The sequence below is a fragment of the Cytobacillus sp. QJM3NY_8 genome, from assembly GCF_056173585.1.
On record NZ_CM149681.1, the window covers coordinates 4,183,832 to 4,241,502 of the forward strand.

Sequence of the window (57,671 nt, forward strand, 5' to 3'; positions counted from 1 at the left end):
CAGATTTAGAATTATGACAAGAGGTTTTCATAGTTTAAGAGGAACTTCTTGCTTTTCGAAGGCTTTATTTAAAGAGAGAGAGCAGGTGAGAACATGAAATATTTCGATTATGCAGCATCTTGTCCGCTTGATCCGGAAGCGGCAGATGCCTATATTAAAGCCTCAACTGAATACTTTGGCAACTCCCTCAGCCTTCATGATACCGGGAGCGCAGCAGAAGGGCTTCTTGAAAACTGCCGGAGAGAATTAGCCATCCTTTTGGGAGTTGAGAGTGAAGGAATCTACTTTACCAGTGGAGGTACAGAAAGCAATTTACTCGCTATATTAGCCTTGCTGTCTGCCTCTGAAAAATCAGGAAAACATATTATAGCGGGAATGGCTGAACATTCCTCTATTCATAGTGTCCTAGAGAAATTAAGCCTTGATAATGGCTATGAAATTACAGAAATCCCTTTTGGGGCGGATGGCCGTATTGACCTAAAAAAATTAAGTTCGGCCATCAGGGATGATACCGTCTTAATTACCATACAGCATGGCAATCCTGAAATTGGCACATTGCAGCCTGTCCCTGAGATCAGCCAGCTTTGCAGGCAAAGGAAGATATTGCTGCATAGTGATTGTGTCCATACTTTTGGAAAATCAGATTTACAAGAAGTCGCCAGCTTTGTTGATAGCCTGTCCTTTTCTGCCCATAAATTTTACGGGCCAAAAGGGGTGGGTGGGGTTTACCTCAAACCTGGCAGGCGGTGGAGCTCCTTCTTACCAGGCGTATCACATGAAAAAGGTTTCAGGCCAGGCACTGTGAACCTTCCGGGAATTGCCGGAATGACAGTAGCTGCACAGAAAGCTTATGTAAATTTAAACAGACATAACAGCCATTTCCAAACACTGCGTGAAGCACTGCTGAAGGAGCTTGAGTCTTCACAGGAGAAATTTGTGTTATACGATTTTGCAGGCTCTTACCAGCTTCCTTCTACATTGGGACTTCGGTTAAAAGGGGTCGAAGGGCAATATATCATGCTTGAATGCAACAGACATGGATATGCCATATCTACAGGAAGCGCATGCAGCACAGGCATGAAAACTGTTTCTAAAACGATGAAGGCCCTAGGGGTTACAGAAAAAAAAGGAAAGGAATTTTTCCGGATTTCTTTCGGGTGGAATACTGCTGTTGAGGAGGCAAAGTCACTGGGGGAAAAGCTGGCAGAAATGGCCCGGGAACTCGGACCGCTCTAATCTTTTATATTCTGCCGGTTCTTATGTTAGAATGAGACATTATCGGATTATAAGGGTGAGGAAAAATGAAGGAACAAAAAAAGGTGCTCGGAGAGGAGCGAAGGACCTTTCTGCTTCAGCTTCTTAAAGAAAGCGGACAGCCCATTACAGGAGGCGACCTTGCAGCAAAAACAAATGTAAGCAGACAGGTAATTGTTGGGGATATCACCCTTCTAAAGGCAAGAAAAGAGCCAATCATTGCTACGAGCCAAGGTTATATGTATCTTCATCAGGCTTCTCCTGCATCTTCAGCTGAGCGGGTCATTGCCTGCCATCATGACCCCGCGAGGACTGAAGAAGAATTGAATCTGCTTGTCGATCATGGGGTTACAGTAAAAGATGTAAGGATTGAACATCCTGTTTATGGTGACTTAACTGCCTCGGTTATGGTTTCAACCCGTCAGGAAGTCAAGCAATTCATGGATAAAATTAAAGCCACAAAAGCTTCCTTCTTATCAGAACTGACAGATGGCATTCATCTTCATACTCTTTCTGCAGCCTCAGAACGGAAACTCGATGAAGCTGAGAAATTATTAAAGGAAGCAGGATTTCTTATTGACCAGGAATAGCGTTAATCCTTATTATTTTTAAATAAGAAAGGATCCGGATATGTATACCGGATCCTTTTCTTTAGCTTTAATCCTGAAGAACTTTTGTATTTTTATTGCGAAGCTGAAAATATGGATAGCTACCCAAAATCTTAACGCTGCAGCCCAGTGCCTCCAATTCGGCAACTGCTCCGGGGATAAGGACATCGTCCTGCTTCATATCCACGTCAATGATAAAGAAATAATTTCCCAATCCTGTTTTCATCGGCCTTGATTCAATCTTAGTCAAATTGAGCTTCCTCCAGGCAAATGCCGAAAGCACTTGATGAAGTGCCCCTGACCTATCAGCCGGCAGCGTCACCATAACAGTCGTCTTGTGCCCGGCAAACTCTTTGCGGTCTTCATTGATTGACAGTTCTTTACTGGATAATACTATGAACTTTGTATGGTTAAAATCAAAATCATGGATATCCTCTTTAACGATCGCCAGTCCATATACTTCTGCCGCTAATTCATTAGCGATGGCGCCGGCCCGCAAATCTGGATTTTCTTTTACATATTGAGCTGCTGCTGCAGTTGAAGTAGTGCTTTCGCAAGGGATGCCTTTCAGCTCTTTATGCAGAAATTTATGGCATTGTGCAATAGCATGGGAATGGCTATAGACTGCATCAGTTTTATCCCATTCGTTCACATGATCAGGATGGACCATAAAATGCTGGCGAATCGGGGCTGTCAGTTCGCCGATAATTGGAAAATCCACTTCATGGATTAAATAATCCAATGTAATATTCACTGAGCCTTCCAATGCGTTTTCAAGAGGAACTACCGCCAGTTCTATTTCATTCTCATTTAATGCATCAAAACAGGCAGGTATCGTTGGGTAGGCAACGGCTGTCTCATTCGGAAATAAACTCCTTGCAGCAATATCTGTAAAGGTGGCTTTTGGGCCCAAAAATCCTATCTTCACGGTAATTACCTCCTTTTCGTCAGACTTATCATAAATCACTGAAAATTTTCTTTTTACTTTACTACTTTAACATATGTATGTAATTTGCAAAATAAAAAACTAAAAAAGGGCAGGGTACAGAGCGCATTTTCTTACGCACCCGTCCCCAGCACCTCTACTTTTTCTACAAACTCCAATTTTCGAAGCCTACCCAAGAGCTCCTCAATCTCGATGCCCATTTCAGTTACATTCAGGGAAAGCGTGACATTTGCCCTTCCCTGGAGCGGAATGGTCTGGTGTATGGTTAGGACATTGCACCCCGAAGAAGCCACAACGCCCAATAAATGTGATAAAGTCCCCGATCTGTCTTCCAAATGAAAGAATAAAGTGATCAGCCGTTCTTTGACAACAGTATGGAAAGGAAACACAGTGTCTCTATATTTATAAAAAGCACTTCTGCTCAAATCAACTTTTTGGACAGCATCCCAAACCGATTCGGCTTTTCCCCTTTCGATCATTTCCTTCGCATCCAAAGTTTTCTTCATTGCTTCAGGCAAAACATCTTCGCGAACCAAATAAAATTTCTTATCGAATCTATCTTTTCTCATTTCTCCACCCCGTCAATCGTGAAGGTTAGTCAATAAACTCGAATTCATAATCAAGCAGCTTAACTGTATCACCGTCTTTTGCTCCTTTTTCACGAAGAGCATCATCCACACCCATTCCGCGCAGCTGTCTTGCAAACCTGCGGACAGATTCATCTCTTGAGAAATCAGTCATCTTAAAGAGCTTCTCAATAGCATCGCCAGATACGACGAACACTCCTGCAGGGTCTCTCGTAATGACAAACTCCGTCTGGTCAGCTTCATGCTTATAAAGAACGCGGTGCACACCTGTGTCTTCTTCTTCTTCATGTGACAGCGGGAATTCAGGCGTTTCTTCAAGCTTATCCGCAACGGCAAATAATAAATCCCTTAACCCTTGTCTTGTTAAAGCGGAGATCGGAAAAATCGGATACTCTTCTTCAAGCTGTTCTTTGAATTTCTTAAGATTTTCCTCTGCATCAGGCATGTCCATTTTATTAGCCACAATGACTTGAGGCCTTTCAGTGAGACGAAGGTTATACTCTTTTAATTCTTTATTGATGGTTAGATAGTCTTCAAATGGATCCCTGCCCTCAACAGCAGCCATATCGATAACATGGACAATAACTCTGGTTCTCTCAATATGCCGTAAAAATTGATGACCAAGGCCTATTCCCGAATGGGCGCCTTCAATTAATCCAGGCAAGTCTGCCATGACAAAGCTGCGGCCGTCTTCAGTCTCAACCATTCCCAGATTGGGAACAATCGTCGTAAAGTGGTATTCCGCAATCTTCGGCCTTGCCGATGATACAACCGATAGCAGCGTGGATTTTCCGACGCTCGGAAAACCGACTAAACCAACATCAGCTAAAAGCTTGAGCTCCAGCACAACATCTCTTTCCTGGCCCGGTTCGCCATGTTCGGACAATTCTGGAGCAGGATTAGCCGGTGTGGCAAAACGGGTATTCCCTCTGCCTCCGCGGCCCCCGCGGGCTATGACAGCTTTTTGCCCGTGCTCAGTCAAATCTGCGATTACTTCCCCTGACTCGGCATCAGTTACGACTGTTCCCGGCGGGACTTTAACAATCATGTCTTTTGCATTTCTTCCATGCTGATTTTTAGACATGCCATGCTCACCGCGGGGAGCTTTAAAATGGCGCTGATAACGGAAATCCATTAACGTGCGTAATCCCTCATTCACTTCAAAAACAACATTGGCACCCTTACCGCCATCTCCGCCGGCTGGGCCTCCGTTCGGCACATATTTTTCACGGCGGAAAGCAACCATTCCGTTGCCCCCGTCTCCGCCTTTAACATAAACTTTGACTTGATCGACAAACATATATTATTCCTCCCGTCTGCAGTATGTCCCAATTGTCTGGCATTCAGCCAAATTACAGGCACTGACTGGATCCACTCTTACACTTAAGAAATGCTCCAGCCTGCAGAGTTTCACACTTAGTATTGCTTTTTGCGGCGGAAATCACTCTCTGCCATTCGCAATGAATGGCACAAATAACTCCAGTGCAAGCTCCTCTTCAGCTAATACCTGAACAGCAGCCGTTATGTCATCGTTCTTCTTTTTGAAGAACTGATCCAATTTATCGATATCTGTTAGTATTCCGCTAAAATCAAAAAAGAAACGAGCCCCTTCTTTTTCATGCCTGATGGATACAGATAAATGATTATCATGGTAAGGCTTTACTGATGAGTCCAAAATGGCAAAAAAAGAGCCTGTCCACTCAGAAAGGATAATGTCATCCAATCGGCCGGAAATGGTATCATCAAGCACCTCATATTCAAGCTGAAAGTAGTGGTTTTCCCAATTATAAGTCAATAAAAGCGAAGCAAACTCAGGAAGGTTTAAGTTCGAAAGTCTTGCTTCCTGCTGTGCTTCCACCACGATTTCATCTATGATTTCCTTAGCTCTGTCTACCTTGTTAAGGGAAAGGTTGCCTTTAATTAATTGTATTTTATTCAGCCAGTCATGCCGGGCATGACGCAGCACTTCAATCATATTCCAGTCTTTTTCCATATATGCACTCCTGTATGGTTATTAGGCTGACAGAAGACTGTGCTTGCTGTAAGTATATCAAAAAACATAAGTACAGTAAGCAAATTTATGTTAAATAAGAAAATATTGCTTATGCGAAGAAGAGCTGCTGTCTTCTGGAGCTATAAATTCATCAGATAAAATGTGAAGTGCACTGGCGGATTTTTTTGCCAAAAAAAGAAAACCCTAACCTTGTGGGCTAGGGTTTTCTCGAAAAGGCTTACGCCTCTTGAGCTGCAGGATATACGCTCACTTGCTTGCGGTCACGTCCAAGACGTTCGAACTTAACAACACCGTCAACTTTCGCGAATAGTGTGTCATCGCCGCCTTTACCCACGTTTACACCTGGGTAGATCTTAGTACCGCGCTGACGGTACAGGATTGAGCCGCCAGTTACGAATTGTCCGTCCGCACGCTTAGCGCCAAGACGCTTAGAGATTGAGTCACGGCCGTTCTTTGTAGAACCTACTCCCTTTTTAGAAGCGAACAACTGAAGATCTAATTTTAATAGCATTTATTCCACCTCCTGCTTTTTGAAGGTAATCTTTATATACGTTCCGTAGTCTTCTTCAATCGTCTGCAATGAAACAACCATGCCTTCAAGAAGAAGCTGCACTTTCTCATTCATGTCATCCTGAAGATCAGGAAGAACACAGCGGAGAAAGCCATCTCCATTGCTGATTTCTGGTGTCACGCCGGTTAGGGCATGGACAGCATTAATGGCACCGATGGAAACGGCAGATACGCCTGCACAGACGATATCCTTGCCTCTGTTTGCGAAGAATGCATGACCGCTTATTTCAAACGAATGAATATTTCCGGAATCTTTACGAATAATCGTTACTTCAATCATCTGAATCGCCTGATTAAGCGTTGATTTTTTCAATCACAACTTTAGTGTAAGGCTGACGATGACCTTGCTTCTTACGATAGTTTTTCTTTGCTTTGTACTTGAATACAGTGATTTTCTTTTGACGGCCTTGTTTTTCAACTTTAGCTGTAACAGTAGCACCTTCAACTACAGGGCTTCCTACTTTTACGCTGTCTCCGCCAACGAAAAGAACCTTTTCAAATGTAACTGTTTCGCCTGCTTCAGCGCTAAGCTTTTCGATGTAGATAGCTTGACCTTCTTCTACACGTAATTGCTTACCGCCAGTTTCGATAATCGCGTACATGAACTGCACCTCCTCTTAGACTAAGACTCGCCATCCCAGGCGCCGACACGAAAGCGGGCTTATGTACCTGTTCTGTGCGGTTGTAGCACGGGTGCGCTACAAACATAACATAAAAATCCTATCATATAATGATTAATCATGTCAATAAGAATTATATGATTCTCTTTGTTTGCACCTAAAAGTGACTTTTTTGCGTGCCTATACAATTATAATGCTAATGGGGTTATTAGGGAAGTGGGAAATACTGCACTAAAAAAGCAGGCGGGGTGGTTAAATCCGCCTGCTTTGAACTAACCTAGCTCATTGGCACTGCCAAACTTTCTGATTTCATAAAATGGCTTGCACTTTTCCTTATAGGAAAACATGATTTTTAGTCCAATGCTGTCTTCGATTCTCTTTTTATGGGCATCATTTTCCCCTGAGAATACCGCTGCTGTGTCTGGGGTGGTTTCGATTAAGACAGCTTCATGGTCATTGCCTCGATGTTCCCACAGTTCTCTTTCCAGCCTGAAGGCAATGGTTTCAGCACTCAGCACTCTTCCGGTGCCTTCACATACTTGACACCTTTCGGTAAGTGATTCTGAAATGGCCGGTTTCGTTTTTTTTCGGGTCATCTGGAGGATTCCAAGCGGGGTGAATCCAACAAGTTTAGTGCGTCTTTCATCCTTTTTCAGCGCATTTTCCATGGTGGAGAGGATATGGTTGCGGTCAGATGCTTCTTTCATGTCGATAAAATCGATTAGGATCATGCCGCCTATATCGCGGAGCCGGATCTGTCTTGCAGCTTCTTCGGCCGCCTGCTGGTTCGTTTTTAACACAGTTTCCCTGCGGTCCTGCTTACCGGCGAACTTTCCGGTATTTACATCGATGACTGTTAAAGCTTCGGTTTCATCAAAAATAAGATATGCGCCAGTTTCAAGCCATACAATCCGTTTCAGCGCTTTATCAATTTCAGATTCAACATTAAAAGCGGAGAAGATATTTTCCTTGCCAGAATGCAGCCGAATTGGCAGGCAGGTGTGTTTCTGGAGCACACTCTTCAGTGTTAAGTCGTCCACTGCGATTTCTCCATCGGCCAGTTTCTTTGCTTCTTCTTTAATTTTCTCAATAAAAGAATCCGCTTCGTAAACTTTTCCCGGTTTTTTCTTTCCTTCTGCTGCCCTTAAAAGGTCCCTGTACTCCAGTCTTAGCCTTTCAAGTTCATCTATGAGTTCAATTTCTTTCTTGTTATCACAGGATGTTCTGAAAATCAGCCCTTCATTCTCTTTCTTAGCACGATAGCCAAATTGGCGCCAGTTTTCTCTTGCTTCACTATCCTCAATTTTCTTGGATACAGCAACATAACGGCCATTTGGCATATATATCAGCGAATCTCCTGAAAACTCAAGCACCCCTGACAATCTCGGTCCTTTAGTTCCGGCAGCGTCCTTTTCAACTTGAACAAGTATTCTTTCTCCCTGATGGACAAAAGAAGAGATGCTCCGTTTTTCCTTTACTTGAGATTCTTCGGCAGAACAAACATAGGCTGCCAGTTTGTCCCGGTGTATAAATCCGCTTTGATCTTCCCCAATCTCTACAAAAGCTGCATTCAATCCAGGCATTACTTTTGCAACGGTGCCCAAGTAAATATCCCCTACTGATGAACGCTGCTTCGGCTGATCGATAAATAGCTTCTCGACCCTCTTATCTTTTAAATGTGCAAACCGGCGCTCTCTTGATGCATAATTTACAACTAACATGTCCAAAACTATTTCCTCACTTTAAACCATTATTTATTCATTTCAATAAAAACTCGCTCTTCAGTAAACATAAAGCAAATCTCCAATTTTAGCAGTCAGCACTTTTTCTGCAAAGCACGCATGCAGCAATTCATTTTCATCTAAAGCACCCTTCTCTTTCCCGTCCTTTTCAACTATGATTGGGTGTTTGCATCCTCGCTGAAATCTTTCCAGAACGTCAATAACCAATTCTTCCTCTCTTACAACGATAGGTTTTAATGTCCGGAAGTCGCTGTGCTTCCCATAGTATCTTTCGAGGAGAAAACGGATAAATATGAATCGGCTCTGCTTCCATTCATGATATAGCGAAAACACCAAAAAAGCGAGGACTACCCATATATTCAGGTTTACAGGAGAGGTCAGCAAAGTTAATATTATGAAACTGAATAGACCCGCAGCCGAAATGAAAAGTGTTTTTCTGTGCGCTTCCGGAAATGCCTTATTAAGAGAAAGCCATAAAAAAACAAGCTTTCCTCCATCTAATGGCCATACAGGTAGCAGATTAAAAATCAGGATCATTAAATTGAACTGAATAAACAGGTGAAAAATATCAGCAGATACAAAAGAGAGCTCATAAAATAACAGCGCCGCCCCCATCATCCAAATATGCTGAAGCGGCCCTGCTATAATGACTACGATTTCCTCTTTCAGCGGCCGGTTTCCGTGTTCATCCATTTCCGCTACACCGCCAAATGGCAAAAGGGCGATCTTTTTTATTCTCCAGGAATAAAGGGATGCTGCAGCTGCATGGCCCATTTCATGAACGAAGATAATCAGGAGCAGCATGCATAATTCCATAAAATGAGCAGTTGCGACAGATAGTCCGATAATGGCCCATAACAAAGGATGTATATGAATATATTTAATTAATCCTGTTATTTTATTCAAATGGGATCACCTGGATCGGATCTATAAAATCATCATCTTTTTTAATCGCGAAATAGAAAGACCCTTTTTCTCCATCACCGGTGTCACCTGCAGTGCCAATACCGGTTCCTTTTTCAACATATTGATATAAATTCACATTAATTTCAGCCAAATTGCCATACCAGGACTCACTTTTATCACCATGCTGAATAATAACCGTATTTCCGAAACCATCTTTCTTTCCAGCAAACCGCACAAGCCCTTCACTCATTGCTTCGATGGATGCTTCTTTACCTGTTTCGATTGTTATTCTCTGTCCATTATCATTAAAGTCTTCCAGGATTTTTGCAGAAGCAGGCAATGCATACTCACTGTTTTCTTCAACGTTCTTCTCATCTTTTTTGCCATCTGAAAATGGCAGCAGTGCCAGTGGTTTTCCGAATTGTTCTTCATACCAGCCGGAAACTGCGGCGAATTGAAAATCCTTCTCCATGGCTGCCTTTACAAAATCTCTAGCAGGATCAAATGTCGCAGCCTGGTTTTTAAAAAGAATAGCAGCGAATAAAAAAATACAGGCAGAAGCTAGCAGCTTGAATAGAAATAGTTCCTTTCGAAATAAAGGGTGGTTCCCCTCATCGAGTTTGCTCTCGTATGAAGGCAGCTTACTAAACCCATACCGCTCTTCATCTTCTGTCCAAAGAACTGTTGAATCTTTCTTATTTGAGAATCTTTCTTTCTCTTTTTTTCTCCGCTCAATTCTCTTGCGTATTTCATCCGCTCTTGAATTCATAATATCCCCACCATTTCTATATAGCTCTATTTGTACAAGTTTATGAGTTGTCCAAATAGAGTATGACTTGAAGTGGGTGTCTGAGATAAAAAAATAAACCGGAGAAGTCTCCCCGGCTTTTGTTCGATAAATTATAATTATTTAACACCAAAAAACTTTTTTAGTTTTGAGAATACACCTTTATTCTCTTCTTCAAGAGGCTGAAGCGGAACAGCTTCACCAAGTATGCGGCGGGCGATATTACGGTAAGCAACAGAAGCCTTACTGTTAGGGTTTAATGCAATAGGCTCACCATGATTGGATGCCTTGATTACTTCATCATCATCTGCCACAATTCCAATTAAATCAATCGACAAATGTGCGGTAATTTCATCTACATCGAGCATGTCGCCATTTTTCATCATATGGCTTCTAATTCTATTTATTATCAGTTTTGGAGCCTCTACATTTTCCTCTTTTTCAAGCAAGCCGATAATCCGGTCAGCATCACGTACGGCTGAAACTTCCGGAGTGGTAACAACAATTGCTTTATCAGCACCGGCAACAGCATTTTTGTACCCCTGCTCAATTCCAGCAGGGCAGTCTATGACAATATAGTCATAATCCTGCTTTAATTCATCGACCAGCTTTTTCATCTGCTCTGGAGTAACAGCCGTCTTATCACTTGTTTGAGCAGCAGGAAGCAAATACAGCAAATCATCAAACCGTTTGTCTTTAACCACAGCCTGATGTATTTTGCACCGGCCTTCGACTACATCGACCAGATCATAAATAATGCGGTTTTCCAATCCCATCACCACATCAAGATTTCGAAGGCCAATGTCTGTATCCACCAGGCACACTCTTTTCCCCTGAAGGGCAAGAGCAGTACCTACATTTGCGGAAGTAGTCGTTTTTCCGACTCCGCCTTTTCCGGACGTAATGACAATCGCTTCTCCCATCCTAGCTTCCCCCTTGCAATCTAGTTATATTAGGTCTCAGATGCATTAATACTTGTAATCTATCTACAGTTATTTGATCATTTTCATCTATGTAAGCACATTCCATTTCTCTTTTTTCGTCATCCTGATCCTTGTCTGGAGCCCGGTTAATACAATTGCTGATCCTTAATTGGGATGGTTTCATAAGCGAAGCAACGATCACAGCTTCCTTATTCCCATGGCATCCGGCATGGGCTATGCCTTTTAGCGCCCCCATTATAAAGATGTTTCCACCTGCCATGACAGTGCCTCCGGGGTTTACATCTCCGATAAGAAGCAGATCTCCCGCCACTTCGAGAACCTGCCCGGAACGAATCACCTTCGCAACAGATACAATTTCATTTTCTTCCTTCTGTTTTTCAGCTTCTTCTTTGGTAATGACATTCGAGCTTATAGACTCAACGATCAGGTTCTTCTTTTGCCTTATTAACTCCTTCAATTCTTCCTGCTGCTCTTCTGTGAGATAACGATTGCCGACTTGTACCCTCACTGAAAGAAGCCGGTCTTCAACCGATCTCGAGTTTTCTGAAAGCTTTCTATCAAGTTCTTTCTTCAGCTCTCCATATGAACAGGAATCATCGAGATGCAGTGTCAGACCATCTTTCGTCCCTTTTATTGTAACGTTTTGGTTTTTTTTCATTTCAAGATGTTCACCTCAATGATAAGAAACACATAAGTGCTGGTGGCACTCTATTTTAAAGCAGTCCATGAACTGCTATATTTTCAATCAGCCTCGCAGGGCCATTCTTTTAAAAATAAATTATGTCAATTATCCCTATCCAATTTGCCCATAAAGGTAGAATTCGACAGAAACCTTCTAAATTCCTTTTTTACTAAAAATTATTCATTTAAAAGAAACCGGATTAATCCGGTTTCTTTTAAATGAACTGTGAAATTATATCACTTCAAACAATTAGTCGTTTAAGCTATCTGAAAATTTTTCAGAAAGTCTTTTAAATGGATAAACAGCTAAAATAATGAAAATGGCATTTAAAATCAGAGTTGGCACGAGGCGTGACGATAGAAAAGCTGCAAAAACCATATCAGTATGGTGAATTAATAAGTTCATCTGGTAGACACCGGCCTCAAGGAGAGTGATGCCTAAAAGCACAATGATGGAAGCCATAGCCATATTTGTCTGAAGAATTTTCATCAGTTTAGTTGTAATAAAAGCAATGACTGGAAATAGAAACAGGTAAATGCCGATAATTTCAACATATACAATATCAAAAAGCAAGCCGAATAATAAGCCGTAAAGAATTCCGTGTTTTTTTGAGCCAAAGATGGTCAAAAAAAGCAATCCGGCCAGCAGGAAACGGGGAACAGCTATTTTTCCGCTGCCTAACAAATCATGCGGAGTTATTTGAACAAATATGCTTTCACCGATAAATAAGGCCAGGAGTATGAGAGGAAGAAGGAATCTTCTCACAGTTCCTCCTCCTTCTCATCAACCATTTCCATTAGCTCAGGCTGTAAAGCACCTCTTTTGACGACCATTACATGTCCAATATCGTAGAAATCTGCCCCCGGCTTAACATAGGCGGTTTGAGTGAGACCAAATTCATCAGGAACAACATCTACAACCTTCCCAATCGGAAGGCTCTCAGGAAAAACACCGCCCAGACCTGAAGTAATAACGTTTTGATCCTTTTTTACCTTTGCATCATAAGGAATTCGCTTAAGCAAAAGAAGACCTTTTTCTTTATCATAGCCTTCTATCAGACCGAAAAAGTTATTATCGCCCGCCTGAATTTTTGCAGAGATGCGATTTGTCGGGTCCATTGAACTAAGAAGCTGAACTGTTGAAGTAAAGGTATTGCTGCTTTTCACTTTGCCGATCAGGCCTTTAGACGTAATAACAGCCATGTTCGGTTCAATGCCAGCATTTTTTCCCTTATTAATGATAAGCAATTCATGCCATCTGTCGGGATTTCTTCCTATAACAGTTGCCTGCTTTGGCTCAAATTCACTTAAAGAGTCTTTCTTATCCAGAATCTCACGAAGTTCTGTATTATCCTTTTTCAGTCGCTGAACCTCAGACTCAAGGCGTGCAAGCTCATCCAGCCTTGTCTTTAGCTCTTTATTTTCTTTGTATGTATTTTGCAAGTCTTCGACATTTTCAAAGAATCCTGCCACATAATTCACTGGGCTGGAAACAGCATTTTGTATAAACCCGGTAGTATCTTTTAAAAATTGTTCAGGCCAGGTCAAATTTTCTCTATCTTTTAAAGAAAATCCAATCAATGCCACGAGAATAATAATGCTGACAAGCAAAATAATCAGGCGTTTGTTCAAAAAGAACTGTGGCATCCGTTACACCTCGATTAGTATTTTTTCAGAAAGGATTGCGCCATTCAGGCACTGCTCAACAAAATATAACATATATCTGCAAAATTATCATTTATGGTTCAAGAAAAAAACCAAATTTGAGCCCATGCACTTTTTAAGAAGTGAATGGGCTTTATCATTTTCTTATTCAGGCTTCAATTTATCTGGATTCTTTTGCTTTTGTTTTGAATAAATCGATATGGTCAAGAGCTTTTCCAGTACCAATTGCGACACAGTCCAATGGGTTTTCTGCAATAAGGACAGGCATTTTTGTTTCTTCGCTGATCACCTTGTCGAGGTTGCGAAGAAGCGCCCCCCCTCCAGTCAGGACAATACCTCGGTCCATAATATCTGCTGCCAGTTCAGGAGGAGTTTTTTCAAGAGTATTTTTTACTGCATCCACAATCGCATATACAGTATCATTCAATGCTTTTGAAATTTCTTCAGCAGTAATTTCAATTGTTTTTGGCAGGCCTGTCAGCAGGTCACGTCCGCGGATTTCCATGTTTTCAACACCTTCAGGATCTCCTGCAGAGCCAACCTCTACTTTAACGGTTTCTGCTGTACGGTCACCAATCATTAAGTTGTAAGTTTTGCGGATATAATTGATGATCGCGTCATCCATTTCATCACCGGCAATGCGGATGGATTGGCTCGTAACAATTCCGCCCAAGGAGATGATGGCAACTTCGGTAGTTCCTCCCCCGATATCAACCACCATGCTTCCTGTCGGTTCCCAAACAGGAAGATTAGCCCCGATTGCAGCGGCAAACGGCTCTTCGATGGTATAAGCATCGCGTGCCCCTGCCTGGCGGGTTGCATCGACAACAGCACGTTCTTCAACAGCTGTAATGCCGGATGGTACACAAACCATTACATATGGCTTGCCTGCAAAGAAGCCCTTATTTTTATTGGCTTGTTTAATATAATATTTCATCATGACAGCGGTTGTTTCATAATCCGCAATAACGCCATCCTTCATTGGACGGAGCGCAACAATATTGCCAGGTGTACGGCCGATCATATTTTTTGCATCATTGCCGACAGCTACAATATTTTTAGTATCTGTCTGCAGTGCTACTACTGACGGCTCTCTAACAACAATTCCTTTTCCTTTAACATAGACAAGTGTATTAGCTGTTCCTAAATCTATTCCAAGGTCTCTAGTACCGATTCCAAACATAAATGGTATCTCCCTTTCTGATACAAATTGCTCATTTTCCTAAGTAAGGTATTTTAATGGAATTTTCTTTAATTTTTCTAGTACAATGAGCCTCCAAAATGCGAGGCATCTCAAAAATCATAACCAATATTATAGCGTAACGTCAAATAAAAACATAGTGTTATAAATACCCTTTTTCCTTTAAACTGACAAATTTATTTTCACCGATGATAAGATGGTCCAGCACTTCAATGCCGATTATTTTCCCGGACTCTGCAAGTCTCTTGGTTACTTCAATATCTTCCCGGCTTGGAGTCGGATCACCGCTCGGATGATTATGAATGCAGATAATCGACGCAGCCGATCTGCGAAAGGCCTCTTTAAAAACCTCTCTCGGATGAACAATTGAAGCATTCAGGCTTCCAATAAAGATGGTCTTCTTATGAAGCACCTGATTTTTTGTATTTAAATAAAGGCATACAAAATGTTCCTGAGACAGGAATCGCATATCATGCATGACATAATTTGCTCCATCCTCAGGAGAACGGATAGTATATCTGTCGTCATATGTGAGAGTTGAAATCCTCCGGCCAATTTCAACTGCTGCCAGCAGCTGTATTGCCTTTGCCGATCCTATTCCTTTAATGGCCGTTATTTCATCCAGGGATGCATCCTTTAATAGCCGGAGTCCTTCAAAATGGGTAATAAGCCTGTTCGCTAATTGGAGGACAGATTCATCTTTCGTGCCTGTTCTGAGTAATATCGCTATCAGTTCGTGATTGGATAAGCTTTGCGGACCATTTAGGACAAAGCGCTCACGAGGGCGTTCATCCTGAGGGAAATCTTTAATCAATAGAGTATCCGTTTGCATATTTTCCTCCCTAAACTCTGGGGCCAGGAGCTGAGGATGAAAAAAAGTATATTAAGGAAGCGAATATCCTGCTTTCCTTAGTTCACGAACCGTTCTGGAGACAGGAAGGCCGACAACAGAGAAATAATCTCCATTTATGCTTTTTACAAGCATGCTGCCAATGCCTTGTATCCCATATGCACCTGCCTTGTCAAATGGTTCACCGGTGCCGATATAAGAGTCAATTTCTTCATCTGTTAACTCCCAGAACACCACATCGGTTTTTTCATAAAATGTAATTACATTTTCAGGCGTCACGATGGATACACCTGTGTAAACAGAATGGGTGGTTCCAGACAGACTTTTGAGCATAGTGAAGGCTTCCTTGCTGCTGCCTGGCTTTCCTAAAACATTGCCGTCTTTAACTACAACTGTATCTGAGCCAATTACATATGAATCAGGGTGTTTATTAAATACAGCCTGTGCCTTTCTATGGGCAAGCTCCTTCACGATCTCTCCTGGTTTCAGCACTGGATCAAAACTTTCATCGACATCACTGCTGGAGACTTCAAATTGCAAATGAAGATTTTCAAGAAGTTCTTTTCGCCGCGGGGAAGAAGAGGCTAAAATGAGGTTTTGCATGTAATCACCTTACCTTTATGTATCATATTGGGAGATACAGATTAATCGTATCAAAAAATTGCCAGACAAACAATTTTTAAGAGGTAATTTGTAGATATTTTTATCATAAATTATCGAAATGTGGCAAAAAGAAAGAGTCTGTCTAAATTTCCCGAACAGACTCCATTTAATATGTGATATTTCCCAGAAAATATTCGAATCGGATAAAATTATGGCACAATATGCCGTGTCCTTACTGCCCGTCTGACTGGAGCAGAGACTGATAAGCGGCAAGAAATGCCAGCAGGTGCTCCTGAATTTTACCGGCTGATGCAGAATCCCCTGCCTGCTGGTAAGTTTCTATTTGCTTCGAGGCATCCAAAAGTTCCTCTTTTATAGATGTCAGGCTTTTATTTTGAATTTGATCTGCCTGCAGTTCATTCACTGCCTTGCTATGATTTTTTATTTCCTGAGCCGTCTCTGGCGCTATGGAGCTGCCGAGAGAGGCACTGGCAGCGCCTTCTGAGAGGCTTTGATATAAAGCAAGTGCAATGTCAGCCAGCTTTTTCTCTTCAGCATTCAGCCCTTCAATTACTTTACCTTCAAAGGCAACTTCTTTTGCAAATACATCAATTCCTTTGCTTTTTAGATCGGCACCTATTTCCTTCGCCTGATCAAGACTCCCGGATACCCCTAAAAAAAGAAAAGTCTGCTCTCCCATTTTTAATGATTGGCTATAGACTCCTTTTTGCGAGTTCGCTTCCTGGACTTGCTGTGCTGCCTCACTGTTTGACCATACGCCGCCTTGAACTACGTATGCTGTTAATGTTTCTAATTCTGCGGCTGCAGCGGGAGACTGCTGATTTGATGCTGCCGGAGTTTCTTTAATTGGAGGCGCCACAGTTTCGGCTGCCTGATCGGTAAATACCAGCTTCAGCATGATGAATCCGAAGCCAGTCCCAAGCAGAACAGCAAAAAAGACAGCCAGAAAAATGGATGTTAAGAATCCTTGCTTATTTCTTCCCTGGAATTTCTTAGCCAGTGTACTCAAACCATTTTTAGCTGGTGATTTAGGAGGGACTGCTATTTTATATTCCTTTATATCCGCATCTTCTGTTTCCTCAGGCAGAATCCAGTCAAAGCTGTCATCCGCCTCTTTGCCTGCCGCTGTTTGTATGGATGCGAAAAATTCAGTTTGTTCCTGTTTTTTCTGTCTATCCAGCTGTCTCGGATCCCATGCTTTTTCCTGCATTTCTTCCTTTTTCTCCTGAAACGGACGGTCCTTGCCATTTATCTTAATCGTGATCGTTTTCTCGCTTTTAGGCTTGTCCATATCTCATCCTCCTTCCGTGCCGTTTCCTGAATTGTTTTCATCCTAACATAAGAAAAAAAAAAATAACAAGACTTTTGTCGTCTTGTTACGGAAGGATTTCGTCAAATTTTTCATTTTGATTTTCAGTTAGATCTAATTTATTTATAGGTATTCCTACATTGCCATCAGAATAGAAAAATTACAGATTTTATACTCACAGGACTGCGTGAAAGTACCATTTTATCAATTCATTGCCATAAAAGTAAGCAATTATTGTTCCCAAACCAATAAAAGGACCGAATGGAATTGGTTTTCCCTTTTTCACAACTCCTATAAGCATGCCTATGCCACCTAGAAATGCTCCAAACAAAGTGGCTAGAAAAAACGAAAGCAACACAAGCTTCACACCTAAAGCAATACCAATAACTGAGTATAGTTTTATATCTCCTCCACCCATGCCGCCTTTACTGATTACAGCTATAAATAAAAGGAGTAAAAAACCAAGTATCCCACCTGCTAAACTGTCCCACCAAGGAGAAAGAGGAATAAGAATACGTTCTGCTGTTAGGATCACACCAAAAACTAAGAGAACTTTATTTGGAATGATCATATATTTATAGTCAGATACAAATATAATGACCATAAGAGAAACTAGTGTCCAGGCAACAATCACCTCGGAAGTCCACCCTAAAATTAATGGAGCAGCAGCAAACAAAGTACCTGTCGAAAGCTCTGCAGCCGGATATAAGGCTGAAATTGACACCTTACAGCGCCTGCATTTTCCACCTAGAAATACATAAGACAGAATTGGGATAAGCTCCAAATATGATAAAGTATGCTTACAGTGTTTACAATGAGATCTCGGCTTTACTATTGATTGATTTTCAGGAACCCTTAGGCCAACTACATTGTAGAAAGAACCTAATATGGTACCGAATAAAAATAATATTATTAAGAGATTTAGCATAAATATCAACGCGCCGGCGCAGGCACAAGAAAGCTGGATTTCCTCAGTGTCCTATTTTATATAGAGGTCCTCAATATTGTGATATGCCCGCAGCTTGTTTCCTCCTCCAAAATTTGTAAAACCAAAAAAATATAAATATACTTGGACAGTATATGTGTATTCTTTATGAACTTCAATGATGTATATCACTAACATTACACCAATACACTATAGGACCAATATATTAATAGGTAAAAAGGTTTATTTTCACAAAAAAATCCTTTTGACAAACAAAAGGATTTTTACTTCACATATTCCGCAACCCTATTTCTCCCTGCCCGCTTCGCTCCAACATATAATGCCCTGTCAGCATGGCGTATAAGGGCCAGTGAATCATCAGCATCTTCAGGTGCAGCAGCTACCCCAATGGAGGCAGTTATATAAACTTTTGTGCTGCTGCTGCTTCCATCGATGTTCTGTTTGAGTATGAATGGACGGTTAGCTATGGTCTGCCTGATAAGCTCTGCCCAGGCAAGCGTATCTTCTTTGCTTGTATCCGGCATTAAGACAACAAATTCTTCTCCGCCATATCTGGCAGCAATTCCTGCTTCATCTATTAAATTTGCCAGCCTGCCTGCCAGTTCGCAGAGAATTTCATTTCCGCTTTGGTGCCCATAAGTATCGTTCACTTTTTTAAAATGATCGATGTCAAGGATGATGAGTGAAAGGAATTCTCTTTCACCATTTTGCAATCTGCTGAATTCTTCATTTAATTTAGCTTCCATATATCTATAATTGAATAGTTTCGTTAACGCGCAGCGCTCGCTTTTGGCTTTTGTTTCCTCATAGTGCTTTGCATTCTCTATTGCTATTGCAAAGTGCGAACATAAAATATCGACAATCATGAGCTGTGACTTTTCATAGGACCTCTTTTTTGCTGAAGAAAGCAGCAGTATCCCCAATACTTCATTGCTCCTGACTATTGGAACACAAATAAGGCTTTCGGCATCTTCAGGCAAGAATTCCTTAGCAATGCTTTTCCATTTCTTCCGCGAATGGAAAAGGGCAGATTTTCGGGTACCCAAAACCAATCCGCTGATTCCCTCACTTTTTTTGGTAGGCTTAAGGTCATTCGGCTTTATTTGTCCATGCTCAATTCGGTAAATGGAGTGAAGTTCATCGTTATCCTTAATATCAAGAATATAGGCATAGTCAACAGGCAACATTTCGCTCAATTTCAAAATAAAAAGCTCCATAACCTCATTCACATCAAGGCGCTCTGCCATTTGATGCCCTATATCTGCGGCTTTTTGAAGGTATTCAATAACCTTTTCACTTGAGTAATAAAGATGAAGAATGATAGAAAGACTTACAAATGGGACCCCTACAAACAGCAGTGCAAGAATTCCCACTTCAGAATATAAAATGTAAAGGATAAGGCCAATCGGGAATGTTATGAGAGAGGTAACAGTTTCCCATATAAGGTCTTTTTCCAGAAAGGATATTTTCCTGCCATACAATGCAGCCTGAATTACACTGATTAATACCTGATTTAAAGTAAAATGGATTACCGGGTATGCTGCAGCAATCCAGAAATATTGGGGATTTTCTATTAGATCTACGCCTATTTTGCCACCCATTGCAAAGTAAGCCAGCCCGCTCAATAAAGATAATGTAAAGAACAAAAGTGAGTTAAGCGGCAGACGAAACAGCTGATCCTTTTGTATTTTCAGCCTTAATAGAAGTACCAGGATCCCCAATTGTACCATTATCATTTCAGCAAAGAGCCCAAAGGTTAAAAACACTGCCATCGTAACCCATTGAATTAAAAAGATTGGTGTATTATTGATTACCAGCGGCATGGAAGAAACGAAAAACATCAATATGAAAAAGGCAAACAAACTGATTCCCTGTCCTGAAAAATCTGGAGGGTAAAAATGATAGGTTAGCATGGAACCTGCAGGAAATATTAATATCCATAATAACCATATTATTTTTTTGACTTGTGGACTAACGATCTTTTTCCCCTCCTCCAATTTATTCAGGAAAATAGTCGGATAACACGAACATTTTATCAAATTTTCTAACTTTTGTCATATTTCATTTACTTTTTTCAAAAGAATAGGCTTCACTTCTGAGAGGAAGTAAAGTGATCCGGTAATAACCAGCACGCTGTTTTTTCCTGCTTCACGCAGTTCAGCCTCCAATAGCTCCTTCCAGTCCTTATGAAACTGTCTCCTGCTGTTTTTACTGAGATTATATAAATCTTCTGCTGCTGCTGCTCTCGGAAACTCAAATTCGGTAAAGGTGATGCGATCTGCAGCAGAATCAAGCTTACCGATCATTTTATCAAGCTTTTTATCAGCAAGTGCAGCGAATACAATATTTTTGCTTTTATCCTCAAAACGGTTGTTCAGCTCAGCAGTTAAGGCAGCTATCCCTTCTTCATTATGCGCTCCATCTATTACCACCAGCGGGTCTTCAGATAGAATTTCAAATCGCCCGGGCCAGAAAGCTTTTTTCAATCCCGCTCTAATATGATTTACCTCTATAAGGAAAGAATAAAATTTATTCAATAGCTCTGCTGCCATTACAGCAAGGGAAGCATTTTCAGTCTGGTGTTTTCCGCTCATTCCTGTCTCAAGATCAGGGAAGTTCTGAAAGACTGTCTTAAGGGAGAAGAATTCTCCCAGGTCCAGGGATTTATGATCAGAAATAGCAAACTCATTCCCCAGCTGATAAACTGGTGACTTCATGCTTAAAGCTTTATCTTGAATAACAGCGAGCGCTTCTTCTTGTTTAACAGCTGTAATCACACTGACTCCAGGTTTAATGATTCCCGCTTTTTCAAAAGCGATTTCCTCGTATGTATTCCCAAGGATAGCTGTATGGTCGAGTCCGATGCTTGTAATGATTGATAATATAGGATAGATGATGTTCGTAGAGTCATACCTTCCGCCAAGGCCCACTTCAAACAAAACGAGATCCACCGGCTGTACATGGCCAAAATATTGGAAAGCCATGGCGGTAATGATTTCAAACTCGGTTGGACCGCCGAGTTCCGTCTGTTCCAATTCAATCGCAAGCGGATATATATCATTAGCAAGCCGAACAAGATCTTCATCGTTAATTGGAATTCCGTTCAGAGAAATCCGTTCATTAAATTTCTCAAAATATGGCGATGTAAAAGTTCCGACAGAATAATCCGCCTCCTGAAGAATGGATCTTAGAAACGTTACAGTTGAGCCTTTACCATTCGTTCCGCCAATATGGATGGACTTAATTCTTCTTTCGGGATGCCCGAGTTTTTCCATCATCCATTCCATCCTTTGCAGTCCCGGCTTCATCCCAAGTCTTAGCCTTGAATGAATCCATTCCAGTGCTTCCTCATAAGTAGAAAACATATATAAATGCACCTCCGTTATACAGGAAGGAAGACGAATCCTTCATATGGACCCGCCTTCCGCAACTATTAATTATTCTCCTTTTAGCTCTTTAATGCGAGCTTCTACAGCAGCTCTCTTCTCGCTGTAGTCTTGTTCTTTTGCTTTCTCTTCTTCAATTACCTTTTCAGGCGCTTTTTTAATAAAGCCTTCGTTTGAAAGTTTCTTCTGGACTCTTTCAACTTCTTTATTTAATTTATCCCACTCTTTCTGAAGGCGGGCAACTTCTTCTTCAATGTTAATCAGGCCTTCAAGCGGAAGGATGATTTCTGCACCAGTCACAACTGCTGTCATCGCCTTATCAGGCGTCTCAACATTCAGAGCCAGCACTAGTTCTTCTGGGTTACAGAATCGTTCAATATAGGCACGGTTATTTTCCAGTGTGCCCAGAATTTCCTCATCCTTAGCTTTTACCATCATTTTAATCTTCTTGCTCATCGGCGTGTTTACTTCAGCACGGCTGTTGCGGACAGAGCGAATAATTTCTACAAGCAGCTTCATTTCATTTGCAGCCTGGTTATCAGTGTATTCATTGTTAACTGCCGGCCATTGTGCAGCCGTAATGGATTCACCTGAATGAGGAAGGTTCTGCCAAATTTCTTCCGTGATAAATGGCATAAATGGATGCAGCAGACGCATTGTATTGTCCAGAACATATGCCAGGATGGAACGGGTGGTTTTCTTGGCAGCTTCATCTTCTCCGTACAGCGGAAGCTTTGCCATTTCGATATACCAATCACAGAAGTCATCCCAAATGAAGTTATACAGCACTCGGCCAACCTCGCCAAACTCATAGCGGTCAGATAATCTTGTAACCGTCTCAATAGTTTCATTCAAACGGGTTAATATCCATTTATCAGCAACAGACTTTTCACCGCTTAAATCAATTTCTTCATATGTTAATCCATCCATGTTCATTAATGCAAATCGGGATGCATTCCAGATTTTATTGGCAAAGTTCCATGTTGCCTCAACCTTTTCCATACTGAAGCGCAGATCCTGTCCCGGCGAACTTCCTGTAGAAAGGAAATAGCGGAGTGAATCAGCACCATACTGATCAATTACATCCATTGGATCAACGCCATTTCCAAGGGACTTACTCATCTTGCGTCCCTGTGAGTCACGAACAAGACCATGAATTAATACATCCTGGAATGGACGCTCCCCTGTAAATTCGAGACCTTGGAAGATCATTCGTGATACCCAGAAGAAAATGATGTCATAGCCAGTCACCAAAGCAGCAGTCGGATAGTATCTCTTGAAATCTCTTGAGTCTGTATCCGGCCAGCCCATTGTTGAAAATGGCCATAGAGCTGAACTGAACCAGGTATCCAAAACATCTTTGTCCTGTTCCCAGTTTTCAATATCTTCTGGTGCTTCGTGCCCTACGAAAACCTCACCTGTATCTTTGTGGTACCAGGCCGGGATCCGATGCCCCCACCAAAGCTGGCGTGAAATACACCAGTCACGAATATTTTCCATCCAGCGCAAATACGTTTTTTCAAATCGCTCTGGAACAAAGTTTACTTTTTCCTCTTTAGTTTGAAGAGCGATGGCTTCATCAGCAAGAGGCTGCATCTTTACAAACCATTGTGTTGAAAGGTAAGGTTCAACAACTGCGCCGCTGCGCTCTGAATGGCCCACAGAATGCATATGCTCTTCAATTTTGAAAAGTACTCCTCCGTCCTGAAGATCCTTCACGATTTGCTTGCGGCATTCAAAGCGGTCCATACCTTGGTATTTACCGGCTCGGCTGTTCATTGTGCCGTCTTCATTCATTACAAGAATTCTTTCAAGATTGTGGCGGTTTCCTATTTCAAAATCATTTGGGTCATGAGCCGGCGTAATTTTTACTGCGCCGGATCCGAAATCCATTTCTACATAATCATCTGCAACAATCGGAATTTCGCGTCCTGTGATCGGCAGCTTAACCGTTTTGCCGATTAAATGCTTATAGCGGTCATCTTCCGGATGTACTGCTACAGCTGTATCGCCAAGCATCGTTTCAGGGCGTGTAGTGGCAATTTCGATATGTCCTGAACCATCCGTTAAAGGATATCTCATATGGTAGAAGGCACCCTGAACATCCTTATAAATAACTTCGATATCAGAAAGAGCCGTTTTTGTAGACGGATCCCAGTTAATAATATACTCGCCGCGATAAATCAATCCTTTATTATAAAGTGAAACGAAAACTTCTCTTACAGCTTTTGAAAGGCCTTCATCCAGTGTAAAACGTTCGCGGCTGTAATCAAGGCCCAATCCAAGCTTTGACCATTGCTGGCGGATATGGCTGGCATACTCCTCTTTCCACTTCCATGTTTCTTCTACAAATTTTTCACGGCCTAAATCATAGCGGCTTTTGCCGTCATTGCGAAGCTTTTCTTCAACCTTTGCCTGAGTGGCGATGCCCGCATGGTCCATTCCTGGAAGCCATAGAACATCGTATCCCTGCATTCGCTTCATTCGAGTAAGGATATCCTGAAGAGTTGTATCCCATGCATGACCGAGATGAAGCTTTCCTGTTACATTCGGAGGCGGAATCACAATTGTATATGGCTGCTTTGTTTCATCGTCTTTTGCTTCAAAGAATTTACCTTCCAGCCACCAGTCATACCGTCCTTTTTCAATCGCCTGCGGATCATATTTCGTCGGCATTGATAATTCATTATTATCCATGTGTCATTCTTCCTTTCTGAAAGCAATCCAAAAAAATAAAAAACTCCATTCGCCATAAAAGGACGAATGGAGTTTGCTTCGCGGTACCACCTTTTTTTCAATCACTAAAGAAAATCAGGGAAAGACATTCTTATAGAGATTGACACTTAAACAGATAACGGATTTCCCGTCTTTTACTACTTGGCTGAAGCCTTTCGCAAAAGATGCTCTAGGGCGACCTTCCAACAGTTTTGCCTGGATAACCTTTCAGCTGCTGGTTTTCCTCTCTAAAAGGCAAATCGCCATTGTACTCTTCCCTGTCTTAGCATCGATATACAATTATATATATAAAATATACTACCGAAAAAAGACTGTTATAGTCAATAAGGATACCCGAGTTTTTTATATATTATTCATTATTTCCACCGAAGTGATGATGATTTTGCCCGAAAAAGACTTCTTTAGGGGAGTTTTAAAATACTGTTATACAGGAAAGAAACGAAAATAGGCACTTTACCGAAAAATGAATCATAGAATATACATATGAACATTCGGGAAAGGGGCATGCGACAATGAGAAGAAAATATAATCCTTACACACTGCCTCCCTGGTTAAGAACTTTCAGGAATGTGTGTGCACAGTTCATAATCCCGTTCTGTGTTTTTCAAGGCATAAGAACAATTTTGCTGCCTACCACCTTTGATGTACTGCTGCTATCGCTGTTCATTCTGATTGCTATTGCTTTCCATCTTCAATTGGTTTAGGAGCCCGCATCTTTTAGCTTTGGGCTCCTTCTTGTGCTTGAGCTTCGGCAGCTGCTTTTGCTTCTTGTTTTTGCCTCTCGATCTCATCGATTCTCATTACAGCATATTCAATATTTTTCAAGAGCCAATACTGCCTTTGCAAATGCTGGACAGCCTTTCTTTCTCCCCTTTTACTCTCCCCTTTATAATATTGTTCGGCCGCCCTGATAATAGGACCCGGATGAGCAAAGTAGCTTTGAAACAGCAGCATCTCATCGTCTCTGAATGGAAAGTATTTCATATAGGTGTAAATCCACTCTACACATTCTTCTGATCTTTTTGGATAAGTTTTCAGTGTCCTTGATAAAAACGGCAATATATCATGGAGCGGCGACCCCTGTCTTGCATTTTCGAAATTCGTGAAGTACCCATATCCCCTATCATCGTAAAGAAAATGCTCGGTTGAAACTTTCCCATGGACGATTACCGTTCGTGCTTTGTCGCTTTCTTTTGTTTTTTCATACCAATCTTTAAATTTGTTTGTGGAGAATTTTAGTCCCTGGCTGACGTCGTGATAATATAGGGAAAACATTAGCTCAAAAGGAGACATATACTCTTTTCTTTCACAGGCTTCGATAAATCCCTCCAAGAACTCCTTTTCTTTCTCCCATTCCTGCAAAGTTTTTTCATAATGTTCGGTTCTGTCTTCCTTGTTTATAGGAACTTCCCTCGAGGACAATGTATGCAGTCTTGCCAATTCCCTCAGCATCTGCTGATGCCTCTCAAATCTATCCTCTTTTTCTTCATTAGGCATCCATGGCATTAAATAATATAATTCATTCTGATGGAGCACCCCATATCTTCCATCCACCGTCGGGTAAATAGGGACAATTCTGTTATAGCCTTTTTGAAAGAGGGTTTGTACATGCCTTATAAAATCTGCTCCATGCTGAGGCTTTATTTTCTTCAAGGCAAATACACCTTTGCTGCTGTATACCTTCTGAACTCTCCCAAACTCCTCTACAAAATGCGGCTCTATTGAATAATGATTTAAAATAGGGGAGACTTTCCGCAGCCGATTTTTTTCTTCCACCTTAACCACTCACTTTCCAGAATGAGAAAAAATGATGTTATTCTAAAATATATTGGTTAAACGAAAATAGCTGAGCGGGTTATTAATACCTGCTCAGCCTTTTAACCATTTAATGGGCTACCGCAACAGGAATGTACAGCACTTGCCCTTCATAAATATCCTGATTGATTTCAAGGTGATTCACCCGTAATAGCTGCTGGGCTGGTATATCATACCTTTCAGCAATGGCATCAATTGTGTCGCCGTTCTGCACAATGCAAACCTTTAGCTTAACATGTTCCTCTGTCTCTTCCTTCCGGGCAAAGAACTCTGTTAACGACATGCTTTTCTTCTTGGAGAGTTTCTTCTTCTTAGCCTCCTGTTCTGAAGAGGAGGAGGATTCCTCTGTTTCCTCATGGGTTTCCTGTGCAGCCGCTTGAACAGGCTTCTTTTCAAAGGAAGGACTATCTGATTCGGATGCTTCCGTCATTTGATAGATTTCCTGTGCGGTTGGCGGTGCTTCCTCCTCATTGCGCTGAGAAGAAAAAGATATTTCCGGTGCAGTTTTCGGAGTCTGTTCTTCTTCTTCTGGCTGCTCTTGTTTTAATTCGAGCGCCGTCGGCACTGAAGGTCTAATGACGGCCTGCTCTTCCACTTCAGGCTGCTTTCTTGCTTCTGCCTCAAATGGAATAAAAACCTCATCGGTTTCTGACTGCTCTTCCTGCGGGTCCTCTTCCCGTATATCTTCCTCGGCGCTCGAGTATACCTGTTCCTCTCTTTCTTCCTCTCTTTCTTCCTCTCTTTCTTCCTCTTCCTCTAGGTCCTGTTCTTCTTGCTGATATGACGGCCATTCCTGCTGTATAATTTCTTCTTCCTCTGTCTCCTCTGCCACCTCAGAAGATCTGTACTGAACCTCTAATTCTTCCGTTTCAGTTTCAGCTTCCGCTTCTTCCTCCCATTCTTGAACAGGAATATGCTGCTGATCACCATATAATCCGGTAATGGTTAAATTAGCTGTCAATTTCATACAGCTTCTTTCCGGCAGAACATAATCGAAGGACTCTACCGCAACATCAATATCGTAGATGCTTTGGATTCTATTATTCGGAATGGTTATATCGACAGGAAAATAGTGTTTGAATTCACAAACTCCTTCTCCTCTTTCTTCAACTGTCTGAACGAATTTGGTGACTGCCAAACCCTCTTGATCTTCCTCGGATGCTTCTTCATCGCTGCGTCTATACTCACCTGCCAGTTCAAGTGCTCCCTGGATTGTTACATATTGATCGCTTTCCTGAATTGTTATATTGGGGTCTAACGAGATGGTAATCAGGTCCGATACTTCCTGTCCTTTTTGAAACCATACTGATTCTTCTAAAGAAAATCGTAAGCACGATGGATTCCCCTGAGACAAAGCGACTCCTCCCTTCGAATCTTTACGTTTAATCACTATGTCATTAACAATCCTATGAAGGATTAGGATACTTTATGATTAGAAAAATAGCGCTCTAAGGGAATCTTAGATTAATTTAGAAAAAGTTCCTTAGATAAGACTTTTTTAGCGGCTGTTTGCTATGAGTGTTGATTTCTGCTGCAGGCACTCAAGCTTTCCTGCGGGGCTGCCGGGAGCCTCCTCGGCGCTATGCGTCTGTGGGGTCTCCCTGTACGCTACTCCGGAAGGACAATAAATAAGCTTCCTTGAATCAACACCGCACGAATAAAATGCGGATACATTTTCGCGGGATTAGCGCCTTCCACTCCAATCAACACCGTGCAAAATAAAAATTTTGCATTTTCACAGTCTATTGAATCCAGCCACAGGAAAGGGGTTTCTCCCAAACGATGGATAAAAGCTCTAATAACTATATTTCCAAGGGCATAAAAAAACACCCATCAATCGATGAGTGTCAGGTCTTGCTTATTTTAATTTTGAAAATGCCTTTTCCGCTGCCTGGATAGTCTTTTCAATATCTTCATCAGTGTGTGCAGTTGAGAGGAAGAGTCCTTCGAATTGGGATGGCGGCAGGAAGACTCCCTGGTTTGCCATTTCCCTGTAGTATTCTGCAAAGAACTCCAGATTGGATGTTTTGGCTTTTTCATAGTTAATAACATCTTCATTTGTAAAGAATATACCGATCATTGAACCTGCACGGTTAATGGTGTGCGGGATATCATATTTTTCTGCAGCTGCTTTAAGCCCTTCTTCCAGTCTGTCTGCTTTTCTTTCGAATTCTTTGTAGGAATGTGGAGTCAGCTGGCTTAATGTCTCGTAACCTGCTGTCATGGCAAGAGGGTTTCCGGATAGTGTTCCTGCCTGGTAAATTGGACCGCTTGGTGCAATCTGCTTCATAATTTCCGCTTTTCCGCCATATGCACCGACTGGGAGCCCACCGCCAATAACTTTTCCAAGACATGTAATATCCGGTGTCACTCCAAAGTAACCCTGCGCACAATTATAGCCGACGCGGAAACCAGTCATTACTTCATCAAAAATAAGCAGAGAGCCGTTTTGTTCTGTAATTTCTCTTAAGCCTTCAAGGAAACCTGGCTGAGGAGGAACGACACCCATATTTCCAGCTACCGGTTCCACAATCACACCTGCGATATCGTCTCCGAATTGCTCAAAGGCATATCTTACGCTTTCAAGGTCATTGTAAGGAACGGTAATTGTATTTTTGGCAACTCCTTCAGGAACCCCCGGACTGTCAGGCAGCCCCAGAGTTGCTACACCAGAACCAGCTTTAATTAAAAGGGAATCGCCGTGGCCATGATAACAGCCTTCAAATTTCATGATTTTATTTCGGCCGGTATATCCTCGAGCAAGCCTCAGGGCACTCATAGTAGCTTCTGTTCCGGAAGAAACCATTCGCACTACTTCAATGGAAGGCACACGTTCAATGACCAGCTTGGCAAGATCGTTCTCGATTTCGGTAGGAGCGCCAAAGCTTGTCCCCATTTCAGCTACTTTCTTAATACCCTCGACCACACGTTCATTAGTATGTCCCAGGATTAATGGGCCCCAGGACAAAACATAATCGATATATTCATTTCCGTCGATATCGTAGATTTTAGAGCCTCGTCCGCGTTCCATAAAAATGGGGTCCATATTAACTGATTTAAAGGCACGTACAGGAGAGTTTACTCCCCCAGGCATCAATTCGCTTGCCTCTTTAAAAGCCTTGTTAGATTTTTCGTAAGAGCGCATGTCATCCCTCTTTTCGTTTAATAAGAAGTTTTCAATTACTAAGACTTACTAAGACATCATATTATTAGTCCTGTTCCTTAATCCACCTTGCCGCATCTTTCGCATGGTAAGTAATAATTAAATCACTTCCTGCACGCTTCATGCCTGTGAGCATTTCCATGACGATTTTCTGTTCATCGATCCAGCCGTTCTGTGCAGCAGCTTTAACCATTGAATATTCACCGCTCACATTATAAATCACAATCGGCAGGTTGATGTTGTTTTTCACATCCCGAACAATATCCAGATAAGGCATTCCCGGTTTAACAATCAGGAAGTCTGCCCCTTCCATTAAGTCAGATTCTGCTTCTCGCATGGCTTCCATGCGGTTGGAAGGATCCATCTGATATGCTTTTCGGTCGCCAAATTGCGGCGTGCTGTCAGCTGCATCACGGAAAGGACCATAGAATGCAGATGCATATTTAACCGCATAAGACATAACCGGGATATCTTCAAATCCGGCTTCATCAAGACCTGCCCGGATAGCTGCTGTAAATCCATCCATCATATTTGAAGGGGCAATTATGTCTGCTCCTGCTTTAGCCTGGCTGACAGCTGTCTGCACAAGCAGTTCAAGGGATGCATCGTTCAGCACTTCTCCATTTTCAATTAATCCGCAATGGCCATGATCGGTATACTCGCAAAGGCATGTATCAGCAATTACGATAATTTCCGGATATTTAGCTTTTATAAATCTTGTAGCTTCCTGCACGATCCCATGATCATGATAAGCCTGCTCCCCGCATGCATCTTTCTCTTTAGGTATTCCAAATAAGAGCACCGATTTTATTCCAAGAGAAACAACTTCATTCATTTCCTCTTCGAGGTGATCAAGCGACAAATTGTATATTCCCGGCATCGAAGGGATTTCTCTTTTAATATCGTCTCCTTCTGCCACGAAAATTGGATAAATTAAATCCTCTGTACGCAAGAAGTTCTCACGGATAAGCGCTCTCATATTCGGACTTTTGCGAAGGCGTCTATGTCTATTAAATTGAAGATCCATTAATTTTCCCTCCTGATTTCTGCCAAGTAGCTAATAATGCTCTTAAGCATGTTATATACTGTATATTCTTCAGGAACCGCATGAACCTGCAGCCCATAAGCCTTTGCGCGTTCTCTAGTCACAGGCCCGATGCAGCCCACCACACTGTCTTTAACAGCATTCTCATATCCAAGCTCCTTTAAAGCCCCTATAAAATGATCTACTGTGGAAGGGCTGGTAAAAGCAAGAATATCTAACCCTTTTCCTGAAAGCTGTTTTTTTAACAGACCGATGCTTTCACGTGGAAAAGTTGTCTCATAAACAATGATTTCATCAACGTCTGCACCATTTTCCGAAAGGGAGGCTGCGATATAGTCACGCGCCAGATTCCCTTTGGGGATTAATACTTTCATCCCTTCTTCTACTAATGGCAAAAAATCCTCAACAAACCCTTCAGCAACATAATCCCGAGGCATAAATTGCACTTTTAATCCCTTATCCATAAGCAATTTCTTAGTCTTCTCTCCGATAACCGCTATGTTAGGGAAAGGCCCGCCCTGACTCAGATTTTCAAAAAAAGCGTCCACAGCTGTCGCGCTTGTGAAAATCACCCAATCATAAGTTTGAATCCGCTTATGTGTTTTATATAAAGTTTCCTTATCCTGCAATGGCTCGAAAGCAATCAAGGGGATCTCAACAGGTATCCCCCCATAGCTTTGGATAAGAGCCGAAAAGGAGTGAGCCTGTTTTTTCCCTCTTGGCACTAAAACAGTCATGCCTTCTAAAGGGGAAGTCTGTTTCATTGCCCGTCAAGCTCCTCTTTCACTCTGTCAATCAGCTCTTTGGCCCCTTGTTCGGTTAGCATGTCAGCCATCTTAACACCAAGTTCTTCCGGATCAGAACCTGCTAGGGTCTCCTTATAAATCACTTTTCCATCAGGGGAACCTACAAGTCCGGTTAACTCCATTTCACCCGTTTCATTAATTGTGGCAAACCCTGCAATCGGAACCTGGCAGCCGCCTTCCATTTTATGAAGGAACGCACGCTCTGCACGTACAGTCTGATTCGTCTCAGAGCATGTAAATTTATCCAGCAATGCACGAAGCTCCTTATCACTTTCACGGCACTCAATGGATAGTGCCCCCTGGCCAACAGCCGGCACACAAACTTCCGGCTCCAGGAATTCTGTAACAACATCAGCCGCCCAGCCCATTCGGGAGAGACCTGCTGCTGCAAGAATAATCGCATCATATTCTTCCGTTTCCAGTTTAGATAATCTGGTATCAATGTTTCCTCTGATCCACTTAATCTCCAGATCCGGACGCTGTGCCAGCAATTGTGCCCCTCTGCGCAGGCTGCTTGTTCCTACAATAGATCCTTCCCTTAAGTCATTCAGTTTTATATGCCCTTTTGAGATAAGGGCATCCCGATGGTCTTCTCTTTCAGGAATGCTGCCAATTGTCAGCCCTGCCGGAAGAACAGCGGGCATATCCTTCATGCTATGTACAGCCATATCTATTTCTTCATCAAGCATGGCCTGCTCTATTTCCTTTACGAACAACCCTTTTCCTCCGACCTTTGAAAGGGTAACATCAAGAATTTTATCACCCTTAGTGACAATTTCCTTTACCTCGAACTCAAAGGATGGATCAATGCTTTTCAATTGGCTGATCACCCAATTTGTCTGAGTTAGTGCCAGCTTGCTTCGTCTTGAACCTACGATAATTTTTCTCATGACTGCCTCCTGCAAATATGTCTAGCTATGGCTCCTGCTGAACAGTCGCCTCCGCTTTTCTTTACTATGTCCAGCTGCGGCTCCTAGCCCCTCGAGGTCATAAGCTGGTCTGCTCTGCGGCAAACTGCGCCGCGCCACAGCCCATCTTATGCTTGTCGGGGCTGAGCAGTCGCCTCCGCTTTTCTTTGCTATGTCCAGCTGCGGCTCCTAGCCCCTCGAGGTCATAAGCTGGTCTGCTCTGCGGCAAACTGCGCCCCGCCGCAGCCCATCTTATGCTTGTCGGGGCTGAACAGTCGCCTCCGCTTTTCTTTGCTATGTCCAGCTGCGGCTCCTAGCCCCTCGAGGTCATAAGCTGGTCTGCTCTGCGGCAAACTGCGCCCCGCCGCAGCCCATCTTATGCTTGTCGGGGCTGAACAGTCGCCTCCGCTTTTCTATGAATACCAAAAATGGAAAGATGAAAGTTTACCAAACAAAAAGAAGTTGATTAATACAATTAAAAATGATGCCAAATTCCAGAGGGCTAAAGATTTTCCATATAGGCCTTTTCCAACTTTCATATAGAGATAAATACTATATAAAGCAAGGACAATGAAAGAACCGATCACCTTTGAGTCATACCAGACCATATGGGGCAATTTAATGTAGGCCCACTGAATGCCTAAAATTAAACTTATCATCAGCATAGGTACACCGATTACATTTAATACATACGACATATGTTCAAGCTTTGACAAATCTGTTATCCGGAGCAGCCTCGTTCCCCATTTTTTCCTTTTCAGCAAATCGTATTGAATCAGATAAAGCAATGAAAAAACGAAGGATAGCGAGAACGCTCCATATGAAAGGATTGCAACCGTTATATGAATCAGCAGAAGTTCTGATATGAGCTGCTGTGCTTTGACAGCCGAATCAATCTGCACAGGTGCGAATGTATGGATCGCCATTATGATAAAGCCGAGAACATTTGTAAAAAAGACGATAAAATCGACTCTGAGCAGCCTGTTAATTCCCAAAGAAAGAGAGATAAGCACCCAGGCATAAAAGTATAGGCCCTCAAAAATGGTCAATACAGGAAACCTTCCTGTATTAATCATATAAAGTATCAGGAACACCGTTTGAAGCACCCATACAAATGCAAGTAACCAGAAGGCAATCCTATTCGCCTTCCGGTTATGATGAAGAAAATCAATAAAATATAATAAGACACATAGGGCATACAGAACCACCGTTAATTCGTGCAGCCGTGTCATATAGATGTCAGACATGGACAGGACCCCTTTTATGATTGAAAGGAAGTCTGCGGTGATTGAGCGAATGCGTGCTTTGGTTTGGCTGCTGCGGGCACGTTCTGCTGATCTGAAACAAGTTCTTCTATATTAAAGATTTTTACAAATAAGTCTAATGCCTGTTCCGAATCTTTCTGTCCAGCCATTTCTTTAGCTTGTAAAATAGGATCTTTTAATAGCTGATTGATGATGCTCTTTGTATGCTTGTTCAGCACTTTTTTATCACGATCACTCAAATGCGGCAGCTTTCTTTCAATGCTTGTCATGGTTTCACTCTGTATAGCCAGTGCTTTCTCACGCAAAGCGGAAATTACCGGAACAACACCAAGCAAGTTCAGCCATTGCTTGAATTCAACAATATCCCCTTCAATCATAAGCTGAATCTTCTCGGCTGCCTTTTTACGCTCCTGAAGGTTTGCTTCAACAATGCCTTCAAGATCATCAATATCATATAGGAAAACGCTGTCCAGATCAGCCAGTTTCGGATCCAGATCTCTTGGGACAGCAATATCCACCATAAATAGAGGCTTGCCTTTGCGCATTTTTTCTGCGTAAGCCATCATTTCCTTCGTGACAACAAACTCTTTTGCCCCAGTAGAACTAATTAAAATATCTGCTTCAACAAGGGCACATTGAAGCTCATGCAATGTTTTTGCCTGGCCCGCATAGCGGCTTGCGAGATCCTGCGCTTTTTCGAATGTACGGTTAATAACTGTTACTTTACTGGCTCCGTTGGCATGAAGGTTTTGGATTGCCAGCTCCCCCATTTTACCGGCTCCTAAAATAAGAACATGTTTATTTTGGAGGGATCCGAAAATCTTCTTAGCCAGTTCCACTGCTGCATAACTGACAGAAACTGCATTTGCCCCTATCTCCGTTTCAGAGTGTGCCCGCTTAGCGAGCGTTACTGCCTGCTTAAACAAGTGGTTAAAAACTGTTCCGGTTGTATTTTCTGATTGAGCCTCCAGAAAACTTGTCCTTACCTGTCCTAAAATCTGTGTTTCGCCAAGGATCATGGAGTTAAGGCCGCATGCTACCTTGAATAGATGCTCAATGGCCCCATCCTCTTCATAAATAAATAGGAATGGAGAAAATTCACTCTGATCCATTTTGAAATGTTCTGCCAAAAATTCCTTTATATAATAGCGGCCAGTATGAAGCTGGTCCACAACTGCATAAATTTCGGTCCGATTGCATGTAGACAGAATGACATTCTCTAAAATGCTTTTTTTGTCATTTAATGTCTTCATTGCCTCGCCCAATTGTGAAGGATTAAAGGTTAGACGTTCACGGATTTCAACAGGGGCAGTTTTATAGTTTAGACCGACGACCAAGATATGCATTGAAATTGACACCCCCAGAATTATTGCCTTGTTCATTAATATTAATTATATCATTTCTATTTTTTCAATTAATGCTTAAATGTGAACAGATATTGAACACATATGGTACTATATTTTTTAAACAGGAGCCTGGTCATAGGTATCCTTAAATAGACAAATACTCCCTTATGTACAGTAACAAAAAAACTTGCCGGATTCAAGTATACCTTATTGGAAGTGGTGTTTTTTATGAAAAATCAGCGTGTTTTTCCAGGAATTATTTTACTCGGATTTGGAGCCTACTTTTTCCTTCAGCAGAGCGGATTTACTGCCTTACAGCCGTTCTATTCCTGGCCGACCCTTCTCATTATCGTCGGAGCAGCCTTTTTAATTCAGGGATATGGAGCAAGGGATTATGATTCCATATTGCCAGGTGTCATTTTAACAGGATTTGGCCTTCACTTTCATGTGGTGAACCGCCTGGAAATTTGGCCGGATCATATCGGAACATTTATTCTGATAATTGCTCTCGGCTTCCTCCTTCGTCATCAGAAAACAGGGGCAGGATTGTTCCAGGGCATCTTATTTTTAATTCTTGCCGCATTGCTTCTTTTTTATGACAGGGTTGCAGAGTGGATGGGGCTCCTGGAAAATGGTGTTTCTGATGTTTGGCAGCTATGGCCAATTCTTTTAATGCTAATTGGATTGTATTTTTTATTAGTGAAGAAAAAGTAAAAGCGTAAGCATCTTCGGAGCAAGCCAAAAGCGCCTGTTCCTGCGAAGAACATCCAAGGAAGCTTTCCCTTACTGCTCACCCCCTGCAAGCACAAGACGAGACTCACGGAAAGGCATTCTTTGCCTTTTGGGGAGGATTGCTTGAAATGTGGAGGCGACTGCCCAGGGACGACAGGCATAAGACGGTTCCTGTAAGAAGGCGTTTTTCCTGCCGGAAGGAAACGGCTTATGACCCCGAGTTCCTAGGAGCCGCAACTAGACAGGCTTGTGACCTCGAGGGGGCAAGCGCTGGAGCAAAAAAATAAAGACAGGGATAGTAAACTTTTCCCTGTCTTTTTATATTCAAACTGGTTAGAGTACTGAATCGAGAAAATTTTTGGTTCTTTGTTCTTTTGGATTGTTAAACAAATCCTCCGGATGCCCCACTTCTACAATTCTACCGTCATGCATATAGACAGCCCAGTCTGCTACTTCTCTTGCAAAGCCCATTTCATGGGTGACGACGACCATTGTCATCCCTTCAAGGGCGAGCTCTTTCATTGTGGAAAGCACTTCCCCTACAAGCTCCGGATCAAGTGCCGATGTCGGCTCATCAAAAAGCATGATATCGGGCTTCATTGCCAGCGCTCTTGCAATGGCTACACGCTGTTTTTGTCCGCCCGAAAGTTTTGATGGATATACATTCTCCTTGTCAGAAAGCCCTACTTTTTTTAATAGGTCCTGGGCATCTTTTTTTACTTGATCCTTTGGAAGCTTTTTCACATGTAATGGTGCTTCCATCACATTTTCGAGAACAGTCATATGAGGAAATAAATGGAAATGCTGAAAAACCATTCCTACTTTTTCTCTTACTTTATTTAGATCATGTGTTTCTTTTTCAACCTTTTCGCCCTCAAAAATGATATTGCCGCTGTCCTTTAATTCTAGAAAGTTCAAGCAGCGGAGAAGTGTGCTTTTACCGGACCCGCTTGCACCGATCAGGCAAACAACATCACTTTCTTTTACTGTTATGTCAATGTCCTTTAGTACGTGCAGATCCCCGAATGATTTGTTCAATTTTTCTACCTTAATCATATACGATTCACTCATGCCTTCATTCCCCCTTAATCACTGCTAGCCATTCTTTTCTCAATCATATTTACAAGGATAGAGAAAATAAGTACAAGTACTAAATAGTAAACAGCTACGATCAGCAGATAACTCATGTAGTCATATTCATTGGAACCGTAAGTCGTGGCCACATTAAAGAGCTCGTACATGCCGATAAAGGAAGCAAGTGATGAATCCTTCAAAGCAATGATAAATTGATTGCCAAGAGGCGGCATAGCCCGGCGGAAAGCCTGAGGCAGAATGATCCTTCTCATTGCAAGGCCAGCAGTCATACCCAGCGAACGCCCTGCTTCCATTTGTCCTTTGTCGATGGATTGAATGGAACCCCTGAAAATTTCGGCTATATAGGCACCATTGTGAAAAGCAAGTCCAAGGACAACTGACCAAAACTGTGAAATATCCAATGCTGTCAAACCGAAATAGAAGATGAAAATCTGAACAACAAGCGGCGTTCCCCTTACAAGGAAAATATAGATGTCCGCAATCCATTCCAGAACTTTAATTCTCGAAATCTTTAAAAAGGCAAAAAACAATCCTATAAAAATAGCAATAAACACCGCTACAATGGTTAATTGAAAGGTTAAGAGCATTCCCTTTAAAAATACGGGATATGTATCCATAAACTTTGTAAGCAAATCCACAAAAATCCCCCTTCAGTTGGCTATTTCAGTTTGTGTAAAAAACAAAACAGGCGAATGTTTGACACACATCCGCCCGCAATGTTATTCCTTCTCAGGATCAACTGTTATATCTTCACCGATATATTTTTTGCTGATTTCTGTGAGTGTTCCATTCTCTCGAAGTGTTTCAAGAGCTTCATTCACTTTTTCGAGCAGCTCTTTATTATCCTTTGCAACAGCAATTGCCTGCTCACTGCGGCCCAGCAGCTCTTTGCCTTCGATTTTCATTCCGGCGCCAATCGCTTCTTTACCTGTTACAAAGTCTGTGATGACCGCATCATGTTTTCCCTTGCTCAAGGCCTCCAGGGCCACAACATCACTATCATAGAACTGGATATTATCTGTAGCCTCCTCTGCATTTGAAGTATATGTAGAACCCTTCGATACTGCTATTTCCATGCCTTTGAGGTCAGCAAGCGTTTCAACGCTGCTGTCTGGACGCACATAAATTTGCGGGCCAGAATAGTAATATGGCGTCGAAAAATTGACTGCCTTCAAACGTTCTTCCGTAATGGTATGGCTGGCTACCGCTGCATCAAAACGGCCGGATTTCACACCTTCGACAATACCGCCAAACTTAAATTTATTCTGAACCGGCTCAAGCCCGAGTTCTTTTGCTACAGCTTCGGCCACATCAATATCAAATCCGCTCATGCTTCCATCATCATTTGTATAACTAAAAGGTTTGAACTCTCCTGAAGCTGCATACGTAAATTTGTCATCGTCTACTAGATCCATTCCGCTTTTAGACGCTTCCTCTGATCCGCCGCATGCCGCCAGGACCAATACAAAAGCAGCTGCTATAATTCCTTTTAACCAATGTCTCACTAGTCTAAATTCCCCCTTCAGTATCTCTCTTTTATAAATGCCCTTTAACTCTATCATGATTTTAAAATATTCTCAAAATTCATATTTTATGGTAATTAATGATATTACAGAATTTAAGCTGTTCTCATTAACTTACCCTCTTTGAACTCCAACATGACTCCTTATCCTCCAGTATTCTGCAGATTCCTCACCCTTCGACAAAAATATTATCCATATTATCCCATTCTTTCACCCTGCAAAATATCGCACTGAAAGCTTCTCTATGACGAAAGACCCAAATGGAGAAATCACAAAAAATCCCGCTGCACAATGCAGCGGGATTTTTTGAATTACATAAAGCTTTTCAATGCAGACCAGGCCTTGTCTTTTCCATAACCCGTTTCGGAGGAAAACATAATGATCTGATCATTCGGATCGATATCCAAGGTTTCTTTCGTGATTTTCATATGTTTTTGCCACTTGGACTTAGGTATTTTATCCGCTTTTGTAGCAATCACTACACAGGGAATATCATAATGCTTTAAAAAGTCGTACATCATGACATCGTCACTTGAAGGGGGATGGCGCAAATCAACTATCAGCACAACTGCTTTTAACTGCTCTCTGCTGGTTAAGTATGTTTCTATCATCTTTCCCCAAGCTTCACGTTCCTTTTTGGATACCTTAGCATATCCATAGCCTGGAACATCAACAAAGTGAAGAATTTCGTTAATAAGGTAAAAATTCAGGGTTTGTGTCTTCCCCGGTTTAGAGGATATTCTTGCAAGTCCCCTTCGATTAAGCATTTTATTAATGAATGAAGATTTGCCGACGTTGGAACGGCCGGCAAGGGCGAATTCCGGCAATTCACTTTCAGGGTATTGATCAGGCTTAACAGCACTGATGACGATTTCTGAGCTGGTTACTTTCATGCTTCGACACCGCCATTCAGGGCATGTTTTAAGACTTCGTCCACATGTGATACCAAAACAAAATCAAGCTCTTCCCTGATGCTTTCAGGGATATCTTCTATGTCTTTTTCATTATCTTTAGGGAGGATGATTTTAGTCAATCCTGCCCGATGGGCGCTCAAAGACTTTTCTTTCAAACCGCCAATAGGAAGCACTCGGCCTCTTAAAGTGATTTCCCCTGTCATTCCCACTTCTTTACGGATTGGCTTTCCAGACAGCGCAGAAACCAGTGCGGTTGTAATAGTAATCCCTGCAGATGGACCATCTTTTGGGACTGCACCTTCTGGAACATGAATGTGAATGTCATGCTTTTCATGGAAATTCTCATCAATTCCCAGTTCCTTTGCTTTAGAACGAACATAACTGAATGCCGCTTGAGCAGACTCTTTCATGACATCCCCAAGTTTACCTGTAAGAACAAGCTTCCCTTTTCCAGGAGAGAGGGATACTTCTATCTGAAGGGTGTCGCCGCCAACTGTTGTATAGGCCAGCCCTGTAGCAACACCAACCTGGTCTTCAAGCTCAGCCTGACCGTAGCGGTATTTTGGCTTTCCAAGAAACTCCTCAGTATTTTTACCATTCACAATCACTTTCTTCTTTTCGCCGGATACGATAATTTTAGCCGTTTTCCTGCAGATAGTAGCCAGCTGACGCTCCAAGCCCCGGACTCCTGCCTCACGAGTATAATAGCGGACTACCTTCTGAAGGCCATCTTCACGAATCTGAAGCTGAGATTTGGAAAGACCATGTTCTTTAATTTGTTTAGGCAGCAGGTGGTCTTTTGCTATATGAATCTTTTCCTGCTCTGTATAGCCTGCAATCGTGATAACTTCCATTCTGTCCAGCAGCGGACCAGGAATCGTCCCGAGATTGTTGGCTGTGGCTATAAACATGACCTTTGAAAGATCATATGTTTCTTCAATGTAATGATCACTAAAATTATGGTTCTGCTCGGGGTCTAAAACCTCCAGCATCGCAGATGAAGGATCCCCGCGGAAGTCAGAAGACATTTTGTCGATTTCATCAAGCAGGAACACAGGGTTAATCGTACCTGCCTTTTTCATGCCCTGAATGATGCGGCCAGGCATTGCACCTACATAAGTTCTTCTATGTCCGCGAATCTCAGACTCGTCCCGAACTCCGCCGAGTGATACACGGACAAAATTGCGGTTAAGCGATGTCGCGATAGAACGGGCAAGGCTTGTTTTACCGACACCAGGAGGGCCTGCAAGACAAAGAATCGGCCCTTTAAGGGAATTCGTCAGCTTTTGCACTGCAAGGTATTCCAGAACCCGTTCCTTAACTTTTTCCAGGCCATGATGGTCTTCATTCAGAATTCTTTCCGCCTTCAGGATATCCAGGTCATCATCTGTTGCCTTTGACCATGGCAATGTGACAAGCCATTCGATATAGTTGCGGATAACTGCACTTTCAGCTGAACTGGATGGAACTTTTTCATAGCGGTCCAGTTCTTTTAAAGCTGTCAGCTCGACATGCTCAGGCATGCCGGCATTTTCAATCTTTTCCGTCAGCTCAGCTATTTCTCCTGTCTTGCCTTCCTTATCCCCCAGCTCTTTTTGGATTGCCTTCATCTGTTCACGCAAATAATATTCCTTTTGCGTTCTCTCCATCGATTTTTTCACACGCTGGCCAATCTTTTTTTCAAGGTTCAGAACTTCTTTTTCATTATGGATGATTTCAATAACCTGGTTCATCCGCTCTTTTACATCTATGGTTTCAAGAATTTCCTGTTTTTCTTTAAGCTTTAAAGGCAAATGGGAAGAAATGATATCTGCCATGCGCCCAGGCTCTTCTATATCTGCTACAGAGGAGTACGTTTCGGCTGAAATCTTCTTCGATACCTTTATGTATTGCTCAAAATATTCAAGCATGGTCCTCATCAATGCCTGATCTTCTACGTCCTTGGTCTCAGGATCCTCAAAAACCTTTACACTAACAGAATAATGTTCGGCTTCATCCTGAAAATCAATAATTTCCGCTCTCTTAAGCCCTTCAACAAGAACTCGGATGGTACCGTTTGGAAGCTTGAGCATCTGCTTTACACGTGTTAGCGTGCCCATTCTATATAGATCATCTTCTGATGGTTCATCTATAGATATATCCTTTTGTGTTGTTAAGAAAATTAAATGGTCATCTACCATTGCTTTTTCAAGGGCCTGAACCGATTTCTCACGGCCTACATCCAAATGCAGAACCATGGTCGGATAAACAAGCAAGCCTCGAAGCGGCAGGAGGGGGACGATGATTTCTTTCTTTTTCGCCATTCCTTTGCACCTCCAAAATGCATCTTTTTAACCCCATTATTGCTAATAATTTCTTTGTACAATTCTATCGTATTTAAATAGCAGTGTCTATTAAAGAGAAATTGCTGAAAGCCTGTATTAAAAAGATATTCATTTATAATTACACTTTATCCTTCTTTACGCAAATAAAACTTCGGTTTGTAGCCTAAACTGCAAACCGAAGTTTCTGACCGCGATTAGCGGGAGGCGTTTGTACAGCAAGTTTTCAATAACTGACAAACCCTGAATGGGTTACTGGGCCACACATCATATGCTCTCTTTTTTCTTTAATTCGATTGAAGCGGTTATGGCTTGCTCTTTGAGATACTCTTTTTGCAGCGCTGCATCAAATACTTCATTCAAATGGGTTACAGGGATAATCTTAATGCCTGTTATCTCCTTTAAGATGGATTGCATATTTTCTTTTGGGATAATAACTGTCTGTGCTCCTGCTTTTTTAGCAGCTTTCACCTTTGGATATACGCCTCCAATTGGCTTGACATACCCGTGAATGCTGATTTCCCCGGTCATGGCTACAGTATTGTCGACTGGCCGTTTATAAATGGCAGAATAAATCCCTGTCGCCATGGCAATGCCGGCAGAAGGGCCGTCAATAGGAACTCCGCCGGGGAAGTTGACATGAATATCATATTCGTCAGCCGGTACGCCCATTGATCTCAAAACAGTAATAACATTTTCAATTGAACCCTTGGCCATACTTTTTCTGCGGATTGACTTTCCTTGGCCGCCAATGCTTTCTTCTTCTACTATGCCTGTTATATTAATACTGCCCTTTTCTTTTGCAGGAATCACAGTAACTTCAATGTCAAGCAAAGCACCTGTGTTCGGTCCATATACGGCCAGACCATTTACAAGACCAACAGCAGAATGAGAATTGATTTTCCTTTCCATTCTCGGTGAAAGCTGACTCGATTGCACAACCCATTCAATATCTTCATCTTTTATGTAATCACGATCTTCAGTAATCGCTAACCCAGCAGAAATTTGAATCATATTAACCGCTTCTCGTCCATTTCTTGCATAATTGGCGAGAATGCCTAGAGCATTTTCACTAATAGTGAGATTGACCTTTTCCGAAGCCTTTTTGGCTACAGCTGAAATCTCTTCTTCAGCTAACTCTCTGAAAAATACCTCCATGCATCTGGAACGAATGGCAGGCGGTATTTCATTCGGGGTCCTGGTAGTTGCTCCAATCAGGCGAAAGTCCGCCGGCAGGCCATTTTTAAAGATATCATGAATATGGGTTGGTATTTGAGTATTTTCTTCATTATAATAAGCACTCTCCAGAAATACTTTCCGGTCTTCAAGCACTTTCAGAAGCTTGTTCATCTGAATGGGGTGAAGCTCACCGATTTCGTCAATAAAAAGCACCCCACCATGTGCATTTGTAACAGCCCCCTGTTTAGGCTGCGGGATTCCCGCCTGGCCCATTGCCCCGGCTCCCTGATAAATTGGATCATGAACAGAACCTATTAGAGGATCTGCAATGCCCCTCTCATCGAATCTCGCCGTAGTAGCATCCAGTTCTATAAAAACAGAAGCTGCCTCAAAAGGGGACTTTGCATTTTTCTTGGCCTCTTCCAGTACCAATCTGGCAGCAGCCGTTTTTCCCACGCCGGGAGGACCATAAATAATTACATGTTGAGGATTGGGTCCGCACAATGCCGCTTTCAGAGATTTAATTCCATCCTCCTGCCCTACAATGTCTGCAAAACTGGCTGGACGAACTTTTTCTGATAAAGGTTCAGTTAATGAAATGGAACGCATCTTTTTCAATACATCCATTTCCTTCCTTGATTCACGGTCGATAGAAACCTTTTGTGTCCGCTGGCTCCTAAGCAAATTCCAAAAGTAAAGCCCAATGACAATTCCAAAAAACAATTGGATAAATAAAGCGATCCCCGTCCAACTCATTGTGTTCCCTCCTGCATTATTTGTTCTCGTTGATAATGCTAGTATCTCCCTGACTGAGTTGGAATAAACAAGGAATTCATTTAAAAGTAAGCATGGAAAGCGGAAGCGTCTTGCTCACGAAGGAACACAGATTAAAGCGCCGCCTCCTCCCAAAAGCTGCCGCTTTCGGTCCTGCGATGTATCGATACCACAGCTTTCCTTGTCCTGTGGCAATGTCCGCATGACCCCATCCTTGGGGGCCTCAAGAATAAATATTTAAAAGCATAAAAAATGGCCATGCCTCAAGGCTGGCCACTTTTTATTATGCTGACGTCTTACGCTCTTCTTCAACGACTGTTCCGTCCTCCAAAACAAGTTTTGGCGAACCATTATCAATAACCGTTTCTTTCGTAATAATGCATTTTTTAATATCTTCGCGTGATGGAAGATCAAACATTACATCCAGCATGATTCCTTCAATAATGGAGCGCAGTCCTCGGGCACCTGTTTTTCTTTCAATTGCTTTTTTAGCAATTTCTTCAAGTGCGCCTTCTTCAAAATCAAGCTCAACATCATCAAGTTCAAGCATTTTCTGATATTGTTTGACAAGTGCATTTTTAGGTTTAGTTAAAATCTCAATCAATGCAGCTTCATCAAGCTGGGAAAGGCTTGCAATAACTGGAAGACGTCCAATAAATTCAGGGATTAAACCGAATTTCAGCAGGTCTTCAGGAAGCACTTTTGCAAGAAGATCCTTTGGCTCGATTTCTTTTTGATTCTGGTCGGATCCAAAGCCAATTACCTTCTGGCCTAAGCGGCGTTTAATAATTTGCTCAATGCCATCAAATGCACCGCCGCAAATAAACAGGATATTGGTCGTGTCAATCTGGATAAATTCCTGATGAGGATGTTTGCGGCCGCCTTGTGGCGGTACGCTCGCAACTGTTCCCTCCAGAATTTTCAATAGAGCCTGCTGCACACCTTCACCCGATACATCACGAGTAATTGATGGATTTTCTGACTTACGTGCAACTTTATCAATCTCATCAATATAAATGATTCCTTTTTCTGCCTTTTCCACATCATAATCTGCTGCCTGAATAAGCTTTAGGAGAATATTTTCAACATCTTCCCCGACATATCCGGCTTCAGTCAATGATGTTGCGTCTGCAATTGCAAACGGAACATTAAGAATACGGGCCAATGTCTGAGCAAGCAAGGTTTTACCGCTACCAGTCGGACCGATCATGGCAATATTACTTTTTGATAGTTCAACTTCATCTATCTTGCTGTTGGAATTGATGCGCTTATAGTGATTATATACCGCAACAGATAACGATTTTTTCGCCTGATCCTGGCCAATTACGTACTCATCCAGAATATCGCGGATTTCAGCTGGCTTTGGCACATCTTTGAATTCCACTTCTTCTTCTGTACCCAGCTCTTCCTCCACAATTTCAGTGCAAAGTTCAATGCATTCATCACATATATATACTCCTGGCCCAGCAACAAGTTTGCGGACCTGATCCTGTGTCTTGCCACAGAAAGAACATTTCAATTGCCCTTTTTCATCATTAAATTTAAACAAATCCTTCACCCCTTGAAAAAACTTCAAAACGATATATTAAGCTTGCGAGATCACATGCAAATAGTTCTTTATTCAGCCATAGAAAGGTTGGGAATTATGGCGGGCTCTTTGAAATATACGTGCAAACATGCCCTCTTTAATAATTCACACTTTCTTAAAAATCAAAACCTTCAGCAGTTATGTATTGCATTGTAACACATTTTTACAGTGGACAGGAAATGATAACTCTTAAAACATTTCAATTATGTATGCATGCATGTGATGGGATTTCGCAAAGAAAAAACAGGCTGAATTTTATATGTACTTTCATAAGCTTAACCAAAAATGGCTAAATTAAGTCGGCCCCTAGGACCGATAATTAAATTATCTATATATGTATTTGTATTCCTGTCCATGTTCAATATGCCGTAAAACTTTCACCAGGCAAAAGATACAAGGGAGATTTTAATTATGTATTGTCTTGATGGTATAAAACAAGGCACGATAAACTCGCGCCTTGTTTCTTATTAAAAGGGAGAAAATTTCTGCTTTCGAAGTTAGACCACTGTCTAGCTCCGCCTCCGCTTTTCTTTTATTATGCAACAGTTTTACTATTTTCCACAAGGAAATCTACTGCTTTTTTAATTTGAAGATCTGCTTTTAGGCCTTCAAGGCTTCCAAGAGCTTGTGTGATCTGGTCAGCAGACATGTTGTACATTTCTGCCATTTTGTTAAGTTCTTCTGTAACTTCTTCATCACTTACTTCGATGTTTTCTGCTTTTGCGATTGCTTCAAGAGTCAGGTTAACGCGTACGCGCTTTTCAGCTTCCTCTTTCATTTGCTCGCGCAGTGCAGCTTCATCCTGTCCGGAGAACTGGAAGTATAGTTCAAGGTTCATGCCTTGCATTTGCAGACGCTGTTCGAACTCCTGCATCATGCGGTTAACTTCTGTGTCAACCATTGCTGCTGGAATTTCCATTTCAGCATTAGCTGCTGCTGCTTCAACAACAGTATCACGGACATGGTGCTCAGCTTCATGCTTCTTGCTTTCTTCTAAGCGAGTTTTGATTTTTTCTTTTAATGCATCCAAAGTTTCAACTTCTTCGTCTGCATCTTTAGCAAACTCATCATCAAGCTCAGGAAGCTGTTTTGTTTTGATTTCATGTACAGTTACTTTGAATGTTGCAGGCTTTCCAGCTAGCTCGGCAGCATGGTATTCCTCTGGGAAAGTAACTTCAACTTCCTTGGATTCTCCAGCCGCTGTTCCAGTCAATTGGTCTTCAAAGCCAGGGATGAACTGTCCTGAACCAAGTTCAAGTGAGTAATTCTCAGCTTTTCCGCCTTCGAAAGCTTCGCCATCAACGAATCCTTCAAAGTCCATAACAACTGTATCGCCAGTTTCAGCTTTTCCTTCTTCTTTAACGGCAAGTTCAGCTTGTCTTTCCTGAAGTGAAGTTAGCTCGCTGTTAACATCTTCATCTGTAACGTTTGTTTCAAGTGGCTTGACTTCAAGGCCTTTGTATTCGCCAAGCTTTACTTCAGGCTTAACAGTAACTGTAGCTTTGAAGATAAGGTTTTTTCCTTGTTCAATTTGCTCAACATCGATTTCAGGACGATCTACCGGCTCAATGCCTGTTTCATCAATTGCATTAGCATAAGCTTCTGGAAGAAGATAATCTACTGCATCCTGGTATAAAGATTCAACTCCGAAACGCTTTTCAAACATTCCGCGAGGCATTTTTCCTTTACGGAATCCTGGTACGTTTACTTGCTTAACTACTTTTTTAAATGCAGCGTCTAAGCCTTCATTCACTTTCTCTGCATCTACTTCAATTGTAAGAACCCCGCGGTTCCCTTCTAACTTTTCAAATTTAGCAGACATACAATCATTTCCCTCCAAAAATCTATTATCATTTCATTCAACACAGAATGTTATGAATATCTCTTGTTTTTCAAGCCATATCCATTTAATAAAAATGTATATATACACATAATACAACCATTATATTATAACATACACTCCCTGTCTTTCAACATTGAAGGCTAAATATTGGGATAAGAAATTTCTTCTATCTTTCTTATAAAGACAAGAGCCTGTTCAATTTCCTCTTCTGGAGCTTCATAAATATCTCCCAGTTTGCTGAAAGAACTGGTTAAGCCATGGTACTCATATGAAAGCATATGGTATGCCGCCGCCCAGGACGCAGCGTTATCCGGTGAAGCCTCAAGCGGATATAGCAGGAAAAAGTGCCTTTCTGCAAGGCTTTTTGTATTTTCATATAATACCGGATCTTCCTGCTCGAGCTGAATCTCCAGTTTATTGACTATTTTTAACAGCATCGGCTGCTGATGTACCGGGGGGAGATCGGCAGGAATAACGCGTACACTCTTATTAAATTTCCGAATCGGTACATATTTATCATAACCATGCTCGGTAAGCACATTTAACAGCATCGTTTTAAAGAAAGGATTACCGTCATGCGCTTCAAGATATGCTTTAATATCTTCTATATATGGCCTGATATTATGCTCTGCCAGCTGTGCAGCGATCTGCACTTGGTCATGCTGATCCTGGTAGGAGAACAGATTTAGCTTCCTGTTCTTGAATTCCTTCATTTCAGGTGCTTCAATCTCGGCTTCAGACGGTGAAGCCGCCATCTTTCTGCTGAACTCAAGCATTCTGCTGAAATGCTCAAACTTCTCCTTCGGGATCTCCCTCTCTTCAAGGAGAACTTCAATCATTGCTGCAATCTCGCTGTATTGGTGCAGCTGCACAAGGATCATTAAATAAAGATCCATTACCTGTATGTAATCCCCAATGCCTGTTTGGAGCATTTTATTAGCCAGTTCTTTCGCTTTTTCCAACTCTCCCGCTTCATAATATGCCAGAACAAGCCCGATATGTACATCGGTATTCTCAGGCTCCATCTCCATTGCTTCTTCAAAGAACCGGATCGATTCCTGATACCTTTTCTGCTGAAAGGACTCAAGCCCCTTTTCCAGCAGTCTTTTCTCAAGGCCGGGAAATAGAATGATTTTATTGTTTTGATTTTTCCGTTCCCGCTTTCCCATGCTAGTACCGCCTCAACTTATATTTTTGAAGATAGTGTAGCATGAATCAGCAGAAAAACAAAAAGATTCATGGTTTCCCGCCATGAATCTTTCATATATTCCTACTGTACCGCTAACTTTTTTTCTTCAAAATTTGAAATGCTTTTTTCTAATTGAAGGGTAATCTCTATTTCATCCCATCCATTAATCAGCATTTTTTTCCAGTAATCATTAATAGAGAATGATGCTGAAAAATTATGTTCATCTTCAATTACTTGATTCTGCAAATCAACCTTTAATTCGTATGGCTGGCTTTTAGCACGCTTGAGCAGATATTCGACTGTTTCAGCCGGAAGAGTGATTGGCAAAAGTCCATTTTTTAAGCAATTTTGATGAAAAATATCAGCAAATGAAGGGGCAATGATTACTTTAAAGCCATAATCTCCTAAAGCCCATGGTGCATGCTCCCTCGAAGAACCGCAGCCGAAGTTTTCATTTGCAATGAGGATAGGGGCACCCTGGTTTTCTTCCTTATTCAACTCAAACTCAGGATTAGGCAAACCATCTTTTGTAAATCTCCAGTCATAGAACAGATACTGTCCAAACCCCGTTTTTTCAATTCTCTTAAGAAATTGCTTGGGGATAATCTGATCAGTATCCACATTTGCTCTATCTAAAGCAGCAGCTTTCCCTTGCAGTGTTTTAAATCCGCTCATTTTGTTCTCCTCCTTTTTATTGAACTGTTTCTGCGCTAAGCAAAGCCCCTACGTCCACAAAATGTCCGTACAAAGCTGCCGCAGCCGCCATTAATGGACTGACAAGATGTGTTCTGGCCCCTGATCCCTGGCGTCCTTCAAAATTTCGGTTTGATGTTGATGCACAATGCTCGCCGCTTGGCACAATATCATTATTCATGCTCAAACACATGCTGCAGCCTGATTCCCTCCATTCAAAACCAGCCTGCTTAAAGATAAGATCCAGTCCTTCAGCCTCCGCCTGCTTTTTGACCTGCTGTGACCCCGGAACAACAAGTGCACGGACTTGAGGATGAACTTTCTTCCCTCTAATTATTTCCGCGGCCTGTTTTAAGTCTTCCAGCCGGGAATTTGTACAGGACCCGATGAATACATGCTGAATCTGAATGTCTTCAATTTTCTGCCCTTCCTGCAGCCCCATATAATCTAAAGCTCTAGAAAGTGATTTTTGTTCAAGCTCGTTTTTGCATTCCTCAAGTTTTGGAAGCTGTTCATTCACTTTGGAAGTCATAGAAGGATTTGTCCCCCAGCTGACCATTGGCGCAATATCTGCTGCATCAATTTGAATAGTTTTATCGTATGCCGCATCAGGATCGGATACAAGCTCTTTCCAATTCTCTACCGCCTGCGCAAATTCAGCTCCTTTTGGTGCATACTTCCGTCCTTGCAGATACGCAAACGTCGTTCCATCAGGACTGACAAGCCCTGCCCTTGCTCCTCCTTCAATGGACATATTACAAATCGTCATTCTTTCTTCCATTGACATTTTCGCAATGGCATCCCCGCAATATTCAATAATATGGCCCGTACCAAAGCCAATTCCGTTTTTGGCAATAATATAAAGTATGACATCTTTAGCGGTAACCCCTTTTTTCAACTCGCCATTTATCTCCAGTTTTAATGTTTTAGGCTTGCTTTGCCATAAAGTCTGGGTAGCCATGACATGCTCCACTTCACTTGTTCCAATGCCAAATGCTATTGATCCAAAAGCTCCATGAGTCGATGTATGGCTGTCACCGCAAACAATTGTCATGCCTGGCTGAGTAAGCCCCAGCTCCGGCCCGATAACATGGACTATCCCCTGTTCAGGACTATCCAGGCCTGCAAGAGGGATGCCGAATTCCAGACAGTTTTTTTCCAAAGTAGTCATTTGGTTCAGTGCAACAGGATCATTGATGACTTTTCGGTTATCAGTAGGAATATTATGGTCAACTGTAGCAAACGTTTTATCAGGCCTTCTGACTTTTCTGTTTTTCATTCTTAAACCTGAAAAAGCCTGAGGGGATGTAACCTCGTGCACTAAGTGGAGGTCTATGTACATCAAATCCGGCTTCCCCTCTTCCCTGTGGACTACATGCTTTTCCCAAATCTTATCTATTATTGATTTTCCCATTCTGTTCCACTCCCTTTTTAAAAGAAACACGGCCGATGAAGGCCGTGTCTCAGTTTTTAAAATCAGCTGAAACTGTGTCCAGCCATCATTTCAGCTTTATGCATAAGCCCCCATGATATTTAGAATCGCTTCGTTATCCAAAAGGGTAGCCTTCACCTCTTCAATCATTTCAGAAGTAGTTACCACCTTTTTTCCAAATGAAACAATATCTCTTGTACGATAGCCAGCTTCAAGTACTTGATTAACAGCATTTTCAACCGCTTCAGCTTCCTCTTCCATTCCGAAAGATAATCGAAGCATCATCGCTGCTGATAAAATCATGGCAATAGGATTGGCTGCATTCTTCCCTTGAATATCCGGTGCTGAACCATGGATTGGTTCGTATAAATATGGCCCATTTTCCGAGATACTGGCAGAAGGAAGCATCCCTAAAGAGCCAGTCAATACAGAAGCTTCATCGCTCAAAATATCACCAAACATATTTTCCGTTACTACAACATCGAATTGCTTCGGATTTTTAATCATTTGCATCGCTGCATTGTCAACAAGCATATGCTCCAATGCCACTTCCGGATATTGCTTTGCAATTTCCTCCGCTACCTCTCTCCACATTCGGCTTGATTCCAGAACATTTGCCTTGTCAACAGAAGTCACCTTGCCACGGCGGCATCCGGCAAGTTCAAAGGCCAGTTTAATGACTCGCCGCATTTCTTCTTTTTGATAAAACAATGTATCTACCACAGCATCTTTTCCGTTTTGCTGGGTCCTCTCGCTTGGCTTTCCGAAATACAGGCCGCCAGTTAATTCTCTGACCATCAGCATATCCACACCTTCAATTACTTCATTTTTTAATGGAGAAGTATCAGAAAGGCTGGAATAATATTGAGTTGGCCGCAGATTTGCATAGAGATTCAATTCCTTTCGGATCTTCAAGAGACCCTTTTCAGGACGAAGGTGGGGAGGCTGCCGGTCCCATTTAGGCCCTCCAACCGCTCCCAGCATGACCGCATCGCTTTCTTTGCAAAGCTCCAGCGTTTCATCAGGCAGTGGAGTTCCGGCTGCATCAATAGCAGAACCGCCAATTTTGCCATATGAAAATTGGAATTGATGTCCGAACCGTTCTCCAACGGCCTGCAGGACTTCAATTGCTCCCTTCACCACTTCTTTGCCGATCCCATCTCCTGGAAGTACTGCGATACGTTTTTTCATTTTTAATCCCTCCGTCTGTTTTTTTGTTTATTCTTATAGATTATTGTTTTGGTTATTGATTTCAGCACGGGGCACTATAGCAAACCCGCGGGGAGGAACAGGAGCTTCTATTAATTCGCCTCTACCGCTTGCGCCTGTGCTTTTTCTTTCATATATATCACTCTATTAACAGCGTTCAAGTAAGCCTTTGAGGAAGCTTCGAGCACATCCTGGGCCAATCCGCGGCCGCTGGTTTCCACTCCTTCGTAGTTCAGCTTTACATAAACCTGAGCTAAAGCGTCTCTACCTGCCCCTACGGATTGAATGCGGTAATCAAGAAGGTTAGCTGTTCCATTCAAGCATTTTTCCAATGTGTTATACAGAGCTTCTATGCTTCCTGCTCCAGTACCGGCTTCCTGGATCACTTCGTTATTTGATCCTGACAGAGTAACAGTTGCCGTTGGAACAGAGTTCGTGCCATATTGAATTTGGATTCCGATCAAATCATAGAATCGTTGTTCCTTGGAGAGCTTCTCTTCAAGTACAATGGCTGCAAGGTCATCGTCTGTCATCTCTTTTTTGCGGTCAGCCAAATCCTTGAAAACTGTGAATAGCCGGTTTGCTTCTTCATCTGCTACTTCAAGCCCCAGTTCACTCAGACGATTTTTAAAGGCATGGCGTCCAGAGTGTTTTCCAAGCACCATGGAATTGGATTGGAATCCGACTAGATCAGGGGAAATAATTTCATAAGTTGTTTTTTCCTTCAGTACCCCATCCTGGTGTATTCCTGATTCATGTGCAAAAGCATTTCTTCCGACAATCGCTTTATTGGCTGGTACCACCATGCCTGTCAGCTTGCTGATCAGGCTGCTCGTTCTGCTGATTTCCTGAAGATTCAGACGGGTGGAAGCCTGATAATGATTATTTCGGATGTAAAGGGCTACCGCCAGTTCCTCCAATGCCGCATTTCCTGCTCTTTCACCAATCCCGTTGATAGTGCCCTCAATCTGTGTTGCTCCATTTTCTATAGCTGAAAGGGAATTAGCTATGGCCATTCCCAAGTCATCATGGCAATGAGCTGATAAGGATACTTTATCAATAGAAGGAACATGATTTCTTAAATATTGAAAAATCTCTCCATATTCCTGCGGTGTTGTGTATCCCACAGTATCCGGTATATTAATGATCGTCGCCCCAGCCTGGATGACCTTTTCAATTATTTCAGCAAGAAAAGGCAATTCCGTCCTGGTAGCATCCTCCGCAGACCACTGGACGATCGGGAACTTTGAAGCAGCATACTTAACTGTTTCAACTGCTGTTTCAACCACTTCTTCTTTCGTTTTCTTTAACTTATATTGTCTGTGAATCGGAGAGGTTGCCAGGAATGTATGTATCCTTGGCTCAGCCCCGTCCTTTAATGCTCCCCATGCGGCATCTATATCAGAGATAACTGCTCTCGCCAGGCCTGTGACCGAGCAATTATTAATAGTCTGGGCAATTTTCTGAACAGAAGCAAAATCACCTTTTGACGCTGCAGGAAAACCAGCTTCAATAATATCAACATTCAAGCGCTCCAGCTGTCTGGCAATTTCTAACTTTTCGGAAAAGTTAAGGTTTACACCGGCCGATTGTTCGCCATCTCTTAAGGTTGTGTCAAATATCTTAATTGTTCGCACTTACGACCACTTCTTTCTTCTTGCTGCTATTGACAAACGGCATCATCTTGCGAAGCTCTCTTCCAACCTGCTCGATCGGATGCTCATTTTCTCTCTGATTTACGGCATTGAATACCGGTCTATTTGCCTGGTTTTCCAAAATCCAGCCTTTAGCAAAATTGCCTTCCTGGATATCTTTCAAAACTGCCTTCATTTCTTCTTTCACTCTTGCATCTACTACCCGCGGGCCGCTGACAAAATCTCCCCATTGAGCAGTATCTGAGATGGAATAGCGCATTCCTTCCAAACCGCCTTCATACATAAGGTCAACGATGAGTTTTAGCTCATGGAGACATTCAAAGTATGCCAGTTCCGGCTGATACCCAGCTTCTGTAAGAGTTTCAAATCCTGCTTTCACCAAAGAAGTCAACCCGCCGCATAGCACTGCCTGTTCGCCAAATAGATCTGTCTCGGTTTCTTCTTTAAACGTTGTTTCTAATGCACCTGCGCGAAGAGATCCAATGGCTTTAGCGTAAGCAAGGGCCAGTTCCTTCGCTTCTCCCGTTACGTCCTGATGGACTGCAAACAGTGCTGGGACACCTGCATCCTGTTCATATGTTCTTCTGACCAAATGGCCTGGTCCCTTAGGTGCTACAAGCAGTACATCACACTCTTTTGGAGGCACGATCTGATTAAAATGAATGTTAAATCCATGAGCAAACATTAATGCCTGGCTTGATAGATTCGGTTCAATTTCTTCCTTGTATACTTTTGGCTGGAGTTCATCCGGCAATAAGATCATCACTACATCAGACTGTGCAGCAGCCTCAGCGACCGAATATACCTGGAAGCCGTCTTCTTCTGCTTTATCCCAAGACTTCCCTTTTCTAAGGCCGATTACAACTTCAACTCCGCTGTCCCTCATGTTTAACGCATGCGCATGTCCCTGAGAACCGTATCCGATAACCGCTACTTTCTTTCCGTTTAAATAAGCTGCATTTGCATCTCCGTTATAGTACATTTTTGCCATGTTTTATCTCCCTCTCCTATTAAAATTTATTATTTTTTATAATTAATTTTTGGCTCTATTCGTATAAATTGTAGTGTTTCTTTTATCAATGCTGTCCGTTGATTTCCGCTCCAGGCTGCTCTCTTTCCGCGGGCGGGCGGTGAGCCTCCTCGACGCTGCGCGTCTGCGGGGTCTCACCTGTCCCGCTACTCCTGCAGGAGTCTCGCACCTTCCGCTACAATCAACTCAGTAATTAATAATTAAACAATTGAATATGATTTGGACTGCTGGGAAGTACGCTGTGTTCCTCTTGGGAATGCCGTTGTTCCCGTCCGGGCAAGCTCTTTGATTCCATAAGGTTTAATAAGTTCAATGAAAGCTTCTACTTTATCAGATTCACCTGTAATCTGAACAGTCATGCTATCCTTGCTGACATCTATGACAGAAGCTCTAAAAGGTTCAATCAAAGAGTATATTTCATTTCTTGTATAAGGGACCGCCTGAACTTTTATGAGGGCGAGCTCCCTTGCCACTATCGACTGATCCGTGATATCAGTCACTTTTATCACATCGATTTGCTTGTTTAGCTGTTTCGTAATTTGTTCACTGGCACTGGAGTCCTCAACATGGACCACACAAGTGATGCGCGACATCCCTTCATGTTCAGACAGCCCAACTGAAATGCTTTCGATATTAAAGTTTCTTTTAGAAAATAAATTCGTGATTCTGTTTAGCACACCCGGCCGATTCATAACAGTCAGGCATATGACTCTTTTCATGGTTTTACACCTGCCATTTCATGAAGTCCTTTTCCAGGCGCAATCATCGGATACACGTTTTCATCCGGATCCACCCGGAAGTCGATAAGTACTGGTTCGCGGTTATGAAGCACTTCATCCAATAACTCTTCAGCTTCTTCTTCAGATTGAATGACATATCCTTTTATTCCGTAGGCTTCTGCCAATTTTACGAATGATGGCTGTACTGGAATTTTGCTGTGAGAGAAACGGGATTCATAAAATATCTCCTGCCATTGCCGGACCATGCCAAGGGCCATATTATTAAAAATGATAATTTTCACCGGCAGGTTCATTTCCTGTATAATGGCAAGCTCCTGCGTTGACATTTGGAACCCTCCATCTCCGCAAATAGCGAGTACGCATGCTTCCGGGTCGGCCAGCTGAGCTCCGATGCTGGCAGGGAAACCAAATCCCATTGTACCAAGCCCTCCTGATGTCACCCACCTGTCTGCCTTATTAAAGCGGTAGTATTGGGCTGCCCACATTTGATGCTGTCCTACGTCTGTTACGACGATGGCATTCCCTTCCGTTTTTGAATGAAGCATTTCCATGACTTTCTGGGGCTTCAATCGTCCAGACTCTTTATCATAGAAATATGGATATTCCTCCTGCCACCCCATGATGGTTTCCATCCATTCTTTATGGGCCGGCGGTTTTCCATCCTGCAGAATCAGCTGCTCTAGAGCTTCTTTTGCATCTGCGACAATCGGAATGGAAGTCGGAACGTTCTTGCCGATTTCAGCAGGATCAATATCAATATGGGCGACTGTTGCATGTGGTGCAAAATGCTGTAAGTTTCCAGTTAATCTGTCATCAAATCGGGCTCCAATATTTATCAGCAAGTCACATTCTGTAAGTCCCATATTGGCTGCATAACAGCCATGCATCCCTGCCATTCCGATAAATAATGGATGATCTGCCGGGAACCCGCCGAGGCCCAGGAGTGTGTGAATAATAGGAATTTGCTGCTGCTCCGCATACTCTTTTAATTCTTTGGATGCTCTTCCATGAAGCACGCCCGCACCAGCCAGGATGACAGGCTTTTTCGATCGGCTGACCGCTTCAGTTAATTTCCTTATTTGCAGGTAATTTGGTTTTAATGTCGGCTGATATCCCGGCAGATTCACTTCCTTTTCTTCCTCAGGCTGATCTGAAACTCCCGCAGCGATGTCTTTAGGTATATCGATCAGTACTGGTCCTGGCCTGCCGGTTGAAGCTATATAAAAAGCTTCTTTAACAATTCTCGGGATATCTTCAATGCTGCGGACCTGATAATTGTATTTTGTAATTGGAGTGGTTATCCCCAGGATATCTGCCTCCTGAAAGGCGTCTGATCCAATGACTCCCGTTGCCACCTGGCCTGTAAAAACAATCAGCGGAAGTGAATCCATCATTGCGTCCGCAAGCCCGGTAACAATATTAGTGGCTCCTGGGCCTGAAGTGGCAATTACAACGCCCGGCTTTCCAGATATCCGGGCATACCCTTCAGCAGCATGAATTCCTCCCTGTTCATGACGCGGCAGCACATGAAGAATCTCTGAATGATACAGTTTGTCGTAGAGTGGAAGAACAGCTCCTCCAGGATAACCAAAAATCACTTCAACATTTTCTTTCTCCAAGGCTCTTAATAACAGATCAGCACCGGTGACAGGATGTGTCTCCGTTTTTGTTTCTGTTAAGGCAGCTTCCTGCAGCATTTGTTGATAACCTCCTCATGTTTATATAATTCCAATATAAAAAGCCCTTCCACCCCTAAAGACACCTATCGATTGTAGGTATAAGGGATGAAAAGGCTTTGATAACCTGTTCCACGGTACCACCCTGATTCACGCTTATAGTGCGTGCACTCATGAACAGCCAAATGCTGTCCGTTTTGATAACGGGTGAAGAACACCCGGCAGCCCCTAATCGATCATCTTTCAGGACTGCGCTCAGAGGTGAGTTCATTTTAAGAGGGCATTACCGGTTTTCAGCAGGTCCGGCTCTCTGTGAATGCCTGTCATAAAACTACTTATCCTCTTCTACGCTTTTCATATTCTGATTTCAACCTCATTACACTAACGCTTTAAACCGTTGAATTATTAAATAAAAAAAACCCAAGAAGCTTATTACAAGAATGTTTTCACTAAGATGAAGGTTATAATTCTATTTAACTTAAAGGTGTGAATTTCTTATATTGAGGACTATCTTACGCCCATTTTTATCAGCCGTCAACACCCTTTTTATGAATTATTTGATAATTTCGATTAGTCTGTTTTTGTGTATCCGCTTACATTGTTGATATATTCACATTCTCTGGGACAAAAAAATTTTAGATAATTTTTTTATGAAGGGGTATGACAGCTGAAATCGGTTTAAATTTAAGAGGTTTTAAAATGGCTTAAGTACTGAAGGTTCCACTGGCAGACTACTGTTATTAAAACTAAATTAAAAATAAAAAAACTCACCAAAAAGGTGAGTAAGAATTCGGTAAGATATGTAGTGCTGCCAGATGTGTAAATGGCGTCCCAGGAGAGATTCGAACTCCCGACCGACGGCTTAGAAGGCCGTTGCTCTATCCAGCTGAGCTACTGGGACGTATTGAATATTTTTTCTTGATTGAGATTAATTAACTCAACGACAAGATTTATTATATTAAACAAATGTTAAGAAGTCAACACTTTGTAAGATATTTTTTTATTATTGAGGGAAGACTGGCTTCCCTCAGTTATTATATTCAAATTACTCGCTTTTTACCAGTGAAAAATTTTGTGTCAGTTCAGGAATTTTCCCATTAGATAAGTCATACACATCCAGTGTAACATCCTTTCCCCTGGCTTCCAGTATGACATATGTTTTTTCCTTTCTTCCTCTGGGCAGCCATATGCTTCCGGGGTTAATAAATAATATCCCATCGGACATTTCAGCTCCCAGACCGTGTGAATGGCCAAAGCATACGATATCTGCTTCCATTTCACGTGCCTTGTATGATAGATTCATTAAGGTAGACTTAACGGAATATCTGTGGCCGTGTGTGACGAAAAAGCGGAG

At 42.2% G+C, this 57,671-nt stretch carries 51 protein-coding genes, 1 tRNA gene and 3 other annotated features (1 of these 55 cut by a window edge); of the genes, 4 read left to right on the forward strand and 48 right to left on the reverse strand.

Translation table 11 applies throughout. The annotated features are described in order from the left end of the window. The first annotated feature begins 93 nt into the window (after nt 1–93). Together AC0VZ9_RS21555 and AC0VZ9_RS21560 are read left to right on the forward strand one after the other, a co-directional pair. Nucleotides 94–1,236, forward strand: coding sequence for an IscS subfamily cysteine desulfurase (locus tag AC0VZ9_RS21555; RefSeq protein WP_475396716.1), 1,143 nt, complete (start codon nt 94–96; stop codon nt 1,234–1,236). 65 nt (nt 1,237–1,301) lie between these two features. Next, nucleotides 1,302–1,844, forward strand: a complete 543-nt coding sequence (locus AC0VZ9_RS21560) for a transcription repressor NadR (RefSeq protein ID WP_009333110.1) — start codon at nt 1,302–1,304, stop codon at nt 1,842–1,844. A 67-nt stretch (nt 1,845–1,911) separates the two neighbouring features. Here the strand turns inward: AC0VZ9_RS21560 and pheA are convergent, their stop codons facing one another. The 22 genes from pheA to AC0VZ9_RS21670 form a co-directional block, all read right to left on the reverse strand. After that, entirely contained in the window at nt 1,912–2,790 is an 879-nt protein-coding gene (pheA, locus tag AC0VZ9_RS21565) for a prephenate dehydratase (protein ID WP_071156202.1), read from the reverse strand. Between the two features lie 131 nt (nt 2,791–2,921). Next, nucleotides 2,922–3,377: an ACT domain-containing protein gene (locus AC0VZ9_RS21570; RefSeq protein ID WP_009333112.1), complete on the reverse strand. Its 456-nt coding sequence runs from the start codon at nt 3,375–3,377 to the stop codon at nt 2,922–2,924. A 25-nt stretch (nt 3,378–3,402) separates the two neighbouring features. After that, nucleotides 3,403–4,695 (reverse strand): GTPase ObgE, encoded by a 1,293-nt coding sequence (gene obgE / locus AC0VZ9_RS21575; protein WP_475396717.1) that lies wholly within the window; start codon nt 4,693–4,695, stop codon nt 3,403–3,405. Nucleotides 4,696–4,836: 141 nt separating this feature from the next. Next, nucleotides 4,837–5,388, reverse strand: coding sequence for a sporulation initiation phosphotransferase B (locus tag AC0VZ9_RS21580; RefSeq protein ID WP_009333114.1), 552 nt, complete (start codon nt 5,386–5,388; stop codon nt 4,837–4,839). Between the two features lie 238 nt (nt 5,389–5,626). Further along, complete coding sequence (gene rpmA / locus AC0VZ9_RS21585; RefSeq protein WP_009333115.1) at nt 5,627–5,920, reverse strand: 50S ribosomal protein L27; 294 nt, start codon at nt 5,918–5,920, stop codon at nt 5,627–5,629. Next, on the reverse strand, nt 5,921–6,259 hold the full coding sequence (locus AC0VZ9_RS21590; RefSeq protein ID WP_475396718.1) for a ribosomal-processing cysteine protease Prp: 339 nt from the start codon (nt 6,257–6,259) through the stop codon (nt 5,921–5,923). Nucleotides 6,260–6,272: 13 nt separating this feature from the next. Continuing rightward, nucleotides 6,273–6,581, reverse strand: coding sequence for a 50S ribosomal protein L21 (rplU, locus tag AC0VZ9_RS21595; RefSeq protein WP_009333117.1), 309 nt, complete (start codon nt 6,579–6,581; stop codon nt 6,273–6,275). A 13-nt stretch (nt 6,582–6,594) separates the two neighbouring features. Beyond that, nucleotides 6,595–6,673, reverse strand: a sequence feature (ribosomal protein L21 leader region). A 198-nt stretch (nt 6,674–6,871) separates the two neighbouring features. Then, nucleotides 6,872–8,320, reverse strand: a complete 1,449-nt coding sequence (locus AC0VZ9_RS21600) for an Rne/Rng family ribonuclease (protein ID WP_019380306.1) — start codon at nt 8,318–8,320, stop codon at nt 6,872–6,874. Nucleotides 8,321–8,380: 60 nt separating this feature from the next. After that, entirely contained in the window at nt 8,381–9,247 is an 867-nt protein-coding gene (locus tag AC0VZ9_RS21605) for a M50 family metallopeptidase (protein ID WP_009333121.1), read from the reverse strand. Next, a complete protein-coding gene (locus AC0VZ9_RS21610) occupies nt 9,240–10,016 on the reverse strand; it encodes a M23 family metallopeptidase (protein ID WP_009333122.1) in 777 nt (258 codons plus the stop codon). The genes AC0VZ9_RS21605 and AC0VZ9_RS21610 overlap by 8 nt, the downstream gene beginning before the upstream one ends. 137 nt (nt 10,017–10,153) lie before the next feature. Beyond that, nucleotides 10,154–10,957: a septum site-determining protein MinD gene (gene minD, locus AC0VZ9_RS21615; RefSeq protein WP_019380305.1), complete on the reverse strand. Its 804-nt coding sequence runs from the start codon at nt 10,955–10,957 to the stop codon at nt 10,154–10,156. Nucleotide 10,958: 1 nt separating this feature from the next. Beyond that, nucleotides 10,959–11,636, reverse strand: a complete 678-nt coding sequence (minC, locus tag AC0VZ9_RS21620) for a septum site-determining protein MinC (RefSeq protein ID WP_009333124.1) — start codon at nt 11,634–11,636, stop codon at nt 10,959–10,961. Between the two features lie 273 nt (nt 11,637–11,909). Continuing rightward, nucleotides 11,910–12,425 carry a rod shape-determining protein MreD gene (mreD, locus tag AC0VZ9_RS21625; protein ID WP_019380304.1) on the reverse strand — a complete coding sequence of 172 codons (516 nt, stop codon included), beginning with the start codon at nt 12,423–12,425 and terminating at the stop codon, nt 11,910–11,912. After that, nucleotides 12,422–13,306 (reverse strand): rod shape-determining protein MreC, encoded by an 885-nt coding sequence (gene mreC, locus AC0VZ9_RS21630; RefSeq protein ID WP_019380303.1) that lies wholly within the window; start codon nt 13,304–13,306, stop codon nt 12,422–12,424. Before mreC ends, mreD begins: the two co-directional genes overlap by 4 nt. 178 nt (nt 13,307–13,484) lie before the next feature. Further along, nucleotides 13,485–14,507, reverse strand: coding sequence for a rod shape-determining protein (locus AC0VZ9_RS21635; protein ID WP_009333129.1), 1,023 nt, complete (start codon nt 14,505–14,507; stop codon nt 13,485–13,487). A gap of 160 nt (nt 14,508–14,667) precedes the next feature. Further along, nucleotides 14,668–15,357 carry a RadC family protein gene (radC, locus tag AC0VZ9_RS21640; RefSeq protein WP_009333132.1) on the reverse strand — a complete coding sequence of 230 codons (690 nt, stop codon included), beginning with the start codon at nt 15,355–15,357 and terminating at the stop codon, nt 14,668–14,670. Between the two features lie 51 nt (nt 15,358–15,408). Beyond that, complete coding sequence (locus AC0VZ9_RS21645; protein WP_019380302.1) at nt 15,409–15,978, reverse strand: Maf family protein; 570 nt, start codon at nt 15,976–15,978, stop codon at nt 15,409–15,411. 232 nt (nt 15,979–16,210) lie between these two features. Then, nucleotides 16,211–17,290 (reverse strand): SPOR domain-containing protein, encoded by a 1,080-nt coding sequence (locus AC0VZ9_RS21650; RefSeq protein ID WP_475396719.1) that lies wholly within the window; start codon nt 17,288–17,290, stop codon nt 16,211–16,213. A gap of 193 nt (nt 17,291–17,483) precedes the next feature. Next, on the reverse strand, nt 17,484–18,236 hold the full coding sequence (locus AC0VZ9_RS21655; protein WP_026041594.1) for a prepilin peptidase: 753 nt from the start codon (nt 18,234–18,236) through the stop codon (nt 17,484–17,486). A gap of 281 nt (nt 18,237–18,517) precedes the next feature. Beyond that, nucleotides 18,518–20,167, reverse strand: coding sequence for a sensor domain-containing diguanylate cyclase (locus AC0VZ9_RS21660; RefSeq protein ID WP_217025920.1), 1,650 nt, complete (start codon nt 20,165–20,167; stop codon nt 18,518–18,520). 141 nt (nt 20,168–20,308) lie between these two features. Beyond that, nucleotides 20,309–21,619 (reverse strand): bifunctional folylpolyglutamate synthase/dihydrofolate synthase, encoded by a 1,311-nt coding sequence (locus AC0VZ9_RS21665; protein WP_475396720.1) that lies wholly within the window; start codon nt 21,617–21,619, stop codon nt 20,309–20,311. A 72-nt stretch (nt 21,620–21,691) separates the two neighbouring features. Then, a complete protein-coding gene (locus AC0VZ9_RS21670; protein WP_475396721.1) occupies nt 21,692–24,337 on the reverse strand; it encodes a valine--tRNA ligase in 2,646 nt (881 codons plus the stop codon). A 55-nt stretch (nt 24,338–24,392) separates the two neighbouring features. Next, nucleotides 24,393–24,649: a binding site (T-box leader), on the reverse strand. A gap of 239 nt (nt 24,650–24,888) precedes the next feature. Here AC0VZ9_RS21670 and AC0VZ9_RS21675 point away from each other — a divergent pair. Continuing rightward, nucleotides 24,889–25,080, forward strand: coding sequence for a hypothetical protein (locus AC0VZ9_RS21675; protein WP_019380294.1), 192 nt, complete (start codon nt 24,889–24,891; stop codon nt 25,078–25,080). Nucleotides 25,081–25,093: 13 nt separating this feature from the next. Here AC0VZ9_RS21675 and ysxE read toward each other — a convergent pair whose 3' ends face one another. From ysxE to hemA, 8 genes are all read right to left on the reverse strand, one after another. Then, nucleotides 25,094–26,152, reverse strand: coding sequence for a spore coat protein YsxE (ysxE, locus tag AC0VZ9_RS21680; protein WP_009333146.1), 1,059 nt, complete (start codon nt 26,150–26,152; stop codon nt 25,094–25,096). A 109-nt stretch (nt 26,153–26,261) separates the two neighbouring features. After that, nucleotides 26,262–27,545: a stage VI sporulation protein D gene (gene spoVID / locus AC0VZ9_RS21685; RefSeq protein ID WP_475396722.1), complete on the reverse strand. Its 1,284-nt coding sequence runs from the start codon at nt 27,543–27,545 to the stop codon at nt 26,262–26,264. 504 nt (nt 27,546–28,049) lie between these two features. Then, the gene (hemL, locus tag AC0VZ9_RS21690; protein WP_009333149.1) at nt 28,050–29,336 is read right to left on the reverse strand and encodes a glutamate-1-semialdehyde 2,1-aminomutase; all 1,287 of its coding nucleotides are present in this window, start codon (nt 29,334–29,336) and stop codon (nt 28,050–28,052) included. A gap of 64 nt (nt 29,337–29,400) precedes the next feature. Next, nucleotides 29,401–30,381 carry a porphobilinogen synthase gene (gene hemB, locus AC0VZ9_RS21695; RefSeq protein ID WP_009333151.1) on the reverse strand — a complete coding sequence of 327 codons (981 nt, stop codon included), beginning with the start codon at nt 30,379–30,381 and terminating at the stop codon, nt 29,401–29,403. Continuing rightward, nucleotides 30,381–31,163 (reverse strand): uroporphyrinogen-III synthase, encoded by a 783-nt coding sequence (locus tag AC0VZ9_RS21700; RefSeq protein WP_475396723.1) that lies wholly within the window; start codon nt 31,161–31,163, stop codon nt 30,381–30,383. The genes hemB and AC0VZ9_RS21700 overlap by 1 nt, the downstream gene beginning before the upstream one ends. After that, nucleotides 31,160–32,095 (reverse strand): hydroxymethylbilane synthase, encoded by a 936-nt coding sequence (gene hemC / locus AC0VZ9_RS21705; protein WP_251175111.1) that lies wholly within the window; start codon nt 32,093–32,095, stop codon nt 31,160–31,162. The genes AC0VZ9_RS21700 and hemC overlap by 4 nt, the downstream gene beginning before the upstream one ends. 431 nt (nt 32,096–32,526) lie before the next feature. After that, the gene (locus AC0VZ9_RS21710; RefSeq protein ID WP_475396724.1) at nt 32,527–33,360 is read right to left on the reverse strand and encodes a cytochrome c biogenesis protein; all 834 of its coding nucleotides are present in this window, start codon (nt 33,358–33,360) and stop codon (nt 32,527–32,529) included. 14 nt (nt 33,361–33,374) lie between these two features. Beyond that, nucleotides 33,375–34,724: a glutamyl-tRNA reductase gene (hemA, locus tag AC0VZ9_RS21715; protein ID WP_009333158.1), complete on the reverse strand. Its 1,350-nt coding sequence runs from the start codon at nt 34,722–34,724 to the stop codon at nt 33,375–33,377. 228 nt (nt 34,725–34,952) lie between these two features. Between hemA and AC0VZ9_RS21720 the strand changes: the two genes are divergently transcribed. Then, nucleotides 34,953–35,438 carry a LiaI-LiaF-like domain-containing protein gene (locus tag AC0VZ9_RS21720; protein WP_009333160.1) on the forward strand — a complete coding sequence of 162 codons (486 nt, stop codon included), beginning with the start codon at nt 34,953–34,955 and terminating at the stop codon, nt 35,436–35,438. 351 nt (nt 35,439–35,789) lie between these two features. On the opposite strand, the gene AC0VZ9_RS21725 is transcribed toward AC0VZ9_RS21720, so the two are convergent. The 18 genes from AC0VZ9_RS21725 to AC0VZ9_RS21810 form a co-directional block, all read right to left on the reverse strand. Next, nucleotides 35,790–36,527, reverse strand: coding sequence for an amino acid ABC transporter ATP-binding protein (locus tag AC0VZ9_RS21725; protein WP_009333161.1), 738 nt, complete (start codon nt 36,525–36,527; stop codon nt 35,790–35,792). Between the two features lie 14 nt (nt 36,528–36,541). Next, a complete protein-coding gene (locus tag AC0VZ9_RS21730; protein ID WP_175502145.1) occupies nt 36,542–37,168 on the reverse strand; it encodes an amino acid ABC transporter permease in 627 nt (208 codons plus the stop codon). A gap of 102 nt (nt 37,169–37,270) precedes the next feature. Beyond that, entirely contained in the window at nt 37,271–38,056 is a 786-nt protein-coding gene (locus AC0VZ9_RS21735; protein WP_217032768.1) for a transporter substrate-binding domain-containing protein, read from the reverse strand. A 329-nt stretch (nt 38,057–38,385) separates the two neighbouring features. Beyond that, on the reverse strand, nt 38,386–38,967 hold the full coding sequence (gene yihA, locus AC0VZ9_RS21740) for a ribosome biogenesis GTP-binding protein YihA/YsxC (protein ID WP_009333164.1): 582 nt from the start codon (nt 38,965–38,967) through the stop codon (nt 38,386–38,388). Beyond that, nucleotides 38,964–41,291, reverse strand: coding sequence for an endopeptidase La (gene lon, locus AC0VZ9_RS21745; RefSeq protein ID WP_009333165.1), 2,328 nt, complete (start codon nt 41,289–41,291; stop codon nt 38,964–38,966). The genes yihA and lon overlap by 4 nt, the downstream gene beginning before the upstream one ends. 285 nt (nt 41,292–41,576) lie before the next feature. Continuing rightward, nucleotides 41,577–43,244: an ATP-dependent protease LonB gene (gene lonB / locus AC0VZ9_RS21750; protein WP_009333166.1), complete on the reverse strand. Its 1,668-nt coding sequence runs from the start codon at nt 43,242–43,244 to the stop codon at nt 41,577–41,579. A 301-nt stretch (nt 43,245–43,545) separates the two neighbouring features. Beyond that, the gene (gene clpX / locus AC0VZ9_RS21755) at nt 43,546–44,811 is read right to left on the reverse strand and encodes an ATP-dependent protease ATP-binding subunit ClpX (RefSeq protein WP_009333167.1); all 1,266 of its coding nucleotides are present in this window, start codon (nt 44,809–44,811) and stop codon (nt 43,546–43,548) included. Between the two features lie 574 nt (nt 44,812–45,385). Then, nucleotides 45,386–46,672 carry a trigger factor gene (gene tig / locus AC0VZ9_RS21760; protein ID WP_009333168.1) on the reverse strand — a complete coding sequence of 429 codons (1,287 nt, stop codon included), beginning with the start codon at nt 46,670–46,672 and terminating at the stop codon, nt 45,386–45,388. 161 nt (nt 46,673–46,833) lie between these two features. Continuing rightward, nucleotides 46,834–47,862 (reverse strand): tetratricopeptide repeat protein, encoded by a 1,029-nt coding sequence (locus AC0VZ9_RS21765; RefSeq protein ID WP_217025926.1) that lies wholly within the window; start codon nt 47,860–47,862, stop codon nt 46,834–46,836. Between the two features lie 101 nt (nt 47,863–47,963). Then, on the reverse strand, nt 47,964–48,557 hold the full coding sequence (gene leuD / locus AC0VZ9_RS21770; RefSeq protein ID WP_019383245.1) for a 3-isopropylmalate dehydratase small subunit: 594 nt from the start codon (nt 48,555–48,557) through the stop codon (nt 47,964–47,966). Between the two features lie 16 nt (nt 48,558–48,573). Then, nucleotides 48,574–49,989 carry a 3-isopropylmalate dehydratase large subunit gene (gene leuC / locus AC0VZ9_RS21775; protein ID WP_009333171.1) on the reverse strand — a complete coding sequence of 472 codons (1,416 nt, stop codon included), beginning with the start codon at nt 49,987–49,989 and terminating at the stop codon, nt 48,574–48,576. A gap of 96 nt (nt 49,990–50,085) precedes the next feature. Next, nucleotides 50,086–51,198 carry a 3-isopropylmalate dehydrogenase gene (gene leuB, locus AC0VZ9_RS21780; RefSeq protein WP_217025927.1) on the reverse strand — a complete coding sequence of 371 codons (1,113 nt, stop codon included), beginning with the start codon at nt 51,196–51,198 and terminating at the stop codon, nt 50,086–50,088. Between the two features lie 110 nt (nt 51,199–51,308). Next, nucleotides 51,309–52,853, reverse strand: coding sequence for a 2-isopropylmalate synthase (locus AC0VZ9_RS21785; RefSeq protein ID WP_009333173.1), 1,545 nt, complete (start codon nt 52,851–52,853; stop codon nt 51,309–51,311). Further along, entirely contained in the window at nt 52,840–53,862 is a 1,023-nt protein-coding gene (gene ilvC, locus AC0VZ9_RS21790) for a ketol-acid reductoisomerase (RefSeq protein ID WP_019383248.1), read from the reverse strand. The genes AC0VZ9_RS21785 and ilvC overlap by 14 nt, the downstream gene beginning before the upstream one ends. A 239-nt stretch (nt 53,863–54,101) precedes the next feature. Then, nucleotides 54,102–54,620 carry an acetolactate synthase small subunit gene (gene ilvN, locus AC0VZ9_RS21795; RefSeq protein ID WP_009333175.1) on the reverse strand — a complete coding sequence of 173 codons (519 nt, stop codon included), beginning with the start codon at nt 54,618–54,620 and terminating at the stop codon, nt 54,102–54,104. Continuing rightward, a complete protein-coding gene (gene ilvB, locus AC0VZ9_RS21800; RefSeq protein WP_217032755.1) occupies nt 54,617–56,338 on the reverse strand; it encodes an acetolactate synthase large subunit in 1,722 nt (573 codons plus the stop codon). The genes ilvN and ilvB overlap by 4 nt, the downstream gene beginning before the upstream one ends. A gap of 80 nt (nt 56,339–56,418) precedes the next feature. Next, nucleotides 56,419–56,674 (reverse strand) — a binding site (T-box leader). Between the two features lie 467 nt (nt 56,675–57,141). After that, nucleotides 57,142–57,218, reverse strand: a tRNA-Arg gene (locus AC0VZ9_RS21805). A gap of 144 nt (nt 57,219–57,362) precedes the next feature. Beyond that, nucleotides 57,363–57,671 carry the 3' portion of a metallophosphoesterase gene (locus AC0VZ9_RS21810; protein ID WP_019383250.1) on the reverse strand. 210 nt of this gene lie beyond the right edge of the window, so 309 of the gene's 519 nt are visible here — the last part of the coding sequence; its start codon lies off the right edge, out of view; the stop codon is at nt 57,363–57,365.

Coding starts and splice junctions, on each gene's coding strand:
- AC0VZ9_RS21555 (WP_475396716.1), top strand. CDS start 94: ATGAAATATTTCGATTATGCAGCATCTTGTCCGCTTGATCCGGAAGCG.
- AC0VZ9_RS21560 (WP_009333110.1), top strand. CDS start 1,302: ATGAAGGAACAAAAAAAGGTGCTCGGAGAGGAGCGAAGGACCTTTCTG.
- AC0VZ9_RS21570 (WP_009333112.1), bottom strand. CDS start 3,377: ATGAGAAAAGATAGATTCGATAAGAAATTTTATTTGGTTCGCGAAGAT.
- obgE (WP_475396717.1), bottom strand. CDS start 4,695: ATGTTTGTCGATCAAGTCAAAGTTTATGTTAAAGGCGGAGACGGGGGC.
- AC0VZ9_RS21580 (WP_009333114.1), bottom strand. CDS start 5,388: ATGGAAAAAGACTGGAATATGATTGAAGTGCTGCGTCATGCCCGGCAT.
- rpmA (WP_009333115.1), bottom strand. CDS start 5,920: ATGCTATTAAAATTAGATCTTCAGTTGTTCGCTTCTAAAAAGGGAGTA.
- AC0VZ9_RS21590 (WP_475396718.1), bottom strand. CDS start 6,259: ATGATTGAAGTAACGATTATTCGTAAAGATTCCGGAAATATTCATTCG.
- rplU (WP_009333117.1), bottom strand. CDS start 6,581: ATGTACGCGATTATCGAAACTGGCGGTAAGCAATTACGTGTAGAAGAA.
- AC0VZ9_RS21600 (WP_019380306.1), bottom strand. CDS start 8,320: ATGTTAGTTGTAAATTATGCATCAAGAGAGCGCCGGTTTGCACATTTA.
- AC0VZ9_RS21610 (WP_009333122.1), bottom strand. CDS start 10,016: ATGAATTCAAGAGCGGATGAAATACGCAAGAGAATTGAGCGGAGAAAA.
- minD (WP_019380305.1), bottom strand. CDS start 10,957: ATGGGAGAAGCGATTGTCATTACGTCCGGAAAAGGCGGAGTCGGAAAA.
- minC (WP_009333124.1), bottom strand. CDS start 11,636: ATGAAAAAAAACCAAAACGTTACAATAAAAGGGACGAAAGATGGTCTG.
- mreC (WP_019380303.1), bottom strand. CDS start 13,306: ATGCCACAGTTCTTTTTGAACAAACGCCTGATTATTTTGCTTGTCAGC.
- AC0VZ9_RS21635 (WP_009333129.1), bottom strand. CDS start 14,507: ATGTTTGGAATCGGTACTAGAGACCTTGGAATAGATTTAGGAACAGCT.
- radC (WP_009333132.1), bottom strand. CDS start 15,357: ATGCAAACGGATACTCTATTGATTAAAGATTTCCCTCAGGATGAACGC.
- AC0VZ9_RS21645 (WP_019380302.1), bottom strand. CDS start 15,978: ATGCAAAACCTCATTTTAGCCTCTTCTTCCCCGCGGCGAAAAGAACTT.
- AC0VZ9_RS21650 (WP_475396719.1), bottom strand. CDS start 17,290: ATGGACAAGCCTAAAAGCGAGAAAACGATCACGATTAAGATAAATGGC.
- AC0VZ9_RS21655 (WP_026041594.1), bottom strand. CDS start 18,236: ATGCTAAATCTCTTAATAATATTATTTTTATTCGGTACCATATTAGGT.
- AC0VZ9_RS21660 (WP_217025920.1), bottom strand. CDS start 20,167: ATGCTAACCTATCATTTTTACCCTCCAGATTTTTCAGGACAGGGAATC.
- AC0VZ9_RS21665 (WP_475396720.1), bottom strand. CDS start 21,619: ATGTTTTCTACTTATGAGGAAGCACTGGAATGGATTCATTCAAGGCTA.
- AC0VZ9_RS21670 (WP_475396721.1), bottom strand. CDS start 24,337: ATGGATAATAATGAATTATCAATGCCGACGAAATATGATCCGCAGGCG.
- AC0VZ9_RS21675 (WP_019380294.1), top strand. CDS start 24,889: ATGAGAAGAAAATATAATCCTTACACACTGCCTCCCTGGTTAAGAACT.
- hemL (WP_009333149.1), bottom strand. CDS start 29,336: ATGCGCTCTTACGAAAAATCTAACAAGGCTTTTAAAGAGGCAAGCGAA.
- hemB (WP_009333151.1), bottom strand. CDS start 30,381: ATGGATCTTCAATTTAATAGACATAGACGCCTTCGCAAAAGTCCGAAT.
- AC0VZ9_RS21700 (WP_475396723.1), bottom strand. CDS start 31,163: ATGAAACAGACTTCCCCTTTAGAAGGCATGACTGTTTTAGTGCCAAGA.
- hemC (WP_251175111.1), bottom strand. CDS start 32,095: ATGAGAAAAATTATCGTAGGTTCAAGACGAAGCAAGCTGGCACTAACT.
- AC0VZ9_RS21710 (WP_475396724.1), bottom strand. CDS start 33,360: ATGTCTGACATCTATATGACACGGCTGCACGAATTAACGGTGGTTCTG.
- hemA (WP_009333158.1), bottom strand. CDS start 34,724: ATGCATATCTTGGTCGTCGGTCTAAACTATAAAACTGCCCCTGTTGAA.
- AC0VZ9_RS21720 (WP_009333160.1), top strand. CDS start 34,953: ATGAAAAATCAGCGTGTTTTTCCAGGAATTATTTTACTCGGATTTGGA.
- AC0VZ9_RS21725 (WP_009333161.1), bottom strand. CDS start 36,527: ATGAGTGAATCGTATATGATTAAGGTAGAAAAATTGAACAAATCATTC.
- AC0VZ9_RS21730 (WP_175502145.1), bottom strand. CDS start 37,168: ATGGATACATATCCCGTATTTTTAAAGGGAATGCTCTTAACCTTTCAA.
- yihA (WP_009333164.1), bottom strand. CDS start 38,967: ATGAAAGTAACCAGCTCAGAAATCGTCATCAGTGCTGTTAAGCCTGAT.
- lon (WP_009333165.1), bottom strand. CDS start 41,291: ATGGCGAAAAAGAAAGAAATCATCGTCCCCCTCCTGCCGCTTCGAGGC.
- lonB (WP_009333166.1), bottom strand. CDS start 43,244: ATGAGTTGGACGGGGATCGCTTTATTTATCCAATTGTTTTTTGGAATT.
- tig (WP_009333168.1), bottom strand. CDS start 46,672: ATGTCTGCTAAATTTGAAAAGTTAGAAGGGAACCGCGGGGTTCTTACA.
- AC0VZ9_RS21765 (WP_217025926.1), bottom strand. CDS start 47,862: ATGGGAAAGCGGGAACGGAAAAATCAAAACAATAAAATCATTCTATTT.
- leuD (WP_019383245.1), bottom strand. CDS start 48,557: ATGAGCGGATTTAAAACACTGCAAGGGAAAGCTGCTGCTTTAGATAGA.
- leuC (WP_009333171.1), bottom strand. CDS start 49,989: ATGGGAAAATCAATAATAGATAAGATTTGGGAAAAGCATGTAGTCCAC.
- leuB (WP_217025927.1), bottom strand. CDS start 51,198: ATGAAAAAACGTATCGCAGTACTTCCAGGAGATGGGATCGGCAAAGAA.
- ilvC (WP_019383248.1), bottom strand. CDS start 53,862: ATGGCAAAAATGTACTATAACGGAGATGCAAATGCAGCTTATTTAAAC.
- ilvN (WP_009333175.1), bottom strand. CDS start 54,620: ATGAAAAGAGTCATATGCCTGACTGTTATGAATCGGCCGGGTGTGCTA.
- ilvB (WP_217032755.1), bottom strand. CDS start 56,338: ATGCTGCAGGAAGCTGCCTTAACAGAAACAAAAACGGAGACACATCCT.